The sequence below is a fragment of the Mesorhizobium captivum genome, from assembly GCF_033977165.1.
Lineage (GTDB): Bacteria > Pseudomonadota > Alphaproteobacteria > Rhizobiales > Rhizobiaceae > Mesorhizobium > Mesorhizobium captivum.
In genome coordinates this window covers 1-57,671 of record NZ_JAVIJB010000027.1, presented here as the reverse complement: position 1 = coordinate 57,671, position 57,671 = coordinate 1, and the positions used below count along the sequence as shown (strand labels likewise).

Annotated in this window: 47 protein-coding genes; 22 read left to right on the top strand and 25 right to left on the bottom strand. The window is 64.0% G+C overall.

All coding sequences use genetic code 11. The features are described 5' to 3' along the window. Positions 1-54: 54 nt before the first annotated feature. The 10 genes from RFM40_RS21870 to RFM40_RS21825 all read right to left on the bottom strand — a co-directional run bounded on the left by RFM40_RS21870 (position 55) and on the right by RFM40_RS21825 (position 10,509). Positions 55-801 (bottom strand): aspartate/glutamate racemase family protein, encoded by a 747-nt coding sequence (locus tag RFM40_RS21870; RefSeq protein WP_320278210.1) that lies wholly within the window; start codon positions 799-801, stop codon positions 55-57. An 11-nt stretch (positions 802-812) separates the two neighbouring features. After that, positions 813-1,535 carry an ABC transporter ATP-binding protein gene (locus RFM40_RS21865; RefSeq protein ID WP_320224356.1) on the bottom strand — a complete coding sequence of 241 codons (723 nt, stop codon included), beginning with the start codon at positions 1,533-1,535 and terminating at the stop codon, positions 813-815. Next, positions 1,532-2,311 carry an ABC transporter ATP-binding protein gene (locus RFM40_RS21860; protein ID WP_320278209.1) on the bottom strand — a complete coding sequence of 260 codons (780 nt, stop codon included), beginning with the start codon at positions 2,309-2,311 and terminating at the stop codon, positions 1,532-1,534. The genes RFM40_RS21865 and RFM40_RS21860 overlap by 4 nt, the downstream gene beginning before the upstream one ends. A gap of 3 nt (positions 2,312-2,314) precedes the next feature. Next, on the bottom strand, positions 2,315-3,295 hold the full coding sequence (locus RFM40_RS21855) for a branched-chain amino acid ABC transporter permease (protein ID WP_320224359.1): 981 nt from the start codon (positions 3,293-3,295) through the stop codon (positions 2,315-2,317). A gap of 7 nt (positions 3,296-3,302) precedes the next feature. After that, a complete protein-coding gene (locus tag RFM40_RS21850; RefSeq protein ID WP_320278208.1) occupies positions 3,303-4,169 on the bottom strand; it encodes a branched-chain amino acid ABC transporter permease in 867 nt (288 codons plus the stop codon). 184 nt (positions 4,170-4,353) lie between these two features. Continuing rightward, the gene (locus RFM40_RS21845) at positions 4,354-5,556 is read right to left on the bottom strand and encodes an ABC transporter substrate-binding protein (RefSeq protein WP_320278207.1); all 1,203 of its coding nucleotides are present in this window, start codon (positions 5,554-5,556) and stop codon (positions 4,354-4,356) included. Between the two features lie 298 nt (positions 5,557-5,854). Next, complete coding sequence (locus tag RFM40_RS21840; RefSeq protein ID WP_320278206.1) at positions 5,855-6,127, bottom strand: hypothetical protein; 273 nt, start codon at positions 6,125-6,127, stop codon at positions 5,855-5,857. Between the two features lie 101 nt (positions 6,128-6,228). Next, a complete protein-coding gene (locus RFM40_RS21835) occupies positions 6,229-7,089 on the bottom strand; it encodes a sigma-70 family RNA polymerase sigma factor (protein ID WP_320278205.1) in 861 nt (286 codons plus the stop codon). Beyond that, positions 7,086-7,574 carry a carboxymuconolactone decarboxylase family protein gene (locus RFM40_RS21830; RefSeq protein WP_126101670.1) on the bottom strand — a complete coding sequence of 163 codons (489 nt, stop codon included), beginning with the start codon at positions 7,572-7,574 and terminating at the stop codon, positions 7,086-7,088. Before RFM40_RS21830 ends, RFM40_RS21835 begins: the two co-directional genes overlap by 4 nt. A gap of 91 nt (positions 7,575-7,665) precedes the next feature. Then, positions 7,666-10,509 carry a type VI secretion system ATPase TssH gene (locus RFM40_RS21825; RefSeq protein WP_320278204.1) on the bottom strand — a complete coding sequence of 948 codons (2,844 nt, stop codon included), beginning with the start codon at positions 10,507-10,509 and terminating at the stop codon, positions 7,666-7,668. A 345-nt stretch (positions 10,510-10,854) separates the two neighbouring features. Here RFM40_RS21825 and tssA point away from each other — a divergent pair, with 345 nt between their 5' ends. Genes tssA through tagF form a run of 13 tightly spaced genes read left to right on the top strand, consistent with a single transcriptional unit; the run spans position 10,855 to position 26,967 of the window. Beyond that, a complete protein-coding gene (gene tssA, locus RFM40_RS21820; protein WP_320278203.1) occupies positions 10,855-12,054 on the top strand; it encodes a type VI secretion system protein TssA in 1,200 nt (399 codons plus the stop codon). 5 nt (positions 12,055-12,059) lie between these two features. Further along, a complete protein-coding gene (gene tssB, locus RFM40_RS21815; RefSeq protein WP_320274113.1) occupies positions 12,060-12,596 on the top strand; it encodes a type VI secretion system contractile sheath small subunit in 537 nt (178 codons plus the stop codon). A 3-nt stretch (positions 12,597-12,599) separates the two neighbouring features. Next, a complete protein-coding gene (gene tssC, locus RFM40_RS21810) occupies positions 12,600-14,105 on the top strand; it encodes a type VI secretion system contractile sheath large subunit (protein WP_320278202.1) in 1,506 nt (501 codons plus the stop codon). Positions 14,106-14,155: 50 nt separating this feature from the next. Beyond that, positions 14,156-14,638 carry an Hcp family type VI secretion system effector gene (locus tag RFM40_RS21805; protein ID WP_126101675.1) on the top strand — a complete coding sequence of 161 codons (483 nt, stop codon included), beginning with the start codon at positions 14,156-14,158 and terminating at the stop codon, positions 14,636-14,638. Next, positions 14,625-15,380, top strand: coding sequence for a type VI secretion system baseplate subunit TssE (tssE, locus tag RFM40_RS21800; RefSeq protein WP_320278230.1), 756 nt, complete (start codon positions 14,625-14,627; stop codon positions 15,378-15,380). Before RFM40_RS21805 ends, tssE begins: the two co-directional genes overlap by 14 nt. Before the next feature lies 1 nt (position 15,381). Beyond that, complete coding sequence (gene tssF, locus RFM40_RS21795) at positions 15,382-17,256, top strand: type VI secretion system baseplate subunit TssF (protein ID WP_320278201.1); 1,875 nt, start codon at positions 15,382-15,384, stop codon at positions 17,254-17,256. After that, on the top strand, positions 17,220-18,281 hold the full coding sequence (gene tssG, locus RFM40_RS21790; RefSeq protein WP_320278200.1) for a type VI secretion system baseplate subunit TssG: 1,062 nt from the start codon (positions 17,220-17,222) through the stop codon (positions 18,279-18,281). The genes tssF and tssG overlap by 37 nt, the downstream gene beginning before the upstream one ends. Next, the gene (tagH, locus tag RFM40_RS21785; protein WP_320278199.1) at positions 18,281-19,735 is read left to right on the top strand and encodes a type VI secretion system-associated FHA domain protein TagH; all 1,455 of its coding nucleotides are present in this window, start codon (positions 18,281-18,283) and stop codon (positions 19,733-19,735) included. The genes tssG and tagH (RFM40_RS21785) overlap by 1 nt, the downstream gene beginning before the upstream one ends. A gap of 3 nt (positions 19,736-19,738) precedes the next feature. Further along, on the top strand, positions 19,739-20,191 hold the full coding sequence (gene tssJ, locus RFM40_RS21780) for a type VI secretion system lipoprotein TssJ (protein WP_320224375.1): 453 nt from the start codon (positions 19,739-19,741) through the stop codon (positions 20,189-20,191). A 37-nt stretch (positions 20,192-20,228) separates the two neighbouring features. Further along, positions 20,229-21,563, top strand: a complete 1,335-nt coding sequence (gene tssK / locus RFM40_RS21775; protein ID WP_320278198.1) for a type VI secretion system baseplate subunit TssK — start codon at positions 20,229-20,231, stop codon at positions 21,561-21,563. Positions 21,564-21,567: 4 nt separating this feature from the next. Continuing rightward, complete coding sequence (gene tssL, locus RFM40_RS21770) at positions 21,568-22,896, top strand: type VI secretion system protein TssL, long form (protein WP_320278197.1); 1,329 nt, start codon at positions 21,568-21,570, stop codon at positions 22,894-22,896. Position 22,897: 1 nt separating this feature from the next. Beyond that, positions 22,898-26,440 (top strand): type VI secretion system membrane subunit TssM, encoded by a 3,543-nt coding sequence (tssM, locus tag RFM40_RS21765; RefSeq protein WP_320278196.1) that lies wholly within the window; start codon positions 22,898-22,900, stop codon positions 26,438-26,440. After that, a complete protein-coding gene (tagF, locus tag RFM40_RS21760) occupies positions 26,422-26,967 on the top strand; it encodes a type VI secretion system-associated protein TagF (protein ID WP_320278195.1) in 546 nt (181 codons plus the stop codon). Before tssM (RFM40_RS21765) ends, tagF begins: the two co-directional genes overlap by 19 nt. A 392-nt stretch (positions 26,968-27,359) precedes the next feature. Here the strand turns inward: tagF and RFM40_RS21755 are convergent, their stop codons facing one another. The 10 genes from RFM40_RS21755 to RFM40_RS21710 are packed head-to-tail and all read right to left on the bottom strand — an operon-like array spanning position 27,360 to position 36,214. Next, positions 27,360-28,091, bottom strand: coding sequence for a hypothetical protein (locus RFM40_RS21755; protein ID WP_320278194.1), 732 nt, complete (start codon positions 28,089-28,091; stop codon positions 27,360-27,362). Continuing rightward, positions 28,091-29,002, bottom strand: coding sequence for a type VI immunity family protein (locus RFM40_RS21750; RefSeq protein WP_320278193.1), 912 nt, complete (start codon positions 29,000-29,002; stop codon positions 28,091-28,093). The genes RFM40_RS21755 and RFM40_RS21750 overlap by 1 nt, the downstream gene beginning before the upstream one ends. A 36-nt stretch (positions 29,003-29,038) precedes the next feature. Next, on the bottom strand, positions 29,039-29,605 hold the full coding sequence (locus RFM40_RS21745) for a hypothetical protein (RefSeq protein WP_320278192.1): 567 nt from the start codon (positions 29,603-29,605) through the stop codon (positions 29,039-29,041). A gap of 9 nt (positions 29,606-29,614) precedes the next feature. Then, the gene (locus RFM40_RS21740) at positions 29,615-30,001 is read right to left on the bottom strand and encodes a DUF4150 domain-containing protein (protein ID WP_320278191.1); all 387 of its coding nucleotides are present in this window, start codon (positions 29,999-30,001) and stop codon (positions 29,615-29,617) included. Between the two features lie 2 nt (positions 30,002-30,003). Next, entirely contained in the window at positions 30,004-31,026 is a 1,023-nt protein-coding gene (locus RFM40_RS21735; RefSeq protein ID WP_320278190.1) for a hypothetical protein, read from the bottom strand. Next, positions 31,023-32,060, bottom strand: a complete 1,038-nt coding sequence (locus RFM40_RS21730) for a DUF2169 family type VI secretion system accessory protein (RefSeq protein WP_320278189.1) — start codon at positions 32,058-32,060, stop codon at positions 31,023-31,025. The genes RFM40_RS21735 and RFM40_RS21730 overlap by 4 nt, the downstream gene beginning before the upstream one ends. An 11-nt stretch (positions 32,061-32,071) precedes the next feature. Then, a complete protein-coding gene (locus RFM40_RS21725) occupies positions 32,072-33,232 on the bottom strand; it encodes a HEAT repeat domain-containing protein (protein WP_320278188.1) in 1,161 nt (386 codons plus the stop codon). A gap of 8 nt (positions 33,233-33,240) precedes the next feature. Then, on the bottom strand, positions 33,241-33,453 hold the full coding sequence (locus RFM40_RS21720) for a hypothetical protein (protein WP_320278187.1): 213 nt from the start codon (positions 33,451-33,453) through the stop codon (positions 33,241-33,243). Beyond that, the gene (locus tag RFM40_RS21715; protein ID WP_320278186.1) at positions 33,453-33,878 is read right to left on the bottom strand and encodes a DUF6484 domain-containing protein; all 426 of its coding nucleotides are present in this window, start codon (positions 33,876-33,878) and stop codon (positions 33,453-33,455) included. Before RFM40_RS21715 ends, RFM40_RS21720 begins: the two co-directional genes overlap by 1 nt. Positions 33,879-33,886: 8 nt before the next feature. After that, positions 33,887-36,214, bottom strand: a complete 2,328-nt coding sequence (locus RFM40_RS21710) for a type VI secretion system Vgr family protein (protein WP_320278185.1) — start codon at positions 36,212-36,214, stop codon at positions 33,887-33,889. 308 nt (positions 36,215-36,522) lie between these two features. On the opposite strand from RFM40_RS21710, the gene tagH (RFM40_RS21705) reads away from it, so the two are divergent. From tagH (RFM40_RS21705) to RFM40_RS21670, 8 genes are all read left to right on the top strand, one after another. Then, entirely contained in the window at positions 36,523-37,605 is a 1,083-nt protein-coding gene (gene tagH, locus RFM40_RS21705) for a type VI secretion system-associated FHA domain protein TagH (protein WP_320278184.1), read from the top strand. Between the two features lie 436 nt (positions 37,606-38,041). Beyond that, positions 38,042-39,406, top strand: coding sequence for a type VI secretion system protein TssL, long form (gene tssL / locus RFM40_RS21700; RefSeq protein ID WP_320278183.1), 1,365 nt, complete (start codon positions 38,042-38,044; stop codon positions 39,404-39,406). Positions 39,407-39,431: 25 nt separating this feature from the next. Next, positions 39,432-42,956 carry a type VI secretion system membrane subunit TssM gene (gene tssM / locus RFM40_RS21695; RefSeq protein WP_320278182.1) on the top strand — a complete coding sequence of 1,175 codons (3,525 nt, stop codon included), beginning with the start codon at positions 39,432-39,434 and terminating at the stop codon, positions 42,954-42,956. A 153-nt stretch (positions 42,957-43,109) separates the two neighbouring features. Further along, on the top strand, positions 43,110-43,880 hold the full coding sequence (locus RFM40_RS21690) for a PP2C family protein-serine/threonine phosphatase (protein ID WP_320274094.1): 771 nt from the start codon (positions 43,110-43,112) through the stop codon (positions 43,878-43,880). Positions 43,881-43,885: 5 nt separating this feature from the next. Then, entirely contained in the window at positions 43,886-46,429 is a 2,544-nt protein-coding gene (locus RFM40_RS21685) for a serine/threonine-protein kinase (protein ID WP_320278181.1), read from the top strand. Between the two features lie 12 nt (positions 46,430-46,441). After that, the gene (locus RFM40_RS21680; RefSeq protein WP_430691721.1) at positions 46,442-46,930 is read left to right on the top strand and encodes a DUF1036 domain-containing protein; all 489 of its coding nucleotides are present in this window, start codon (positions 46,442-46,444) and stop codon (positions 46,928-46,930) included. Further along, positions 46,927-49,347: a peptidoglycan DD-metalloendopeptidase family protein gene (locus RFM40_RS21675; RefSeq protein WP_320278180.1), complete on the top strand. Its 2,421-nt coding sequence runs from the start codon at positions 46,927-46,929 to the stop codon at positions 49,345-49,347. Before RFM40_RS21680 ends, RFM40_RS21675 begins: the two co-directional genes overlap by 4 nt. 188 nt (positions 49,348-49,535) lie before the next feature. After that, a complete protein-coding gene (locus RFM40_RS21670) occupies positions 49,536-51,164 on the top strand; it encodes a caspase family protein (protein ID WP_320278179.1) in 1,629 nt (542 codons plus the stop codon). A gap of 141 nt (positions 51,165-51,305) precedes the next feature. Here the strand turns inward: RFM40_RS21670 and RFM40_RS21665 are convergent, their stop codons facing one another. Next, complete coding sequence (locus RFM40_RS21665) at positions 51,306-51,839, bottom strand: OmpA family protein (RefSeq protein WP_320278178.1); 534 nt, start codon at positions 51,837-51,839, stop codon at positions 51,306-51,308. Between the two features lie 171 nt (positions 51,840-52,010). On the opposite strand from RFM40_RS21665, the gene RFM40_RS21660 reads away from it, so the two are divergent. After that, the gene (locus RFM40_RS21660; RefSeq protein WP_320278177.1) at positions 52,011-52,574 is read left to right on the top strand and encodes a DUF6931 family protein; all 564 of its coding nucleotides are present in this window, start codon (positions 52,011-52,013) and stop codon (positions 52,572-52,574) included. 64 nt (positions 52,575-52,638) lie between these two features. On the opposite strand, the gene RFM40_RS21655 is transcribed toward RFM40_RS21660, so the two are convergent. From RFM40_RS21655 to RFM40_RS21640, 4 genes are all read right to left on the bottom strand, one after another. Further along, positions 52,639-53,877, bottom strand: a complete 1,239-nt coding sequence (locus tag RFM40_RS21655; RefSeq protein ID WP_320278176.1) for a caspase family protein — start codon at positions 53,875-53,877, stop codon at positions 52,639-52,641. 7 nt (positions 53,878-53,884) lie between these two features. Continuing rightward, entirely contained in the window at positions 53,885-54,991 is a 1,107-nt protein-coding gene (locus RFM40_RS21650; protein ID WP_320278175.1) for an OmpA family protein, read from the bottom strand. 208 nt (positions 54,992-55,199) lie between these two features. Further along, positions 55,200-55,508 carry a hypothetical protein gene (locus RFM40_RS21645; protein WP_320278174.1) on the bottom strand — a complete coding sequence of 103 codons (309 nt, stop codon included), beginning with the start codon at positions 55,506-55,508 and terminating at the stop codon, positions 55,200-55,202. A gap of 19 nt (positions 55,509-55,527) precedes the next feature. After that, on the bottom strand, positions 55,528-57,671 hold a 2,144-nt coding region (locus RFM40_RS21640; RefSeq protein WP_320278173.1), incomplete at its 5' end, for a caspase family protein.

Below are 57,671 nucleotides of genomic sequence, written 5' to 3'. Positions count from 1 at the left end.
AATCTAATGTCACTCGCGCGGCGGTCAATCCCGCGGATCCGATCCCAGGCCGTGCTAGCCTGACGAACCGACGCCCATCGGCGAGGCCGAGGCAAAGATGCCGGCGAAACGCTTGCCGCGCGGGGCGGCATAGCCGCCTACCTTCGATGTCCTCAAGCCCACCTTGAACAGGCTCTCGGCCAGGGTAACCGCGCAGACGACGCCGTCGAGGACCGGAACGCCGTGCTGCTGCGACAGGCTGTGCGCGAGGTCGGCCATGCCGGCGCAGCCCAGCACGATCGCCTCCGCGTGATCCTCGCGAATGGCGCGTGCGATCTCGTCCGAAATCTTGTGCCTCGCGTTCGAGCCCGGCTGTTCGAGGTCGAGCACGGCGACCTCCGAAGAGCGCACTTTGGCGCAGCGCGAGGCAAGCCCGTATTTCGCCAGATTGTGCTCGATGGCGGGAACCGAGCGGGCAAGCGTGGTGACGACACTGAACCTGCCGGCAACGAGACTGGCAAGGTGGAAGGCCGCCTCGCCGATGCCGATGACCGGCGCTTCCGTCGCGCAGCGCGCCGCATCGAGCCCGGTGTCGTCGAAGCAGGCGATCACATAGGCGTCGGCCGCCGGCGCCTTTCCCATCTCGGCGATGATGCCCGGTATGGCGAAGACCTCGTCGAAATAGCCCTCGATGCTCGGCGGACCGTCGGTCGGATTGACGGCGATGATTTCGGTCCCCGTTGACGCGACGCTTATCGCCGCCTCGCCGATCTTGGCGGTCATCGATGCGGTCGTGTTGGGGTTGATGACGAGTATCCGCATTAAAATCAGCCTCAGATCTCGCCGCCGAGATAAAGACGCTTGACCCGGTCGTCGGTCAGCAATTCGGCGGAGTTGCCGCTCAGCGCGACGCTGCCAGTGGTCAGCGCATAGGCGCGCTGCGAGATGCGCAGCGCCATGCGGGAATTCTGTTCGACCAGGAGAACGCTGACCTTCTCGTCGCGATTGATGGCGACGATCGAGCGGGCGATGTCCTGGACGAGTTTGGGCGCTACGCCGAGCGACGGCTCGTCGAGCAGCAACAGCTTAGGTTTCGCCATCAGCGCGCGGCCAATGACCAGCATCTGCTGCTCGCCGCCGCTCATCGTGCCGGCGGCCTGCGAGAAGCGCTCCTTGAGCCGGGGGAAACGCCCCAGCACCATCTCCATCGTCGCCGCTATCTCGGCCTTGCTGGAACGGGTGAAGGCGCCCATCAGGAGGTTGTCCCTGACCGTCATGAAGGGGAAGACGCGGCGTCCTTCCGGCACCATGGCGATGCCCATCTTGACGATCGCGTCGGGAGCGGCGCCGTCGATGCGCTTGCCATGATAGTGGATCTCGCCGGACCTGATCCGGTTGAGGCCGGTGATGGCGCGCAGGATCGACGACTTGCCGGCGCCGTTGGCGCCGATCAGCGCCACGGTCTCGCCCTCGTTGACCTCGAGGGAAACGCCTTTCAGCGCGTAAACGTGATCGTAGTAGAGTTCCACGCCGGCGAAGTTCAGGATCTGGTTCATAGGCCGATCGCCTCGTCTTCGCTGCCGAGATAGGCTTCGATCACCTTGTCGTTGGCCTGGATCTCCGACGGCGTTCCCTCGGCGATCTTCTGCCCGAAATTGAGGACCACGATGCGGTCCGAGATCTTCATCACGGCCGGCATGTCGTGCTCGACGAGCAGGATGGTGAGGCCGAGATCGCGCAGGCGCCGCACCATCGCCACCATGCGCATCGTCTCCTCATGGTTCATGCCGGCGAAGGGCTCGTCGAGCAGCAGAATCGAGGGATCGGTGGCAAGGCCGATGGCGATGCCCAGCGCCCGCAAATGGCCGTGCGGCAGGTTGCGGGCGATCTCATTGGCGAGCGAAGCCAGGCCAAGCAGCGCCAGGATCTCATCGGCGGACTGCCCGAATGCCGCTTCGTCGGCTCTCGCCGCGCCGGTGCCGAGGAAGAAGCCGGCGAGGTTCGCCTTCGAGCGCAGATGGTGCGCGATGATGACGTTGTCGCGCACGCTCATGTTCTTGAAGATCGTCGTTTCCTGAAAAGTGCGGACGACCCCCTTGCGGGCGGCGATATGCGGCGCAAGGCCGGAGATGCGTTCGCCCTTCAGGCGCACCTCGCCCGAGCTCGGCCTGAGGAACGACGAGATCAGCTTGAACAGCGTCGACTTGCCGGCGCCGTTCGGACCGATCACCGACAGGATCTCCTTCTCGCGCACCGAGAAGGAGACGTTGTTGACGGCGACGAGACCGCCGAAGCGTTTGGTGATGCCGGAGACTTCGAGCATTTCGGCCATGGCTCAAGCCTTCTTCCGGGTCGGGACCGTGAGGCTGAGCAGGCCGTTGGGCAGCACCAGCATCAACACGATCATCAGGCCGGAATAGATCAGGAGTTGGAACCGGCCGGTCTGGAACAGCATGTCCCAGCCGAAATAGAGCACCAGGGTGCCCAGCATCGGCCCGAACACGTAGCCGAGGCCGCCAAGGAAGCAGTTCAGCATGAAGTTGACGGAATCGGTGACCGTGAAGCTCGACGGATAGATCGACTGGGAGATCGCCGCGAAGATCGCGCCGGCGACACCGCCGAAGAAGGACGAGACGGCGTAGGCGATGACGCGCAGATAGGCGATGTTGACGCCGATCGATGAGGCGAGTTCCTCATTCTGCTGCAGCGACTGGCAAAGCTTGCCGATGCGCGAATGGACCAACCTGTACATGACCGCGAAGCAGACCACCATCATCGTGACTGCCAGCAGGTAGAAAGCGAGCCGCGAATTCTGAAGCGTGGAAAAATCAGGGATGATCGTCAGGCCGAACACCGACAACGCGCCGGGCAGCGGGATGCTGACGATGCCCTTGGCGCCGTTGGTGATCGGCAACGCCAGCGCCAACAGCCGCGCGACCTCGGTCAGCGTCAGGGTCACCATGGCGAAATAGACGCCGCGCAGCCGCAGGATCGGCAGGCCGATCAGCACGCTTGCGGCGGCGCAGAAGAGACCGGCCACCGGGAGCGTCAGCCAGAAGGACCAGCCGTGGTTCATCACCAGTATGGCCGAGACATAGCCGCCCATCAGCGCGTAGGCGCCCTGGCCGATGTTGATGCGGCCGATATAGAAGGTGAGCCAGACGCCGGCGCTGGCGATGCTGAGCAGCGCCACCGAGGTCAGCGTATAGTAGAGGTCGATGCGGCCGCTCAACGAGATCGCGGCCGGCACGGCGATGAAGACGACCGCCAGGAAGGCGACGACCGAAGCGATTTTCATGTTGCGATTGCGGGTCATGGCACGGTCAACCCCAAGGCTTGCCCATCAGCCCGTTGGGGCGGATCGACAGAAACACCATCAGGGCGGCGAAGATGACGAGGTAGGTGACGTCGCCATATTCGCGCAGCGCGGTCAGGCCGACCGACTCCATCATGCCGAGGATGAAGCCGCCGGCGATCGCGCCGCCGACGACACCGGCGCCGCCGATCATCACCATCAGGAAAGCCTTGATCGAGATCGGCCCGCCGATGCCGGAATTGACGCCGGTGATGGTGACCAGCAGACCGCCGACGACGCCCGCCAGCATGGCGCCCATGGCAAAGCCGATCATCGAATAGCGGTCGACCCTGACGCCCATCAACTGGGCCGCGACGCGGTCCTGGGCGAGCGCGCGCATGGCGCGACCGACACGGCTGTATTGCATGTAGAGGACGAAGGCAGCGATGAAGACTATGGCTAGAGCGCCGACGACCAGGCGGTCGTAAGGCATGATGATGCCGGCCTCGTTGAAGACGCCCTTGACGATCTTGGGCACGCCGCGCTGCTTCTCGCCGAAGAGAAGCAGGATGACGGCGTCGAAGAAGAACGCCGTCGCGGCGGCGAGCAGCATAGTGCTCTCCTCGCGGTGGCTTCGCCTTATGACGGTTCGAAAGAGAAACTTCTCCATCAGCGCGCCGATGACGGCAAGCGTCGCGCCGGACGCCAGCAGCGCCACGACGAAAGGCAGGCCGAGCTGGCCGTAGAGGGTGTAGGCGATGAATCCGCCCAGCACGTACATCTGCCCGTGGGCGAAATTGAGCACGTTCATCAGGGCGAAGATCAGGGTGAGCCCGAGCGCGATCAGCGCGTACTGGGCACCGAGATACAATCCGTTGGCGATGACCTGTTCCATGGACACCTTCGATCTTCCGCGGGGTCCGAGCATCGCCCGGACCCCCGGCATTCGGGAGGAAGCAACCTTAGGAACTAACCCTAAAGCGCGTCGCGATCTTTTCATGTTCGCTCATGCGCTTTAGGTTTTTGATTTCACGCATGTCTTTGTCCCGAAACCGGTTCCCACTTTCGGGAGACATGCTTTAGTCGACGGAGCCGACGAATAGGGTCTGGAAAGCACCGTCCTTATATTCGTTGACCACCATCGGCACGGCGAGCTGGCGCTTCTGGCCGAACGAGGTCGAGCCGACATAGCTCAGCTTGGCGTCGCCTTTCAGGAAGGGATTGGGCGCCGAGAAGGTGTCCATGGTCTTCTTGAATTCCGCGACGTCGTTGATTGCCGCCGGATTGGCCTTCAACGTGTCGAGGATGTATTCCAGCGCGTAGACCTTGGTGTTGGACTCGTCGTTGTACTCGCCGAACATCTTGGTGTAGCGGGCGACGAACTCCTTCATCTCGTCAGAGGCGATCTCCGGCGTGGAGGCGCCGCCGACGGAGATGAAGCCGTTGGCATATTCGCCGGCGCCCTCTTCCAGAACCTTGGCATCCTGCGCAGTCTCGGTCGAGATCAGACCTTCGTAGCCGAGCTCGCGGGCGGCGCGGATGAGCAGCGGCGCATTTGCAGGCGCCACGCCCGACAGCACCAGGAGGTCGGGCTTCAGCCCGACGATCGGCGTCAGCACCGGCGTGAAGTCGCGGGTGTCGTTCTGGTAGGTGTCGTTCTGCGCGACGATGTCGAGCCCGAGCGCCTTGGCCGCCTCGACACCGCTGTCACGCTGGCTGAGCGGGTCGGATTCGTTGGCAGCGACAAAGGCGATCGTCTTCACGCCCTTCTTTTCCTTGAGGTATTTGTAGATCGCCGGACCCGACTGATAGTTGGCGATCATGCCGAGCACGGCATTCGAGGCCGGCTTCTGGTAGAGCGCCTTCGGGAAGGCATAGGGGAAATAGATGATGCCGTTGGCCTCGGCGACGGGGCGCACCGCGGCGGCGCCGTCATCGACATTCGGCCCGACGACATAGTGGATCCCTTCCTGCGCCATCTTCTCCATGCCGGCGATGGCGCGCTTGGGGTCCTTCTGGTCGTCGAAGGTGACGATGTTGATGTTGTAGGTGTCGTCGCCGATCTTGACACCGCCTTTTTCGTTGAGCCAGGCGGCGCGCGTCTGCATCGAGCGCACATTCGAGGTGCCCCAGGCGGCGGCGGGGCCGCTGGTGACGCCAACGAAGCCGATCTTCAGCTCCTTGTTCTCGGCCTGTGCGGACGGCATGCCAACGGCGGCGATGGCCAGGGCCGAGACGGCGCCAAGCGCCATCGATTTCAGAGTCGAGCGTCGATTGATCATTTTTGCAGTTCCCCTTTGGTTATCGCGCTTTGTGTTTTGCTCGTAGGCTGCGCGGATAGCCTAAGGGAAACCTACTGCGGCATATTGTCAACATCTTTCTTATGTTTTGTATACAATGTTTGAGCCGAATGTGTGCGATGACCCATGGCCCGGCCGGAAACGGCGGCAACCAGAAATTGGCCGCCCGACGAGCGCAGCGCCTCGGCAAACCCGATCAGGATCTACAGGATCACAAAATAGCGAGGGTCGCGACTTATCGAGCCGGCGGCGCGCAATGAAAGAGCTGCCGCAGGCGGCCCTATTTCCCGCAGTGATGGTCGTTGATCTTGTTCAACGCGTTCGCGTCCGGCCCTGTCCGATGGTAGGAGCAGGCGCCCGCCGCGGTGGTGACCAGCATGGCGTCATAATAACGAGGACCGCCGAACAGGATGTCGATGAGGTCGCCTTCGGCCGGAACATAGCGCTCACGCTCGACCGGACGATGATGGTGCCTGTCGCCGGCGAATGCCGGGACGGACACGGCAACGGCCGTGCTCAAAACGAGAGCGGAGATCGCAAAGTATTTCGTCATCGTCAGCAACCCTTCTGCCCATCCGGTACCAAGGATATAGCCAAAATCGCCAGCGCAACAAAGGTTCCGTCGCAGGCTTGCCGGTGGCTCTCCGCTGGTTGCTAATGCAGATGCCTCAGCTTGTCGGGATTGCGCATCACATAGATGGCCGCGATCTTGCCGTCCTCGATGTCGAGAGCGGTCGTCTGCAGTTCGCCGTCGGCCTCCAGGGTGACGAAACCGGGCAAGCCGTTGATGAAGCCAAAGCGGACAAGCTGCGAGCGATTGTCCTGAAGCCAGGCGACAACGGTCTCGTATTGTTTGATCACGGCATCGAAACCGAAGACCGGCGCAATAGCCGCCGGACGCTTGCCGCCGCCGTCGGCATAAGCGCTGACATCGGCGCTCAGCATCGCGCCCAGTGCCTTCATGTCGCCGCTGCGCGAGGCGTTGAAGAAGGCCTCGGCAAGCTCCAGACCGCGCTCTTTCTCGACCTTGAAGCGCGGCCGCGCCTCGCGGACGTGGCTGCGGGCGCGGGCGGCGAGCTGGCGACAGGCGGCGGGGTCACGCTCGATCTCCGCCGCGACCTCCTCGAATTGCAGCCCGAACACATCGTGCAGCAGGAAGGCCGCCCGCTCGAGTGGTGACAGGCGCTCCAGCGCCAGCATCAGCGGCAAGGTGACGTCATCCGGTTCGTCGTCTTCGACAACGGGATCGGGAAGCCAGGAGCCGACATAGGTCTCGCGCTGGCGGCGGGCGGATTTGAGTTGATCGAGACAGAGGCGGGTGACCGTACGGCGCAGGAAAGCCTCGGGCTCGCGCACCGCGGCGCGGTCGGCCCTCATCCAACGGAGGAAGGCCTCCTGCACCATGTCCTCCGCGTCGGCGACGGAGCCCAGCATGCGGTAGGCGACCCGCACGAGCTTCGGGCGCAGCGGCTCGAAAGCCGCCGCCGCGCCCGCAGATGTCGGCTCCGCCGTCAAGCGGCGGCCGCCTTGCTGACGGCCTTCGCGTTGCCGGCCTTCACCGCCGCCGGATCGACAAAGCCGCCGAAGCCGACCGCGATGCGGTTCCAGCCGTTGATGATGTTGATCATCAAGGTGAGCTTCACCCGTTCCTCCTCGGTGAAATGGTCCTTCAGCGCCTCATAAGCGGCTTCATGCGTATGGCCTTCGCTGATCCGCGTCAGCGCCTCGGTCCAGCCAAGCGCGGCGCGCTCGCGGTCGGTATAGCACGGCGCCTCGCGCCAGGCCGCCAGCAGGTAGACGCGCTGCTCGGTCTCTCCGCGTTCGCGGGCATAGGTCGTGTGCATGTTGATGCAGTTGGCGCAACCGTTGATCTGGGAGGAGCGGATCTCGATGAGTTCGGCGAGTGCCGGATCGAGGCTCGACGCGATGGCTAGAGAGGCACGGTGCCACTCCTTCATCAGCGAAGGGGCGGCGGCAAGGGGGTCAAGTCTGGCAGTCATGGTCGGTTCCTTTCGTTGGTTCCGACCTCAAGACGAACGAGGCACCCGCCAATGTGACATGGCGCCGAATTTTTTTGCGCCCCAAGCCCCACTATTCGAACGAGTAAGTAAATCCTTCCGCCGAGGCGCCGACAGTCACCTTCGTCATCTTCGCGCCCTCGAGCGAGCGGTTGAGCACGCCGCGGCTGAGCTCCGGCAGCAGCGTGTTGGTGAGGATGGCGTCGATCATGCGGCCGCCGGATTCGATCTCGGTGCAGCGCGCCTTGACCAGGTCCATGACGCCGTCGCCGATGACCAGCTCGGCATCGTTGGTTGCCCTGAGGCGCCGCGCGATCTTGGCAAACTGGTGCCGCGCGATCGCCTCGATCATCGAATCCGACAGCGGATAGTAGGGGATTGTCACGACGCGGCCGAGGAACGCCGCGGGGAACACTTTCAGCAACGGGGCGCGCAGGGCGGTGTCCAGGTCGTCAATCCCGGTCCGCAGGGTGCCATTCTTGGTGCGCTCCATGATGACGTCGGAGCCGACATTCGAAGTGAGCAGGATCAGCGTGTTCTTGAAGTCGATGCGACGGCCCTCGCTGTCGTCCATCATCCCCTTGTCGAAGACCTGGAAGAATATCTCGTGCACGTCCGGATGCGCCTTCTCGACCTCGTCGAGCAGGATCACCGAATAGGGTTTTCGGCGCACCGCCTCGGTCAGGATGCCGCCCTTGCCGTAGCCGACATAGCCGGGCGGCGCGCCCTTCAGCGTCGAGACGGTATGCGCTTCCTGGAACTCGGACATGTTGATCGAGATCAGGTTCTGCTCGCCGCCATAGAGCGTTTCGGCGAGCGCCAGCGCGGTCTCGGTCTTGCCGACGCCCGAGGGACCACAAAGCAGGAACACGCCCACCGGCTTTTCCGGGGCGCCGAGGCCGGCGCGGCTGGTCTGGACGCGCCTGGCGATCATCTCCATCGCGTGGTCCTGGCCGACCACCCGCTCGGACAGAGTGGCGGCGAGCCTGAGCGCCTTCTCGGTCTGGCTGGACAGCATGCGTCCCGTCGGGATGCCGGTCCAGTCCTGCACCACGGCGGCGACCGCGTTGCGGTCGACCGACGGCAGGATCAGCGGCGTCTCGCCCTGCGCCGCGACGAGTTCCGCCATCAGTTCGCGCAGCCGCGCGAGGTCGGCGGCGGAACGCGCCGATCCCTCGGCAATCGCCTCTGCGACAGGCGCCTCGGTTTTGGCCGCTTCGCTTTTGGCTGCCTTGGCTTTCGAGCCTTTGGATTTCAAGGGCTTGGCGTCAGCCGCCTTGCTCTCAGGCGCCCTCGCCTTGGAAGCTTCGGACCCAGCCGGCTCGGCCGCTGCGGTTTCCTCAGCTGCCTCCTCGGCCGCCGCCGCATCGAGCGGCACGCCCTCGCCGCGCAGTTTTGCGCGCAGGTCGAGGATCTCGGCCACCAGCGCCCTTTCCCGATCCCAGCGCGCCTGGGCGGCAGCCAAAGTGGTCTCGGTTTCCGCCAGCCCGGCGTCGACCCTGGCCTGCCGGTCGGCGACCTCGATGCCGATCGCCGCCTCACGGCCGATGATGCCGCTCTCCACTTCCAGCGCCTGGCGGCGGCGCAGAATGTCCTCGACTTCGGCAGGCGTCGCATGCTGCGAAATCGCCACCCGTGCGCAGGCGGTGTCGAGCAGGCTGACCGCCTTGTCCGGCAATTGCCGCGCCGGGATGTAGCGATGCGAAAGCGCGACCGCCGCCTCGATCGCCTCGTCCAGTATCTGCACCTTGTGGTGCTGCTCCAGCACGCCGGCGACGCCGCGCAGCATCAGCACGGCCACCGCTTCCGACGGCTCCTCGATCTTGACCACCTGGAAGCGGCGGGTCAGCGCCGGGTCCTTCTCGATATGCTGCTTGTATTCAGCCCAGGTCGTGGCGGCGATGGTGCGCAACTCGCCGCGCGCCAGAGCCGGCTTGAGCAGGTTTGCCGCATCGCCGGTGCCTGCAGCACCGCCGGCGCCGATCAGCGTATGCGCCTCGTCGATGAACAGGATGATCGGCACCTCGGAGGCCTGGACCTCGTCGATGACCGCCTTCAGCCGCTTCTCGAACTCGCCCTTGACGCTGGCGCCGGCCTGCATCAGCCCGACATCCAGCATGCGCACGCTGACGTTCTCAAGCGTCGGCGGCACGTCGCCCTGGGCAATGCGCAGCGCAAAGCCCTCGACCACCGCCGTCTTGCCGACACCGGCCTCGCCGGTCAGGATCGGGTTGTTTTGCCGGCGTCGCATCAGGATGTCGACGATCTGCCGGATCTCGGGATCGCGGCCGACGACCGGATCGATTTTGCCGCCGCGGGCGCGCTGGGTGAGGTCGGTGGCGTATTTCGCCAGCGCCGAATCCCCGCCCGGACCGCGCTTCATCGGCGTCTCGGCGGTGGCCGCGGCAGGAGGTGAGCCGGCTTCGAGCGAGCCTTCGGTGACATCGGCGAAGCGGGAAATGACGCCGTCGGCATCGATCTTGTCGAATTCGGCGCTGATCTTCGATACCAGGCCTTCCAGCACCGGCGTCTTCAGGCAGGCAAGCAGAATATGGGCGCTACGCAAGTCCTTTGTGCCAAATTCGAGCTCCGCCAGGCTCCAGGCTTCCTGAATGGCGTGGAAGATATGATCGGAGAACTCTTCAATCGACGTCGCGCCATATGGCAGCTTGTCGATGGCGCGGGTCATATCCGCCGAGAGCCGGCTTGAGTCCACTCCAGCATCGGCAAGGATCATCTGCACATCCGAGCGCTCGGAAAGCACCAGCTGCTGGATGAAATGGACGAGCTCGACATAGGGATTGCCGCGCAGCTTGGCCGTGTCGGCCGCGGCCTTGAAGGCGCGCACCCCCGTGGCGTTGAGCTTGGCGACCAGTTCCTTACGCTTGAAGCTCTGCGATGACCGGCGCTGTTCCATCGAACCTGCTCCCGCAACCTGCCGACCGTACCCTGCCATATAAGCGGCTACTTGACAAAGCCGTGTGATGGGCCGTGTGACGGATAAGGCGTTTGGATCCATCCGGGCGGCACCGCCCGGTTACACAAGCCTTGCAAACTCATCCAACAAACACCGGATTACCGTCCGGGCTATGCGAGCCATTTCACATACCGGGCCCGGCAATCGCGCAATGGGTTTCGCCGAAGAAGACGGTCGCGTTTAGCTTCCGTTAGTTTTTGAGCGGCTGCTCAATTGTGGTAGTGTGAGACCGTGTGATAACGTTGCGTCACATAGGGGTCTCAGGGCCGCTGGCTGGGGGTTAGTGTGATTGATCTCGCACTCTGGCTGAATCCTCTGAACGGTGAGAATCCGTCGGGAGAGGACTTGCGCAACGACCCGGCTTTCCATGAGCTGGAGCGCCTGGCCGAACCGCAAGTCAAGGTTGTCCACGACGGCAACAACAAGCCAACGTCGCAATCCAGTCCGGTCGACTGGGCGACTGTCCTCGAAAAAGCGGAAGAACTGCGCGCCCGCGGCCGGGATTTGCGCCTGCTGGTCATCGTCGCGCGCGCGCTCGCCAACGAAGACGGGCTGGCAGGCCTGGCGCAGGGCCTGACGCTTATCGCCAGGACCTTCGACCAGCATTGGGACACGATGCATCCGGCATTGCGGCCGAACGCGACGCCGCGCGACGCCGCCCTGCGCCGCATCAATGCGCTGCTCGATCTCCAGAACGGCCAGGAAGGCCTGCTGGCCAACCTTCGGGAGACGATCTTCTTTTCGCCGCGTCAGGTCGGACCGATCAGCGGACGCGATCTCGAACAGGGCGCGCTCGACGAGCGCGTCATGCTGCAGGAAGCGGCTTCCGGACTGGGCGCATCCGAAAAAGCGGCGTTGGCGACTGCCCACAGCCAGCTCTTGAACCGGGTGCGCAGCGGCTGCGCGGCACAGATCGACCAGGCCGGCGACGCTATGACGTCGCTGCTCGCCGACGCCCGCGCGGCCATCACCGCCCTCGACGAGGTCGACGCCGCTCTCAACAAGCGCATCGAAGGCAACGGCCCAACCATCCCGGAATTGAAACGGTTCCTGCAGCGTTTGCAGACGACGCTGGAGCGGAATTCGGCCGCCGGCACAGTTGCGAACGGCGCCACAAAGCCGTCCGCGCAACCGGCGGAACCGGCAGCGCCGGCCCGAAACGGTCGCGCCGATGGGATGGGAGCCCAAGCGATGGGAGCCGAGACAATGGCAAATGTCGCAACCTATGCGGAACCCGGCGCCGGGCTGCCGGACCGGATCACCTCGCGCGACGACGTCGTCAAATGCCTCGATCTGGTCGTCGCCTTCTATGACCGCACCGAGCCGTCGAGCCCGATACCGCACCTCGCCCGCCGCGTGCGCCGCATGGTGCACATGGATTTCGTGGAACTGATGGAAGATCTCGCCCCATCGGGGCTGAAGGAGTTCCGGCTGCTTGCCGGTGTCCCCGATCCCAAGAAGCCGGCCCAGAAGGATGAAAGGTAACAAGCATGCCAGCAGAGAGCAAAGCGAAGGTCATCGAAAGAAACCGCGCGCCGCGCGTGCAGATCGCCTACGACGTTGAGACCTACGGCAGCCCGACGACGATCGAACTGCCGTTCGTCATGGCCGTGATGGCCGATCTTTCCGGCGCTTCACAAACCAAGGAAGCAATGAAGTCGGTTTTGGACCGCACCATGGTCGAAACCGACGCCAACCGCTTCCCGAAATTCATGGAAGCCATGGGGCCGCGCGTAAAGGCGCGGATCAAGAACACGCTGCCTCAGGCCGAGGGCGCCGAACGCGACGAAGAGCTCGCGGTCGATCTCACCTTCTCGAAGATGGGCGATTTCGCGCCGGACAAGATCGCCGAGCAGGTTCCGCAACTGGCCGAGATCCTCAAGATGCGCCGCCAGCTCGAGGAACTGCTCGGCTTCATGGACGGCCGCGTCGACGCCGAAAAGCGCATCGCGCAGCTTCTGAACAATGAGCCGCTGCTGAGCAAGATCGCCAGCCAGGCGATGGATGACGGCAAGGGCGAGGAGTAAGTCATGGCTGAACAGCAAAAGACCGCAGCCGCCACCGCCGAGGCGGAAGCGATAGACCTCGGCGAATTCAGCGGACTCCTTGAAAAGGATTTCAAGGTCAAGAAGGACGACAGCGAAAAGCTGCAGCAGCTGGTGCGCAACCTGGCGCTGGCAGCGCAATCGCGCTCCGAGACCACCACGATCTCGTCCAATGCGATCAAGTCGATCAAGTCGCTGATTGCCGGCATCGACAAGATGCTGACGACGCAGGTCAACGAGATCCTGCACGCGCCGGAAGTGCGGCAGATGGAGGGCACCTGGCGTGGCCTCTGGTATCTCGTCAACAACACCGAGACGGATACGAAACTCAAGATCCGGGTGATGAACATCTCCAAGGAGCAGCTGGCCGATACGCTTGAAGACTATGAAGGCCAGATGTGGGACCAGAGCCCGATCTTCAAGAAGGTCTATACGGACGAGTATTCGATGCTGGGCGGCGAGCCGATCGGCTGCATCATCGGCGCCTACGAATTCTCCAACCATCCGCGCGACGTCGGCCTGCTGCGCAACATCTCGGGCATCTGCGCCTCGGCGCACACGCCTTTCATCGCCGCCGCCTCGCCACGCCTGTTCCGCATGGACAGCTGGCAGGAACTGCCGAATCCGCAGGACCTGCAGATGATCGTGAACAACCCGGCCTATGCCTCGTGGCAGTCGCTGCGCGAGAGCGAGGATGCCCGCTATATCGGCCTCACCATGCCGCGGGTGCTGGCGCGCCTGCCCTACGGCACCGAGACCGTCCCGGTGAAGGGGTTCACCTTCGAGGAAGAGGTGGGCGGCGACCACAACAAATATGTCTGGATGAACGCCGCCTTTCCGATGGGGGTCAACATCAACCGCAGCCACAAGCTTTACGGTTGGGGCACGCAGATCCGCGGTGTCGAGAACGGCGGCACGGTGCTCAACCTGCCGGTGCACGCCTTCCCGACCGACGACGGATCGATCGCGATGAAATGCCCGACCGAGGTCGCCATCGACGACCGGCGCGAGGCGGAACTGGCCAAGCTCGGCCTGATGCCGATCCTGCACCGCAAGAACACCGACCTCGCGGCCTTCATCGGCGCGCATTCATTGCAGGACGACGAGACACGCGCCGGCCGGCTGGTCGACCCCGACGCGCAGTCGAACGAGCGGCTCAGCGCCAACCTGCCCTATCTTTTCCCGGTGTCGCGTTTCGCGCACTACCTCAAGGCGATTGCGCGCGACAAGATCGGCTCGTTCAAGGAACGCACCGACATGCAGATCTGGTTGACCGAATGGATCAACCGGTACGTGCTGGCCAATCCAGCCTTTGCCGACGACAAGGCGCGCGCCAAGCGCCCGCTTGCCGCGGCCGAGGTCCAGGTCGACAGCGTCGAAGGCCGGCCCGGTTACTACAATGCCCGTTTCTATCTGCGTCCGCACTACCAGCTGGAAGGCATCAACGCCTCGCTCCGGCTGGTATCGGAACTGCCGTCAGTGAAGGGCTGAAATCATAAGCAAAGTCATTTTGTTTCGTTTGAAAGCGGTGGAGAAAGACAATGCCGACAACAGTGAGAACCGATGGGCCTTCGACGAAGATCGATGGCTTTTTGAAAGTGCCGGACATCAAGGGCCCAAGCAAGCGCGACGGCCATGAAGACGAGATCGAAATCCATGGCGTCGACTACAAGATGGTCGCGCCTTACGACCCCAATTCGCTGTCGCGGCGCGGTCGTGTTTCGATGGGAATGATCAAATTCATCAAGCACTACGACAAGTCTTCCCCCTACCTGAAGAAGGCGCTGTTTGAGAACAAGGCGCTCGACGAAGTGGTGTTTTCGGCCCGCCGCACCATCGACGGCGAGACCAGCGACTATCTGGTCGTGACGCTGACCGACGCCTCGATCATGGAATACGACATGCGGCAGGCCGCCGACGAGGCCGACCTGATCGAGGAAGAAGTCAGCTTCGCCTACAAGAAGATCAAGTTCGTCTACGACAAGGACGACGAGATCGAAATGGATGTCTATGTCGGCAAGTGAGGCCAAACGGCCCGGCGCAAACAAGGCGCAGCTTGCCGGCAGTTCGCGGGCAAAGCGCGAGGCGGTCCAGCCCTCCCTGTGGGACCGCCTCGTCAACGACCTGCCTGGCCTGACCTCGGAGATCGACGGGCTGCGCCGGTTGCTGGAAGAAGAACTCGGCGCCGAGCGCGTCGAGGCTCTTCTAGCCGGCAGCGCCCGCGCCATCGATGCCGATGCGGAACTCACCCCCGATCAGAAGCGGCGCCTGCAGCGGCTGATCTTCCAGACCGAGCATCGCGCCGAGATCGAAAGCCGCGGCGTGGTGGTGTCGGCACGCGTGCTCAGGGAAGCCGTCCGGCGCGACATCGAGGCCTTGTTCAACACCGAGCGCTTCGAGTCCGTGCCGCTGCTTTCCGATGCCGAGCACGAACAACCCCTGGACGAACTGCCGCCGCTCGCCGACTTTCCGGAGGTGCGCCGCAGCGTCGTCAACTACGGCGTGCCGTCCTTTTCCGGCCGCTCGTCGCGCGACTTCGACCGCGATGCGCTGGCGCGCGAGATCCGCGCGGTGCTCGCCACCTTCGAGCCGCGTCTCAAGGAGAGCGCCACGACGGTCAATGTCACCCTCGGCGACAAGAGCGTCGGTCTGAAGATCGAGATCGATGCCGTGCTGATCATGACGCCGACGCCGGAACGCATGCGGCTGCGCACCACGATCAACCTCGACAACGGCCTGGCGCGAACCGAATTCAGGGAGACCTGAGATGGATCGGGTCTTCGTGGAATATTACGAAGAAGAACTGACCCATATCCGCGCGCTGGCCGCGGAATTCGCCGACATGCATCCGGCGGTTGCCCGCAATCTTTCCCTCGACACCGTGCCTTGCCCCGACCCCTATGTCGAACGGCTGCTCGACGGCGTGGCCTTCCTTGCCGCGCGCACGCGGCTGAAGGTCGATGCGGAGCGCTCGCGCTTCTCGCGCGCCGTGCTCGACGTGCTTTATCCGGACCTGGTCACGCCGGCGCCGGCAACGGCAATGGCGGTGCTGAAACCTGGACAGCAGGTGCAGTCGATGATCGCCGGCCACGCCGTCGCGCGCGGCACGCGGCTGGTCTCCGGCCTGCATCCGGGGCTTTCGACGCGCTCAACCTTCACCACCGCGCAAGAGGTCACGCTGTGGCCGATCTCGATAACCTCGGTCAGCTATTTCCAGGATCGCAGCGCGCTGGCGGCCGCCGGCATCGCACCGATCGGCGGCGTACGCGGCGAAGCGGCCTTTCGCATCGGGTTCGCTCGGACTGGAAAAGGCAAGCTCAGCGAATTGTCGCTCGACCGTCTCGACCTCTATTTCGCCGGGCGCACCAAGGCGCCGCTCATCTTCGACGCGATCTTCGGCGCCTGCTCGGCCGTCGGCGCGCGGGCCGAAGGCAAGACCAATCCGCTCTCGGCCCTGCCCGAGCCCGAAATGGTCGGCATCCGCGACGACGAGGCATTGATGCCGCGTACCCGCCCGACCTTCGAGGGATACCGGCTGCTGCGCGAATATTTCATGATCCCCGAACGCTTCCACTATGTGCGGGTCGCCGGCCTGCAGCCCGTGGTGCGCAAATGCGATGCGGGCATCGAGATCATCTTCCTGTTCCGGCGCCCGGTGCCGGAGCTCGCCGATGTGACGCCGGCCGATTTCGAGCTCTTCGTGACGCCGCTCATCAATCTCTTCGAGCGGGAATGCAACGTCATCGAGATCGATCCGCGCAGGACGCGGCAGGTGGTGCATACCGACCGGACGCGGGCGCGAGACTTCGAGATTTTTCGGGTCACCCGGGTCGAGGATGCCGACGCTGAAGGCAGCGAGGCGGCAATTCCGGAGCTGTTCAGCCTCGGACAGAACCGTGGCAGCGGCTGGGTCTATTCGACAGAGCGGCGCCCACGCCGGGCAACGGAAGACGAGCGGCGCGAGGGTCTGACCCGCACCTCCTACACGGGCGACGACGTTTTCCTGGCTGTCTCGCGTCCTACGGGGAGCCCGGCGAACCGGCCGCTCAAGCGCCTCGACGTCATGGCGCTCTGCACCAACCGCGACCTGCCGATCCTCGACGACACCCCGACGCTGACGCTGGAGACGGCCGACCCGGTCGAAGCGGTCAGGCTGCTCGGCGCGCTGCGGCCGCCGCAGCCGGCGATCCCGGCGTCTCTGCCGGCGGGCGCCGAAGGCGAATCCCGCGCCGACAATCTCGCCTGGCGGCTGGTGGCGCAGCTCTCGCTCAACTTCCTGAGCCTCGCCAAGGAAGGCCGCGGCGTCGATCCGCTGCATGCGATGCTCGACCTCTATGCCGATCGCGGCGATCCGAGCCTTGCCCGCAACGTCCATTCGATCACGCGCATCGACTCGCGCCCGGTCATCGAGCGGCTCAAGATCGACGGTCCGATGTGCTTCGGACGGGGCACGGAGGTGACGCTGCATGTCGACCAGTCGGTGCTGGCGGGGCAAAGCACGCTGCTGCTTTCGGCCCTGCTGGCGCGGTTGTTTGCCCGTCATGCCGGAATAAACGGCTTCGTGCGGACCCGCACGCGGCTGCTGCAGAAGCAGGAGGATGTGCCATGGCCGATGACGCCCGGCAATCGCTACCTGATCTAGCGAAGCCTGCCCAGAGCGAAGCCGCTCTCACGGAGAGCTTCGACTTTTTCGAGCTGATGCGCCGGCTGGAGCAGAGGGGCGGACTGTTCGGCTATTCCGGCCAGGCCAATCGCGAACCGGCGCGGCTCGGCCAGCATGTGCGCTTGAGCTTTTCGGCAAGGGACGTGGTCAAGCTCCAGGAGGCGAGCGAAAAGGCTCCGGCGCGGGTGACCGTCGCCAATCTCGGGCTGCTCGGACCTGAAGGACCGATGCCGCTGTATCTGACGCGCTGGGTGCTCGACCGGCTGTCGCAGCGCTGGTTCAGCGGCGCCGATGCCGAGCAGACCAGCGACACAACCTTCGTCGACTTCGTCAACATCCTCCAGCATCGGATGATCGCGCTTTACTACCGCGCCTGGGCCGACGCTCATCCGGCGGTGCAGGTCGAACGTTTTGTCGGCGGACGCGTCCGCGCCATGCTGGAAGCGATGGCGGGGATAGGCCTTCCCGGCACCCAGGATTCAGAACTCGACATGGTTCGGCTGCGCCAGGCCGGATCGCTCGCCAACCAGGTCGACGGCGCCGAGCGGCTGACGCTGTTCCTCGCCACAGCCTTCAAGGTGCCGGTAGAGATCAAGGAATTCGTTGCTGCCTGGATCACTATTCCGGCGGCGCTGCAGAGCCGCGTCGGCAAGGCTTATGCCGCGCTCGGGCGCGGCGCCACGATCGGCCCGCGCGTCTTCAGCCGTCAAAGCCGGATCGAATTGCGCGTCGGGCCGCTCGGCCTCGACGACTTCAAGTCGTTCCTGCCCGGGGAGCGGCGCCTTGCCCTGTTCAAGAAAGCGGTGTGCGATATGATCGGCGAAGCGCTTGACGTCGATTTGCGCATCGTGCTTGCGCGCGACGCCGTGCCGCCGCCGAAGATCGGAACCGTCCAGCTCGGCCGAACGTCCTGGCTTGCGCGCCCCGCCGAGGAGGGAGACGCCGACGACCTCAAGCTGCGCACCATCGTCGGCTGGCGGCCGGAAATGGCGGAGGCAGCCTGATGAGCCTGCTGCTGACGCTCGAACAGGGTCCACGCTCCCAAGTGGTGAGACAGACCAGGCTTGACGAGGGCGAGTTGGTGATCGGCCGCAGCGCCGATGCCGGCTGGCAGATCGACGATCCGGACATGTTCGTCTCGCGCGCGCACTGCAAGATCAGCGGGGGCCGTGACGGCTACTTCGTCACCGACACATCGAGCAGCGGGCTGTTCATAGACGATTCCGACAGCCCGCTCGGCACCGGCAGGTCGACGCGGCTGCAAAGCGGCATGCGGCTCCGCATGGGCGACTACGTGCTTTATGTCGAGGTCCAGTCCAAAGCGAGCCAGACGTCGGTCGGTCAGGCGCCGGCAGCTAACCGTTCCACACCTCAATGGTCATCGCCGGAAGCGCGAACGCCGCCCAGCATCGGCGGCGACGACTTCTTCTCGGCCAAGGTCGAGGAAGAGCCGCGGCGGCCGCGTCCGGCCGACCTGCCGGACCCGTTCGAGCAGCCTGTGCCCGGCGCCTACGACCGCGCCTCCAACCAGCGCAGCTCGCCCGCCTTCGACGACCCGTTCAGCCTCGATCCGGTGGCGACACCCGCGCCCAACGATGCCGCAGCGCCCGGCCCGTCGGATCCGTTCGGTTTCGATGAGATGCCGTCTCGTGGCGGCACGGCGGATTCCGCGTCGAAATCGGCCGGCTTCGATGACGATTTTGGGTTCGGGCCGGCGTCGACACCTGCTCATAGCAACGGCACGGGCTCTGCTGATCAGCGCGAACGACAAGCCGAACCGCCGCAGGCCGCTCATCCCTGGGATATGCCGAGCCAAGCGGTCGAGCCTCCGCTGCGCTCCGCTCCGGCCCCCAGACCGTCCCGCCCAGCACACGTGGCGCCTGCGACGGAGATGGCGCTGCGCGCTGCGTTCCTGCGCGGCATGGGTGTCGAGGAAGCCGATTTTCCCGGCCGCGATGCCATCGCCGAAATGGAGAAATTCGGCCGCGAATACCGGCTGATGCTGGACGGCCTGATGCAGCTCCTGCGCAAACGCGCCGAGGAAAAGGGAAGCGCGCGCGTCGCCCAGACGATGGTCGGGGCCTCGGAGGTCAATCCGCTCAAATTCCTGCCGACGGTCGAGGATGTCATCGTCACCATCATCTCGGAGCGCAGTCCCGGCTTTCTGTCCGGCGAAGCGGCGATCTCGGACGCCGTGCGCGATCTCGCGCAGCACCATGTGCGCGCCTGGCGCGGGGTGCAGGCGGCGCTGCGGCGCATGATCGACCGCTTCGATCCGGCCGCGATCGAAGAAGAGCTGAAATCGAATTCGGCGATCGGCAACCTGCTTTCGGGCGGGCGCAACGCCAAGCTGTGGGAGCTTTACCAGAAACGCCATCGCGACATCGCCCAAAGCGCGGAATCGAGTTTTCTCGGCGAGATCGGCGCGGACTTCAGGGATGCTTACGAAGAGGAGTAGGACATGATCGATCGACGCGAATTCATCGTTGCCCTCGGCGCGACGGGGCTGCTTGCAGCTTGCCAGAGCGGCCCGCCGAAACCATCGGTTATCTCGGTCAATGTGACCGGTGGCGCCGGCATGAATCCGGGACCGGGCGGCGGCGATCGGCCGGTTACTGTCTTGGTGATGCGGCTGAGCAGCACCGGCAAGTTCAATTCGGCCGACTATTTCGCGCTGCAGGGCGATGCGGGCTCGGCGCTCGGCGCCGATCTCATCGGATCAGACACGATCTCCGTCGCGCCGGGAAAGACCGCGGCCAAGACCATCACCGTCGAGCCGAACGCGACGGCACTCGGCTTCGTCGCGCTCATCCGCGAGCCCGGCGGACGCAACTGGCGCACGACCAAATCGGTATCGCCGGGGTCGAAATTCACCATCAACGTCTCGCTCGGCAGCGGCGGTATTTCCGCCTGACGGCGAGACAACGAATGGCAATGCAGAGAGTAGCAGCATGAGCGACGCAAACAGGGTGCTGTGGTCCGAGGGGCTCTTCTTGAGGACCCAGCACTTCCAGCAGCAGGACCGGTTCTTCGAGGGGATGGTGCGCGGCGCGTTGCAGGCCGGCCAGCTCCATACGTTCGGCTTCCAGCAACTGACGCTCGACCAGTCGCTGCTCGACGCCGGCCAGGTCTCCATCGTGTCGGCGCGGGGCATCTTCCCGGACGGCACGCCCTTTGCCATCCCGGAGTTGATGGACGCGCCGAAGCCGCTGCCGGTCACGGCCGACACCGGCGCCGGGCCGGTGCTGGTCGCGCTGCCGCTCGAACCGCCCGGCGGCGTCGGTTTCGATCCGGCGCATGCCGCGTCGACCGGCGCGCGCTATCACGGCAAGATCGTTTCGGTGCGCGATGCCGTCCAGGGCGGTGCCGATCCGGAAGAGATCGAGATCGCCCGGCCGCAGGCAGTGCTGCTCGCACCCGGCAAATCGGTCGGCGGCTATACTGCGCTGCCGATCGCCGACATCAAGGGTGTTCGCGCCGACGGCGGCGTCTCGCTCGACGAGAGCTTCCTGCCGCCGACGCTGATCACCGGCGCGGTCGCCTGGTACCGGCAACTGCTGCAGGAGGTCGTCACCGGCCTCGACCAGATCGCCGAGGCGCATGGCAAGATGGTGATGGGCGGACCCGGCCGTAGCGTCGAGGACCTGTTGATGCTCCACCTTGCCAATGCGGCCAAGCCGCGGCTTGCGCATATGCTGGCGCAGGACGTCTTCCATCCGGCCGAGCTCTATCTTGAGCTTGCCGGGCTTGCCGGCGAGATGGCGACCTACGGCTCCAGCTCGCGCCGGCTCGGCGAACTGCCGGCCTATGACCACATGGCGCCCGGCCCGGCCTATATGGCGCTTGCCGACGCCTTGCGTTCGCTGATCCTCAGCCTGCGTTACATCGAGCCGAAATCGCGTGCACTGCCGGTCATGCGGCATGCGACCAATGTCTGGAAGGTCCGCATCGACAACCCGAAGCTTTTGGTCGCAAGCCGCATCGTCATCCGGGTCGGATCGGAATTGTCCGAAGAGGCGTTGCGAAAAATCTTCGTCAACCAGGCGACCGTCGGCGCCGCCGACCAATTCGAAGGCCTGTGGAAGTCGCGCCTGCCCGGCATTCCGCTGAAGCCGCTGCATTCGCAGCCGCGCGAGATCCCCTATGACGGCGACCGGCTGTGCCTGGAGCTGGACCAGAAGAGCGAGCATTGGGCCTCGCTGCTCGACGCCCCCGGCTTCGTCATCGGCGTTTCCGGTGTCCTGCCGAGCGAGCCGCAGGTCGACTGCTATTCGGTGAACAGGTGAGGCCATGAGCCGGGATGATCCTTTCGGACTGTCGGAGGATCGCGAACGCACGCGCATCAGGCTGACGGGTGCGTCGCCGCGGCCGATGGCGCCGCTGATGCCAACCGCGCCGGTGAAGCTGGCGCGCGCCCATCCCAACATACTGATCAACACATTCGCGCCGTTGCTCGAATTCGCCCCCGAGCTCGAAAGCGCGCTCGCGCCCGAGAACCCTGAAGTGATGCGCACGCGGCTGCTCGACGAACTGGTCCGGGCGCGCGATGCCGCGATGGCAGCCGGCTCCTCGCTCGAAAGGGCCGACCAGGCCGCCTGGGCGGTGGCGGCTCTGCTCGACGATCTCGCGCTCAACACGCCATGGGGCGGCGCCAGCGCATGGCCGCGCCAGCCGCTGGTCGTGATGCTGCGCGGCGACGTCGATGCCGGCACGCAGTTCTTCTCGCGTCTCGACGAGTTGGAGCGGCACCCGAACCGCGACCGTGAAATGCTGGAGCTGCAATATTACTGCCTGGCGCTCGGCTTCCGCGGCAAATATCGCGTGCCCGGCCGCGCCGGCGACCGCTCGCTCAACGCCGTTCGCGTGGCGGCGGCCCGCTTCCTGCGCAATGCCGACGCCGAAGACGCGCCGCTGTCGCCGAACTGGAAAGGCGTGATCGCTTCCGACGAGCCGCAGCGCTTCATCGTGCCGATCTGGGTGATGGCGCTGGCGGCGGTGGTGATCGCGGCCGCCGCTTATATCGGCTTGTCGATGGGACTGAGCGGCCAGGCGGTCGAGCTTACCGCACTGGTGCGCACGCTGCCGCCTCCCTCCCGAGGCGAGGTTACCCGCGCCGCGCCCAAGCCCGATGCACCCGAACCCGAACCGCCGCAACCGGTCGATTTCGCGTTGCTGCCGGAATTCAAGGCCGAGGCGCCGGATAGCCTCAAGGGGGCGCTGAGCGGTACCGAGAGCGTGTCGCTTGCCAAGCTGGTCATCCAGTCTTCCAACCCCGAGCTGTTCCAGTCGTCGCGGCCGACGCTCACACAAGGCTACGAACCGCTGGTCGAGTCGATCGCCAAGGTGATCCTCGCCAATCAGGAGCTAATCGGAAACGTCACCGTCGTCGGCCATACCGACAATGTGCGCCTGCAGAAATCCAACCCGCTTTCGTCCAACCAGCGGCTGTCGGAGGCGCGCGCCGAGACCATAGCCAACCTTCTGGTTCAGGCCGGCGTGCCGCAGGAGCGCATCCATTCCGAAGGCCGCGCCGATACCGATCCAGTGGCCGACAACTCTACGCGTCAGGGCCGCGCGCTCAACCGGCGTGTCGAGGTTCTGGTCGAGAAGAGGCTCTGAGATGTTCATCCTGCGCTTCCTCTGGGCCGTGCTGACCTCGCGCTTCCTTTGGACGCTGATCGGCATCGCGCTGCTGTCGCTGCTGATCTGGGTGTTCGGCCCGATCGTTCAGGTCGGCCCTTATGCACCGTTCGAATCCGACAATGTGCGCATCGCCATTATCGCGGGGCTGATCATCCTGTGGCTGATCTGGCTGATCATCGCACAGCGCCGCGCGATCCGCGCCAACCGCATGTTCGTCGCCGAGATCGCCGCGCCTGTCCAGGAAAAGCAGCTCACCCCGGGCGAGGAGAGCGTCGCGGCGGTCGGCGCCAAGTTCGGCGAGGTCATGGCGGAGCTCAAGCGGCGCAAGCTCGGCGGCCGCAAATTCCTGCGCGAGATGCCGTGGTATGTGATCGTCGGACCGCCGGCCACCGGCAAGACGACGGCGCTGCGGCAATCGGGCCTCAACTTCCCGATCGACCTCACCGATGATCTCCAAGGCGTCGGCGGCACGCGCAACTGCGACTGGTTCTTCTCGGAGAACGCGGTGCTGATCGACACCGCCGGCCGCTATGTCCAGCAGGAAAGCCAACCGGATGTCGACGCGACCGAATGGCTGGGCTTCCTCGATCTGCTCAAGAAGCATCGCGGGCGGCGGGCGCTCAACGGCGTCATCGTCGCGCTGTCGATCGACGTACTCTCGGAAGGCGACGAAGCGATCAAGGCGCATGGCCGCAAGATCCGCCGCCGGCTGGCGGAGCTGAACGACCGCCTGGAAATCCGCCTTCCCGTCTATCTGATGCTGACCAAGGCCGACCTGATCAAAGGGTTCGAAGCCTTTTTCGGCGGCTTGTCGACCGCCGCTCGCGAGCAAGTCTGGGGAACGACCTTCGCGCTCGACGCGCGCGTCGACGCCAAGACCATCGAGAAGGAGCTGGCCGCGCTCGCAACGGAACTGGAACGTCGGCTGGTGCCACGCCTCGAGTACGAGGACAAGCTCGGCGCTCGCGCCGAAATCTTCCGGTTCCCGGCTCAGCTCGCAAGCCTCTCCGAACCGGTCCAGGTGCTGGTCGAGGCGATGTTCGGCGAGAGCCGCTACGAGGAGGCGGCCTGGCTGCGTGGCCTCTATCTGACGTCTGCGACCCAGGAAGGCGCGCCGATCGACCGGCTGACGGCAGCGCTGTCCTCCTCCTTCGGGCTGCCGCCACGCCGCGCGATGCTGGCTCCACGCGTCGAGAAACGAAGCTTCTTCCTGAGAAATCTCCTGACCGAAGTCATCTTCAAGGAAGCCGGCTTGGGCACGTTCGACTCGCTGGCGCAGCGCCGCCGCGCCTGGATCTGGCGCGTCGCGGCGGCCGCCTGCGCGCTTGCCGCCCTGCTCGCCGGCGGACTGTTCACCTGGTCCTATCTCGACAACCGCAATGCCATCACCGAGCAGGCCGGCCAGTTCGAGGCGCTGCAGGCGCCGCTGACGGAAGTCGCTGCCACGCCGGCGTCGGTGGAGCAGCCGACGATGGACGGAGCGCTGGCCGCGATGGACGCTGTGGCCACGGCCCGCACCACGCCGCCCGACGCGGTTCACAACTTCGTCGGGCCAACCGCTTCGGCCGAGCTCGTGCGCGCGCAGACCGACACCTACGACCACGCACTGCGCAACGTGCTCGAGCCGCATATGGTCGCGCTGCTGGAAGCCACGATGTGGCGGCAGATCCGCGATCCGGATTTCATGCTCGGGGCGCTCAAGACCTATCGCATGATGACGGGCCTGTCGCAGATGGACACCGACTTCGTCCAGAACTGGTGGGTGAACAGCCTGCCGGAATTCGCGTCCGCCCCGCCCTTCCCCACCGCCGACGCCGAAGAGCATCAGCTTGCCGCGATCCGCCGCATGGCGGTCGACGACAGCTACATCGCACCGGACAAGGAGCTGGTCGCCGAGGCGCTGAAGACGGTGTGCACGATCTCGCTGCCGGAGCGCGCCTACAAGCAGTTGCTCGCCGACCCGGAAGTGGCGGCCGTCAAGGAATGGGTGCCGGCCAATTTCGCCGGACCGAACGGCGCGAAAGTGTTCGCGCGCCGGTCCGACAAGACGCTGCGCGTCGGCGTTCCCGGCGCCTTCACCTATGCCGGTTTCCACGACGCCGTCCTCGACCGGGTCGAAGATGTGGCCGCGCAGGCGGCGCTCGATCGGGCGGTATTCGCCGGCGGCTGCTCGGAGAACTCCGAGACCTCGGTCTCGGCGCTGTCCGAAGACATTCTAAAACTCTATTACGACGACTATATCGCGCAGTGGGACAGCTTCCTGCGCGACATGCGGCTGGCGCCGCTGAGCGACCTCAATGTCGCCAGCGAAAACCTCAAGGACCTTTCGAGCGCCGATTCCGCACTGAAGCGGCTGCTGACGGCGGTGGTGCAGGAGACCGACCTGACCCGGTCGGACGAAGCGCCGGCCGATGACAAGGGCGGCGCCGCCGCCAAGACCGGCTCGAAGCTGCTCTCCAAGCTCGGCAAGCTGGGCAAGGTGGTGAAGACGGGCGCGAAACTCCTGCCCCGCGCTGGCTCGGCCGATCAGGTCGACATGACCGGCAGCCTGGTGGCCGAGCACTTCAAGCCGCTGAAGGGCACGATCGCGGAGGTCGACGGCCAGCCGCCGGCGCTCGACGCAGCGGTCGTCGCGCTGACGGCGCTGTCCAACGTGCTGCAGACGGTGACAGCCAATCCCGACCCGCAGGACGCCATCAAGAAGCAGGGAGGCCTCGCCGAGCTGACGGGCGCGGTGGCCCGGCAGGCGCAGATCCTGCCCTCGCCCATCAACGACTGGCTGGGCGGGATTGCCGGCGACACCAGCGGCCTGTCGCAGAAGGCCGTCACCAACGAGCTCAACGCCATCTGGCGCGCCGACATCCTGCCCTTCTGCCAGGCCGCGCTCAACAACCGATATCCGTTCAGCCCAGAGAGCGCGGTGGACGTGAATGTGCGCGATTTCCAGCGGCTCTTCGGTCCCGCCGGCCTGATCGACGCCTTCATCAACGACCATCTGATCAACTATGTCGACACGGCCAGCCAGCCGTGGAAATGGCGCGCCGATTTCGGCCTCGACCCGGCGGCGCTGGCGGCGTTCGAGCAGGCAAGACACATCCGCGACGACCTCTTTCCCGGCGGCACCGGCCCGGTGATGAACTTCACGCTGGAGCCGAAGGACCTGTCGCCCAACGTGGGGCGCGTGACGCTCAACCTCGATGGCCAGAACCTCGTCTACTACAACAATGCAACGAGGCCGCAGCCGATGACGTGGCCCGGCAAGGACGGGACGGGAGTGATCTCGCTCGCCTTCCAGCCGGTCGACGGCTCGCCCGAGGTGATGCTCAACGAGACCGGCAGCTGGGCGTGGCTGAGGATGCTGCGCGGCGGCAAATTCGCCGGGACCAAGCTCACCGACGTCTACACCCTGCGGCTCGGCACGAAAGGCATGTACGCCGATTTCGAGCTCAAGGCGGCCAGCGTCGAGAATCCGTACACGCTCGAGATGTTCAAGAAGTTCACATGTCCGCCGCAGATCTGAACATGCCCGGCTTCTACGGAAAGATGCCCGCCACCGGCGATTTCGTGACGCGGCGGCTGCCGGGGGATTACGTGCGCGTCTGGGACCGCTGGCTGGCACAGCACATCGTCCCGCTGTTTGGTCTCGACGCCTGGGCGCCGGACACTGCCTTGCGCTTCCTGAGTGGCCCTGCCTCCTTCGGCGCCTCTGCAGGCATCATCGTGCAGAGCGCCGACAGGGTCGGCAGGCGGTTTCCGCTCAGCGTCGTCGCACGGCTCGCCGAAGCGCCGCTGAAGCTGGCTTATGCCGATGCCTGGTTCGAAGGCATCGAGCAAGCAGCCTTTGCCGCCCAACGAGGCGAGTTAGCGCCAGATGAACTCGATGCAGCGCTGGCTGCTCTCTCAGTGCCGGGTGTCGAAGCGGAACACGGCGATTTCATTGACGATCTGGTGATGTGGACCGCGCGTTCGGACATTTTCGATGTCGATGCGCAGGAGCCGCAGAAGACGGTGGAGCAGATTTTCGCAACGAGTTGGGAGACCAGCTGATGCAGATCTGGAACCAGATGGGCTATCCGCCAGCTGCGAAGAGCTGTTCTCGTACTTTTCTAAAAGCGATGATCCCCGGCAAACTTCTTTGTCGATAAGCCCCTGCACGGCCGATGAAGTTGCAGAATGCATTTCACACAATATTTCATGCGAGAAGACATCCGGGGATCCAGAATTCACAGTCTTCACTGGCGACGTCGAGAAATCGCCTCATCCCTGATCATTGGAACGGAAGGCCAAGCTAAGCATGTGTGACCTCTGTTGAAGATGTGCCAATCTGATGGAGCGCGGAGAAAAAAGGCAGGTCCGATCATGCCATATCGCTCCCCAAAAGTTCCGTCATGCCACGCCTTCATGAAGACATAGCCGCTCAATCTCGGCATTGCGTAACGTCAATATAGATCAACGCGCCGAATGGCCGCGTGATCGCTCGCGAAGCGATCGAGCATATTGATCAGCACATCGAAGGCCTCCTCGGAGGAGTCGAACCTGTCTACGACGATTTCAATCGAGTCTTCTTCGAAGAGCTGGACGCCGCCGAACACATTAGCGGCAATCTCCGGATCAATATGCGGCAGTACAAACGCTCCGTTTACCAAAGCGTTGGCCCATGGAGTTATCCAGTCTTCGACGGCCGCTATTTCGGTAGGGGACTGAGGGCCTCTCATTGTCAGCACGAGACGACGCATTCGCGACGTTATCGTAGCGTCGATCGTCAACACGAACTGGAGCCTAATGCGACGCGCCGGGTAAACCGGGCGACCGTCAACCTCGTCGGGATATGGCAATTCGTGCCGGTTGCCGTTCGCAGCGGCCAGTAATTCCAGAGCGATATACGCATCAGTTTTTCCGGACGCCACCAAGCTCGAACGCAGGCACTCCAGGAAACGACCGTCGATGGCGGCCATTTCGAGATCGGCTCGAAACGTGTGCGTATCGAAATTCGTCCTGTGGACGACGAACTTCGGCGCAATCGCTCCCGCAGTGAAACCACCCCGCGCGCCGATGTCGGCAACGGCGCTCAACATCTCAAGGATCTCGGCGCCATCGACGGCTTCAGCGGCGGTTGCCTGAAACAGGAAACGTCCGTCCAATACGGGCTGACCGGGGAGAATGACGCGCATCAGCTTGCCGTGTTGAACCGATTATACCAGCGCTCTGTGGCGGTGCCGTCGTCGGTTTCCACGTCGAAGCTCTTCGCAAGTGACTCAGCGCGCTCGATGAGCGGGCGCAGCAGCTGATCCACCTGTTTGTAGCCGGGAAGAGCGTCACCCCGATTGACGTCGCCCAGTTGCGGCAGCTTGTCGGCTCGAAACACCAGCCCCGTTGGAAGCTCGGTCACGGATACCGGATTGGAAACGGATCGGGCGAGCGTGGAAGTGCCCCCAAGCTCGCCGGCCAACTCCGTGTCGATCATGGTCAGCCAGTTCACAGTTTTGACGCCATCGCGGCCAACTGCCCAGAGATCGTTGATCCCCACTAGCAGATCGAGACCAGGATGGCGTATCGATTTGGCCCACGCGAAGGACTGGCTCTCTTCTTCGAAATAAGGCGACGTCTGCAGAGCATGTCCAGCGGCGGCATATCGAACCGGCAGCGAATGGCACGTGTCGAAAAAGTAATCCTGTATGACTTCATGCAGCCCTTCATCAGCTGGCACGGTCAGTTGAAGAAGCGCAAGGCGGTCGAATTCCGGGTCGGCAAATTGCGCTTCCTCCGAGTGCACCTTGAACATCCAGCGCGGCGTATCATTGTAGGCTTCGCCATCCTTCAGTTCGATCGATATGAATTCTCGGGTGGCGCCAGCTTCCGCTAGCCAGGAAGGCAGCATTTCTAGGGTCTTGGCGTTAACCTTGGCATGCTTGCTCATCGTCTCGGTCGCGTAAAACCGAAAGCGTTTCTCGCCGACGACCGAAATCCAGCGCCGGTAAGCGGCGAGAAACGCGGAGGCCTGTTCCCGCAACGGACCAGCAATGAAAAAATTCATAGCCAATACGTGGCGCACTTCGTGCAGCCCTTCGGATTCAAGTTCCAAACTTGACGGTTCCACGCCTACGTCCTTCCGCAAAGACTATACATTGGTGCAGTCACAATTGCCCTTTTTGGCTTGCGCGTCCTGCGGCGTCATACAACGCACCTTGTCTACTTTCTGGCCGTCGACCTTGAAGTCATTGTAGTCCCCTTTTTCTTTTGCGGTCATCATCGATTTTCCCGATTTGCCGATGGATTTCATTGACAACTTTGTAGCGCGGCCTGCCTGACCGGTGCCTTGTGGATCCAGTTTCTTGTTGAGCGCTTTAGAGTCGCACGGGAATTTGGCGTCGACAATGTCCCACTTTCCGGTCTTGGGATTCTTCACCACGGTGTCGGGGATGCGCATTTGCCCTTTGATTTCCTGCCGGGGCGAGGCGCGCACCTTGTCCGCGGCGCGATTTTTGGTCGTCAGCTTGCCAGACTCCGTCTTTTCGCGCAGCTGGTGAGCAACGCAGGAATGCTTTCTGTTCGCCATTCGCTGGCAGCTTGCTGCGGCGTCCCGCTTTGCTTTGAACGGGTATGCCTTCTCGTCGCAGCATGAGATAACGCATGCGATCATCTGTTCCCCGGTCATGCCTGCAAGCGGAATCTGTACGTTTGGCATCGAAGCGTCCTAGAGGCAGACCGTGTTCTTGTTGTTGCTGGTCATCTTGTCCGAAAGCCTGCACGCGCCCTTGCCTTGGAGGTTCACGTCGAACGAGAAGGATATCCATTCGGCGGCCTTCATGTTGACGTTGGATACAACCCCGCCCAGGGTGCCGGCCTCATCACCATTGCTGCTCGCATACTTCGACGGCTGATGCGCACACATGTTGCCGCCATCCGCCTTCACGGTCGTCGTGCCGCCGCTGAGCGAGTCCGACCGAGCAATATTCGGATAGGGCAGGGGAACGGGAGGTGCCGGAGGCGCGGGGGTCTTGCAGACATCGGGCGCCGTGGCCATCGCAATGCCGTTCGAGCCCTTATGCGCAAGGCTGAGATTGTTGATCGCGACTGTCACGCTCATTTTGTTGGTCTTTCTCCCAGGTCCAGCAGGACAGCGGCTCTTGCACCGCCGGACGTTGCAGATCCGCAAATGCAGGCGAAACGTCCCTCAAGCATACCGGTCCTGCGGCCGACTGCAGCTAGGATCCCTGCCAGCACTCCGAAGGCCGCACCGGTCTCGCCAACGCGATTTGCCGTGACATTGAAGCTTTCGCCCAGTGCAAACCGCGAAGAAGCCCTCGTAAGAGCGTTGCCGAAACTGTCCGTACGCCAGATCTCGCCGCTCAAATCCACAAACAGATGTCGGATCGGCGTTTCACGCTGGGCAAGGGGGGCTGTCGCATCAAGCAAGGCGCGCGACAATGCCCGGCCGAGATAGGGTCCCGGCGACTCATCTGCGATCTCCCGTCTCAGCCCGCCGCCGATTACCTGCACGCGGTTCCGCGATGTCGCGGGTCCCACAAGCATCGCGGCCGCCGCTTCGCCTGGTATCAAACCGAAGGGGTTGGTATCCGTCTTGAGACGCTGGTGCGCCTCGATCCAGTCCAGCGAGTCGGCGCCGATGTAGCTGTCTGTGGCGACGACGATGCAATGGCGCCGGCCGCCGTTGGCGATCCGGTTCATTGCCGTGGCGATCGCCATGACGCCGCCAGCCTGATCGTACTGGCCCGTCACCACTTCTCCGAGCGAGAATGCAGATTCGACCGAGCCTCTGATTTTCTCTACGAGCGCACGCGCGTCTTCGGGACCAAATCCGGGCCGGTAGGCAGGCAGAGACAGTAGCAGGTCCGCTTCCTGACCTCCCCCATCCGGTTGGGTGAGCATGTCGCGAATGGCGGCCAGGGCGAGTTCCGCCATTCTATCCGCCTCGCGTGTACTTTCGACTGCCTCGACGAAGGCCATGCTGACGCGCTCTCCACCAGCATCGATGAAGCGAGGGTGAAGCTGGATACTGGAAATCTCGCTGAAATACGCAGCGGCGGCGGCCTCTGCCCAAAGACCGATAGGGGTACAGGCTCCCATGGCGACGATTTCGCTCATGAACGGCTTCCGGAAACGGAGATTGCACGAACGACGGGCTTATCCCAGACGTCGATGCTCAAGATGCGTTCGCGGTATCCCTGACAGTTCAGCGATCCTGACCAACTGACGGAAAATCGCCGCTGCGTCGGGAATATCGTAAGCGTTGAGATATGCAGCCTCATCTGCTTGGTGGATCTGTTGATGGTGAGGTCGGCATAGGGGCGGAAAACTGGAAGTTTGAAGCCCAGAAAGCCGGAGGTGGTCATGTTGATGACCCGGACCTCTTCGTTGCCGTTGAGGTAGGGGTAGCATTGTTGGTCCGCGGGTGCTGCCATGAAGTAGCGGTCATCGAGATCTCTTGCCCAAAGCGGCGCGCGATTTTTGACCCAGTCATCGTCGTATGTGCCCGCATACTGACGGCGGGGCATCCAATGTCTTTCGATGGCACAGAAGGAAGCAGGTCGCGGCCGATGGTTCCAACTCGAGTAAGCTTCGCCTAGAACGAAAACCGACGGCGCCTTCAGGCCTTCAATTCCTTTGGTTCCGCTTGCGAGTCCAGTGCCAATCGGGTTCCGTGAATCGACATGGCTACCGTCCTCCGGCCACGCGATGCCGCCAAAGGTGTTTTCCCAAACTACAGGCAATTCCCTGAACGGCGCTGGCGCAGACAGGACGGGAGACACCGCGCCGTGAAGCCAGATACGCTCGCCGACAACCCGCAGTCGCTTGCTGACCGACCCGACGCTGAAGCCGATATCAACCTCCCGGCGGGACTCCGGGTCGGGATTGACCGCATTTCCGATCACCAGGATGTCGGTTCCGGGTTTCATGAAGTCGAAGTCGGTGTCGCCAAGCATGGTTGAAGGCTTCGACGGGTCGAGGTGTCGAGGAGCATAGTCGGGCGGCACCTGCACCCGTGAAGGCTGGCACAGGCCATCATCGTCGATGTCGTAGGTCGCCTTGACGCAGAGCACATAGTTGTCCGCGCCCTCGCGGTCGGCAAGGAAAGTATGGTTGGCGGCGAACGGGGTATTGTTGTTGAGGATCCACATACGTCAGACGCTCAGGCGGTAGCGCTACGCGCTTCGGCGCGGTAGCGATCGAGGGTCCGCGCCCGCAGCGATCGCTCCTCGCCAAGCAGAGGCGACAATCGTTCGGTAGCCAGCGCGATCCGAAACTGCTGGACGTCCGGAAGTATGGCGAAATCCAGATCATATTGCGCGGCGACTTCATCGGACACCCGCATAGGATCGTCCGTGAAAAACGTGCCGATGGTCAACTCGCAACCCAGCATGTCGCAGGCGGCGAATCCCGCGATTTCGGCTGTCGCCCCGTTTTCCATCTGGCTGATCAGCCACGGCCATGACGCGGCATCGCCATGGATCCCGACGACACGAATGGCCTGCGCATCGAGCTCGCCTTTCGCGAGCATCGTGCGCACCCAGTCCTGGATTTCGTCATCGTCAGCCAGCGTTGCCGCCCGGTCGAGAGCCCGTTGCGCCAAAGCGTCCGCAGTCTTCGGATCTTCGACCAATGCCTTGAGGACCTCCAGCGCCCCTTCGCGATCACCGGACTCAGAGAGCAAAAGAGCTGCCTCCAGCCGAACGTTCGGATTTTTGTCGATCTTCAACTCGGCTAGCAACTGCGGCTCGAAAACGCCTGTTCGGGCGAGAAGACGAACTGCATGCATCCTGACTTCCGGATGCCGGTCTGAAAGCAGAACAGGAAGTCTGGAACCCAAATCTTGCCCATGCCGCGCGCATGCGGCAAGCGCCGCCACTCGCGCAGGCCATTGCGGCGATTCCAGCCAACCCTGCACGAAAGGCGAAAGCCATTTTGCCGGTGCGAGGGTGACCGCACCATTCACACCGACAATCGATTCGGGATTGTCGGCGACCAGATCGATTACCTTGCCGACCCGCTGACGGTCCGAAACCACCAGGGCCAGCCATGTGAGAATGAAGAATTCTCCAGCCTCCGGAAAATCTTCGGCTTGGGCGAGCGACAGTTCCCATCCAAGATCACCGGACAGTTCGGCGCCACGCAGGTTTGCGGACAACCGGCGCCAGGCGCGCTGAACGATGATGTCATCTTCAGGAAGCGCTTCGCGTAGTTCCTGATATTGGACCCAGAGACTTGCCCCGTTTTCGATATGGCCGCGTACGATTTCCGGTATCGCGGGTCTCTTTTCGCTCTGCCAACTATGTGATGAGTTACCCGACATCGCGACGTCTACCCGATTGGATCTATCGCACGACCTTGGGCTTCCAAGCGACGGTCAACGCCAGCGATCACGCGAAGGTCGGGCGGATCGTCCATCATCAGCGTGTCGCGCTGCGACCAGAAGAACGCGGCCTGCTCGGCATGCTGCCTGACGACATCCGCTACTATTCGCCGCTGCTCCGGCGCACCTTCTGGTTTCGGCTTTCCGGTTGCTGCCGACATCAGTTGAGATCGATCGAGCCGCCGCGGATACGATTGGCGGCGCTCGCATGGCTGGTGACGTAGGTGCCGCGAATGGTGATGCGACCATCTTTTTCCATAAGGATTGTCGCCTTGCCGCAGCGCAGCTCAAGCCGCTCGTCCGCATGGATCCGCACCCGTTCACCATCGCGAAAGACCTGAGCCCCGGAAGATTTTTTGGCAGGCTCCACAATGCAGCCGACGATCAGCGGCTTTTGCGGGTTGCCATCCTCGAACAGCAGTGCGACCTCCTGTCCGATCATGTCGGAACTCAACTCGGCCAAGCTGCGCGCCGGCAACGCCATGTCCTGCGGATTTCGGGGGAAAACCACCAGTGGCCCGTCGTCGTCAAAGCCAAGAAACTGGCCAATGACAACACCTTCGATGCGATCACGAACCTTTGCCATACGCCCTCCTAGTTCTCCGTAATCTTCGAGCCCTTCATGGTGATATCGCCTGATGCCTTGATGCTGATCTTGCCCGACCCCTTGACCGAGATGTCCTTGCCCTCGATCGCGATAGTGCCGTCCTTCTTCATCATAATCTTGGCCGATCCGGTTTGGATCAGGATCTCGTCGCCGGCATCAATGACCAGCTTCTTGCCTATCTTGATCGAGCTATTCCCGCTGACGCTGATCGAACTGTCCTTTGCGACACTCAGCGAATGGGCGCCACCGACATTCGTCGAGTCGTCAGCGCCGATGCTGGCGTTGCGCGCAGCACCGACATCGAACGACTGGGCGCTCCCAATGGTCACGCTTTGGTCGGCGCCGATATTGACGGTCTGCCCGGCTCCGACATTCCAGCTGTCATCGGCCCCGATATCATGGCTTTGGCTGATGCCGACACTGACCGCGCGGGTCGCGCCGATGGTGTTAATCTGCGCCGCGCCCACGGTTCTGGTTTCGGCGGCCCCCACCGTATCGACGCGCGCGACGCCCACCGTGACTGTCTGGTTGAGCCCCACGGTCTGCGAATGGTTGGCGTCGATATTTTCCGTCGAGTTCGCAACAACGTGGATCGTCTCATTCGCCATCACCGTCAGCGAGCGGTTCGCACCCACCGTTTCGGTGTCGTTGCTGCCGATGTTGGTGGTCTGGTCGACGCCGATCTTGACCGTCTTGTTGTTGCCGACGTCCTCGTCGAGGTTGTGGCCGACGGAGTGCTTGGCGTCGTGGTCGATGCGGTCGGACTGGTCGTGCTGGACCGTCTTGTTGCGGTCATGCTTGATCAGCAGATGGTGGTCCTTCTGCGCCTGGAAATTGACCAGTTCGGACCCCGCCTTATCCTCGAACATCAGCTCATTGTAACCGCCGCCACCCTTCGAGGAGTTCGACTTCCAACCCGATTGCGTCGCATTGCCCGGCAGGCCATAGGGCGGCATCTCGGCGGCGTTGTAGACGCGGCCGGTGATGATAGGCAGGTCGGGGTCGCCCTCGATGAAATCGACGATGACCTCCTGGCCGATGCGCGGGATCTGGATGAAGCCCCAGCCGCTGCCGGCCCAGGTCTGCGACACGCGCACGAAGCAGGACGAGTTCTGGTCTTTCTTGCCAAGCCGGTCCCAGTGGAACTGCACCTTCACCCGGGCATATTTGTCGGTGAAGATCTCCTCGCCCGAAGGACCGACCACGGTCGCCGTCTGCGGCCCGCGCATGACAGGCCGCGGCGTTATGCGCGGCGGACGGTAGGGCAATTTGGTGGGCGCAACGCCAAGCACCACCTTGAAGTTTTCGCTATGGGCCTCGTTCTGGGTCCGGTAGCCAGGATCGAACAGGCGGTATTCGGCGCTGACCACCAGATAGTCCTGGTTCTGGTCGTCGCGCGGAAAACTTTCCAGTTTGAACTTGCAGCCGGAAAAGAGCCCGCGCACGGTGCCAACCGCCGTGCTGCGCTGATGCACCGCCTGAAGTTCCTCGCGGCGAATCCCGGCAATCGCGTCGCCTCGCCCGACATCGAGATGCGCTCCGGGCTGGCGGTAGTTCTCGCCCGCGGCCTCCTTGTGGCTAAATGGCTGGGCGGACTTCGCCATCAGATCGGCGCCCGGCTTTTCGAAATCATAGTCGGTGTGGGCATAGGCGCCGGGCCGCACCGAACTGCCCGGAATCCATTCGGTGATGTATTCGACATCGCGCCGCGAAGCCTGCCCCTCGAAATTGTAGAGCACCTTCTCGTAGCCAGGTGCCGGCTTCAGCTTGCTCATCGCATCGCAGAGGACCAGCGTATGCTTCCCCTCGTCATGCTCGAAGAAATAGAAGATGCCCTCGTGCTCCATCAGCCGCTGCACGAAATCCAGATCGCTCTCATCATACTGCACGCAATATTCGCGCTGGGGATAAGACCCCTGCAGCCGCTTCTCGAATTTCGCGATGCCGTATTTGGAGAAGATTTTCTCGACGATCTCGACCGCCGTCATGTTCTGGAAGATGCGGCAGTCGGTGGTGTTGCCGAGGAACCAGAGCCATGGCCTGACGACGGCCTCGTAAAAGGCCAGCCGGTCCTCGATGCGGGTGAGCTTGAACTCCGAAACGAGGCCGCTGAACCAGCGTTTCGGATCGGATTCGCCTTCCACCGAGACGACGCCGCCCAGCATCTTCAGCGGATCGACTTCATGGCTCTTCGAGACGAAGCCAACGGTATAGGCGAAGCAACGGCTGATCTCGTCACGCCCGACGAGATGGGTGAAGGTCAGCACATCGCCGGCAACGGGCGTCTGCACAACCGTGGCACGTTCGTTCGGCATGGGTCGTGCCCCTCCTGGACGCGGCCGCCAGTGTGATGGATCGAAGCCCCCGCTCTGTAAAGTGCATCACGTTTCGGGAAGTTTTCGAATTCACCGCACCGGACGGGTTCAGCCTAGCATATGTTTGACCGCGGCCAAATAACAGGGACAGCTTGACCATACCCCACGCATGGGTGTGAAACGCTCCTCTCCCACCGTTCCCGCAAGCTGCTAGAATGCCGGTGCAATTCCGGGAAAAGCGCGCAGCGGTCTTCCGTCCGGAATTGCGTGAATAAGTATCTATTTACCAAGTTCGGCGACGCTTGCGGATGTTCATCTCGCTCCAGATCAGCAATGTCGACAGGCTGCCCGCGGGCAATGCGGCGAGCTACGCCGCCCGCGACCGCAGTTTCGAGATCGGCCGCGAGAATTGCGACTGGACGCTCGCCGATCCGGACAAGTTCATCTCTGGCCGGCATTGCGAGGTCCGCTTCCAGGCGGGCTCCTTCTGGCTCTATGACATCTCGCGCAACGGCACCTTCATCAACGGTTCCAGCCAGCGCATGGCCGGCCCGCACCGGCTGGCTTCTGGCGACCGGGTGCTGATCGGCCGCTATGTCATTTCGGTTTCGATCGACGAGGAACGCATTGCCACCGGCCATCCGCAAGGCCGGACCGGGTCGACGCAACGCGAGCTGCCGCCATCGACAGGCAGGCCGCTGGACCTCGGTAACGAGCCGTTCTTCACTCCGACGGAACAGCGCACCGGACAGGCAGCTCCGGTATCGAGGTCCTCGGCGCTGCAGCAACCGGCCCCGGCCGCGTCGGCAGCCAGGCCCGAGGAAGCCGACAGGCTGCTGCGGGATATCGCAAGGGCGGCCGGCATGTCGCCTGACCTGCTTCAGTCGCGCGATCCACACGAAGTGGCCGCCGAGATCGGCACCGTTCTCAGAACTACGGTCGAGCAATTGTCCCTGCTGCTCAAGGCACGCGCAGCGGCCAAGGTGCTGGCCAAAAGCGCGAACCGCACGATGATCGGCGCCGAAAACAACAACCCGCTGAAATTCGTTCCCGGCACCGACGACATACTGGAGATCATGTTCGCCAAACGCCGAGCCGGCTACCTCGACGCCGCGCACAGCGTCGAGGACGCCTTCCGGGATCTCAAGACGCACGAATTGGCCACTTACGCCGCCATGCAGGCCGCGCTTTCCAGGCTGCTCGACGATCTGTCGCCGGAGGCGATCGCCAGGAAGCTGCCGCCGGCTTCTTTTTCATCCAAGAAAAGCCAGGCGTGGGATGCCCTCGTCGCCACCTGGCGCACTATGGAGGAGAAGCACGAAAACGGCATGCTCGATGTCTTCCTGGCCTATTTCAGCGAGGCCTACGCCAAGGCCGGCAAGCAGAAGTAGCACCCCGGCGCTATGTGACCGGTCTCACAGAAGAAACCGCCGCTTTGAGCATCCTGCTTTCCAATTCCAATCCGCTGCCCGATTTCAATTAGGTGCTTGGGCGGCTAGGATGGCGCACGGAAGCTTGCCAGGCGGGCAAAGCGGCGTGACTTGGGGCGTGTGCAGCAATGTCATGTTTCGGCGAGATGAGCCTCTCCATCCGGCCCGCCGCCAAATCTTGGCATAAAAAGCGCGAAGCCGCTCTTTTTCCTCGCCGAAGACCTGTTCGCTGCACCTCGACGGTGGAACGCCGATGAGCTCGAAGGACGATTCCTCCCGGCCGGCGGACAAGACCGTCATCCGGGCGCCAAGGCCAAAACAACGGTCGCCTGCGGCTCCTCAAAGCTTCTCTGCGGGCAGCGTTGCGCCTGCTTCGCCGGCCGCCCGGGAATCGACGGTGTTCGACCCAGGCATCGGCCGGCAGATGCCGACCGGCTGGTCGTCGGGAACCGTGGTCGTTCAAGGTTCGGCATCGGCAGCCGCAGCTGCTGCGTCAACGCCCGCGTTGCAACAGGAAATGCTGCTCCACGCCACGGATGGCGTGAAATACGCCGCGGCAAATCCAATTCTCGCGGCTGCGGCGCCGCTGCTCGTGCTGTTCGGCCAGTTGCGTCTAATGCCGGTCGAGAGGCAAGCGGCGCCGTTGGCGGAACATATCGCCGAAGCGATCGAGACGTTCGACCCGGAGTTGGCGAAAGCCGGCATCGCCGAGGAGGACGGCAGAATCGCGAAATTCGCCCTTTGCGAGACGGCCGACGATCTCGTCGGCAACCTGCCCTGGCCGAAGGACGATGCCTGGAGCGGCCACAGTCTGGTGGCAAAGGTCTTCCACACCAAACCCACCGGCGCCGGTTTCTACGAGGCGCTCAACAAGATCCTAAGCAGCCCGGAGGGTCATCACGATTTGCTCGAACTGATGCATGCCTGCCTGTCGCTCGGGTTCGAAGGCCAATATCGCGGACGGGCCGGCGAACGGGACACTCTGGAACGCATCCGACGCGACGTCCACGACACGATCCGCTACTTCAGCCCGCGTGCGGGGGACGACATCTCGCCCCATTGGCAAGGCATGGCGGCGACGCTGTCGAAGCCGAGGGCGCGGCTGCCGCTATGGGCGGTCGCGGCTGCCGCCGCGACGCTGGTGACGGCGGCGTTCTTCGGGTTGCGGGTGCTGATCACCGACGAGGGCGATGCGACGGCCGGCGAATTGCTGGCGCTCAACCCGTCGACGCCGGTCACCATCGAGCGGGCCAGCGTTGCGGTGCCGGCCGAACCCGCGCAAGCCGTTCCGCCGCCGCCTGCCGTCCCCACCACCACCCAGATCGACCGCATCCGCGCAGCTTTGGCCAAAGAGATCGACGGCGGCGGGCTGACGGTCGGTACCAAGGGCAACTTCATCGTCGTGGAGGTCAGCAACCAGCTTTTGTTCGCGCCCGGCCAGGCGGAGCTGAAGGCAGAGTTCCAGCCCATCGCGGCGGATATCGCCACGGCTCTGAATACCGAGCCCGGACCGATCCGGATCATCGGTCACACCGACAATGTCAAGCCGAGGAAATCGAGCCAGTTCAAATCCAACTTCGATCTTTCCGTCGCCCGCGCCAAAGCCGTCCAAACGATGATGGCCAAGCAATTGAAAGACCCGTCGCGGCTGAGCGTCGACGGCAAGGGCGAGGACGAACCGATTGCCGACAACGGGACGGCTGAAGGCCGCGCCAAGAACCGCCGCGTCGACGTGATGATCCCGAGGGAGGAGACGTTGTGAGCGGGCGCGGCGGGAAGCGGCACTGATGCGCTGGATGCTCAGGATATTCAGCCTGCTGGCGCTCGCCGGTTTCTCGGCGGCGGTCTGGTATGCCGGGCCGCTGATCCGCTTTGCCGATACACGTCCGCTCGGACCGATCTGGCTCAGGGCAACGATCATCGGCGTGACCGTCGCGCTGCTCGCGCTCTTCTACGGCATCCGCCTCTGGCAAGGACGCAAGGCGCAGAAGGCGCTCGAGAAAGCGATCGTACGCAGCGACGACCGGAACGACGATGCGCAGGTGCTCGAGGCGCGCATGAGCGAGGCCATCGCGACGCTGAAGCAGTCGAGCGGCAAGCGGAATTTCCTTTATGACATCCCCTGGTACATCATCATCGGCCCGCCGGGAGCCGGCAAGACGACGGCGCTGGTCAATTCGGGCCTCAAGTTCCCGCTCGCCGGCTCCGGCAACGCCCAGCCGGTGGCCGGTGTCGGCGGCACGCGGTCGTGCGACTGGTGGTTCTCCGACGAGGCCGTGCTGATCGACACCGCCGGCCGTTATACGACGCAGGAGTCGGATCGCGAGCGCGACAAGGCGAGCTGGCTCGCCTTCTTGGGACTTTTGAAAAAATACCGCACCAGGCAGCCGATCAACGGCGTGATCCTCGCCATCAGCCTTGCCGATCTCATCGGCCTCGACGACCAGCAGCTCGACGCGCATGTCACCGAGATAAGAAGCCGCCTGCGGGAACTGCACGAGACGCTGAAGATCCAGTTCCCGGTCTACCTGCTCTTCACCAAGGCCGATCTCATCTCCGGCTTCATGGACTATTTCGGCGATTTCGACGAAGCCCGCCGGCGCAAAGTGTGGGGCGCGACGTTCCAGACTACCGACCGCAACAGAAACATGATCGGCGAGTCTCCGGCCGAGTTCGACGCGCTGGCCAGGCAGTTGGCGGACGAGATCGCCGACCGCCTGCAGGACGAGGCCGACCCGGTAGCGCGCATCGCGATCTTCAGTTTTCCAGCGCAGTTCGGCGCGCTGCGGACCCGCATCGTGCGCTTCGTCACCAGCCTGTTCGATCCGTCCCGAAGCCAGGTCAATGTCAGCCTGCGCGGGCTCTATTTCTCCTCGGGCACCCAGGAAGGAACGCCGATCGACCAGGTGCTGGGCGCGATCGGCCGCAATTTCGGCAGCGCTTCCCAGGCGCATCTTTCCGGCACCGGCAAAAGCTTCTTCCTGCATGATCTTCTGTCGAAGGTAATCTTCCCGGAGGCCGGCTGGGTCTCCTTCGACAGGGCCGCGGAGCGGCGCGCCAGGCTCGCCAGATTTGGCGGCCTCGCCGCTATCGCGCTGGCGGCTTTGGCGGCGCTCGGCGTGCTCGGTCTCAGCTTCTCGGCCAACAAATCGCTGATCGCCTCCACGAGGCAGGCGATGGCGCAGTATCGCGACAGCGCGGATTCGCTGCTCAAGAGCACGACGGTGACCGACGTCGATCTCGAGAATGTCATCGGGCCGCTCGATCAGCTGCGCAACCTGCCGGCGGGATATGAATCCGCCGGGCAAACGAGGCCGGTCGAGGAGAGTTTTGGGCTCAGCCAGCGGGAGAGACTTCTATCGGCGTCCAAGACAGCCTACCGGCAGGCGCTGGAGCGAAGCTTCCGCTCCCGGCTCCTGGTTCAGGCGGAACGGACGATCCAGGCAAAGATGGCCGATCCGATCGCGCTCTACGAGCCGTTGAAGATCTATCTGATGCTGGGCGGCAAGGCGCCGAAGGTCGACGACGAGTTGGTCGTCTCCTGGATGAAGCAGGATTGGGAGGAAAACCGCTATCCAGGCGAGAACAACCGCGAGGGCCGCGCGCAGCTCGAAAAGCATCTGCGCGCCATGCTCACGCTCGACGACGCCTACGACCCGGTCTTCGATCTCAACCAGCCATTGGTCGAGGCGGCGCAGCGCTCGCTCGGACGCATGAGCCTTGCCGACCGCGCATCGGCGCTGATCAAGTCGGCGGTTTACGCGGCAAGACTGGAGGACTTTTCCGTTTCCGCGAAAGCCGGTTCGGAGGCGCAGCTTTTGTTCGAACGCATGGACGGCAGCGAGCTCTCCGACCTTCGCGTTCCCGGCCTCTACACCCGGGCCGGCTTCAACGGCTTCTACCTGCCGCAGCTCTCGCGCATGGCGCAAATGCTGGTCGACGACCAATGGGTTCTCGGCGGTGGCGGCGAGCAGGGCGGCATCGATCAGGACCTGCCCAAGCTCGGCCCCGAGCTCATCGACCGCTACGGCAAGGAATTCGCTTCCGCCTGGAACGGCGCGCTCGACCGGCTGAAGTTCAAGGCGATGCTGAAGGACAAGCCGCAATATATCGCACTTTCGGCCGCCGCCTCGCCGGGCTCGCCGCTTGACCGGCTGTTCACCGCAATCGCGGATGAAACCGCGTTGACGATGGATAGCACCGTCTCCGAGACCAGCGCACCACAGCAGGATCCAGCCAGCATGGCCAAGGGCCTGGCCCGCATCGGCCTGCAGATCGCCGGCGGCAAGTCGCAGAGCCGTGCCGGGACAAGCTCGTCCGCCACGCAGAACGCCGGCGCTACTGTGGAAGCACAGTTCAGGCCGTTCCAGGCGCTGGTGAGCGGCTCCAGCGGACGCCGCCCGCTCGATGCGCTGACGCAGAATTTCCACGACATCTACCAGAGCGTGAAGCTCGCGGCGGACGTGCCTTCGCAGACGGAGCGCGTCAACGCGAACCTGAAGCTGCAGATTTCGACGATGCGCGCCAATGCTTCGCGCTTGCCCAAGCCGCTCGCGCGCATGGTCGATGCAGCGGCAGACGAGTTCGAGGGCAATGTTGCCGAAACCTCGATGGCCAATCTCAACCAGACGCTCGATGAGGCGGTCACGCGCCCCTGCGAGGAGGCCGTCAACGGTCACTATCCCTTCGCCGGCGACAGCACGGAGGAAATCTCTCTTGCCGATTTCGCCAAGCTGTTCGCGCCGGGCGGCCTGATGGACCGGTTCTTCGCGCAGAACCTGGCGCCGCTGATCGACATGACGGGCCAGGACTGGACCTGGAAGCAGGATGCCCGCTCCGGCCGCGACCTTGCCAAGTCGACCCTGAAAGCGTTCCAGTCGGCGGCGGAAATCCGCAACGCCTACTTCCCGTCCGGCGGTTCGGCGCCGTCGGTCTCGATCACCTTCACGCCTACCTCGCTGAACAGCGAGGCCGACAGCGCGGTGCTCAATGTCGACGGGCAGACCGTCCAAAGCGCGCAGGCCGGCAACGCGCCAAGCATCGTGACATGGCCGAGCGGTGCCGCTTCCGGATCGGCCAGTCTCAGCCTGGCGCCGGAAATGCCGGGCCGCGAATCCGTCCTCAAATTCGAGGGGCCATGGGCCTTGAAGCGGCTGCTGGACAAGGCGACGGTCACCGGCGATGGCGGCAACACCGAAGCGCGCTTCGTGATCGGCGGACGCGACGTCGCCTACAAGATGGAGATCGGGTCGGGAGCCAATCCCTTCCTGCTTCCGGCATTGTCGGGCTTCAGTTGTCCGAAGGCGTTCTGAGATGGCGCTCTCATGGTTCACCAGACCGCCCCCGACCTGCGCCGGCTGCGGCCTTCATTTCGGTACTCTAATCTATGCGCTTGTGGCAGAGTGGCCTGGGCACGCGGCCCATGGTTCGTCACAGAGGACGCTCGCGAAGCGCTTGGTGGCAAATTGAGCATTGTCGCCCTTCCCATCGAGAGCTTCGGCGTGAGCCACAAGGGTTGCGTGCGCGACCACAACGAGGACAACTACCTTGTCGAGCCTCGGACGGGCCTTTGGGTGGTGGCCGACGGGATGGGCGGGCATGAGGCCGGCGAGGTCGCCTCTGCCAGCATCGTCGACCATCTCGCGACGATCGGCATCGCAAGCTCGGCGCCGGACCTTCGCGCGCGTTTCGAGGACCGGCTGAGCCGCGCCAATGCCGAGATCCGCAACATATCGCGATCGCGCGGCATCACCATCGGCTCCACCTTCGCCGCCCTGCTCGCGATGGACGGGCGGTTCGCGGGCCTATGGGCCGGCGACAGCCGCATCTATCTGGTGCGCGGCGGGGCTATCTCGCAGATTTCGAGGGACCATACCGAAGTCCAGGAACTCCTCGATCGCGGCATGATCAGCGCCGAGGAAGCGCTGGTCTGGCCGCGTCGCAATGTCATCACACATGCCGTCGGGGTCAGCGACGAGCTCGAGATCGATTTCCAGCAAGGCGAATTGATGCCGGGCGATGTTTTCGTTCTGAGCACCGACGGGCTTACCGCGCATGTCAGCGACGCCGAGATCGAGGCGGCGGTCAAGTCCGCGCCGCCGCAGGCGGCGTGCGAGAAGCTCCTGGAGACGGTGCTCGCGCGCGGCGGGACGGACAATGTCACCATCGTGCTGGTCAAGGTCGGCGACGGGCGCAACGGACCGCTTCATGCAGGTCGGTCCAGGGCGGAAGGCTGAGATAGATGAGCGACGACGACAATAAGACGCGGATTTCGCCTAGCCTCGCCTATACCGGCGTCGGCACGCAGCTCAGCGGCATCTACGAGCTCGACGAGCGGATCGCGTCCGGCGGCATGGGCGAAGTCTATCGCGGCCACAACATCCAGACCGGCGATCATGTCGCGATCAAGATCGTGCTGCCCGAGTTCGCCCGCGACCAGACGATCCTGTCCCTGTTCCGCAAGGAAGCGTCGATCCTCAACCATTTGTCGCATGATGCGGTGGTGCGATACCACGTCTTCACCATCGATCCGGGGATCGGCCGTCCCTACCTCGCCATGGAGTTCGTGGACGGCCAGTCGCTATTCGATGTCATGCGGCGCGGTCCCATGTCGCCGCCCGATGTGCGCAGGCTTTGCCATCGCCTCGCCTCGGGATTGAGCGCCGTGCATCAGGCCGGCGCGGTCCACCGCGACCTCTCCCCCGACAACATCATCCTGCCCGGTGGCCGGGTCGAGCGCGCCAAGATCATCGACTTCGGCATCGCGCGCTCGGCGAATGTCGGCGGCGAGACGCTGATCGGCGGGAAGTTCGCCGGCAAATACAACTACGTCTCGCCTGAACAGCTCGGCCTCTATGGCGGCGAGGTCAGCGAACAGTCCGATATCTACAGCCTCGGACTGGTGCTGGCCGCCGCGCTGCGCGGAAAGCCGCTCGACATGAGCGGCTCGCAGTATGAGGTCGTCGAGAAGCGCCGGACAGTGCCGGACCTGTCGGATATCGACCCCGACTTCCGCATGCTCATCGAAGCGATGCTGCAGCCGGATCCTCGCGAACGGCCGGCAAGCATGGCCGAGATTGCCAGGGCAACGCGCGACGACGATCTCGATGCGACCTTGCCACCGCCCGCATCTTTCGCGCCGCGCGAGCGCTCGGGCCTGCCGCGCGCCGGCTGGACCTCGCTGCCGAATTCCAGCCCCCCGGCTTCGACGGTTCCCGGCGAACCACGCTTCGTCCCGCATGTACGGCCGGCGCTTCTGTCCGAGCCGCGGCCTTCGCCGCAGGCAATTCCGCCGCGAGCCGCCACGGCTGCGGTGCAGAAAAAAGCTTCGAGGACCCCAGCCATCGCCGTCGGCGCGGTGGCGGCGCTGGCTATCGTGGCGGGCGCCGGGCTCTATTTCAGTGGCGTCATGTCGCCTCAGCCGCCGGTGACCGAAAAGCTCACGCCTCTTGCGCCGAAGCCTTCGGCAGAACCTGTGACGGAGGCACCCAAGCCTCAGCCAGAGCTGGCGAAGCCCCTGCCACCGAACCCCGACAATGCCACTGCCAATGAACCGGCAAAGCCTGTTCAGACTACGCCATCACAAACAAAGGCCGAGGTGTCCCCCGTGGAAAAGCCGGCGGATGCGGCGGCCAATCAGACGCCGGCACAGCCTGCCGAAATTCCCGAGCCGACCCCGAAACCTCAGCCGTCGGCCGCAGAGGTCCAGCCCGCCGAAAAAGCGCCACCGGAGGCCCAGTCGGGGAACCTCCCCAACAATCAGGCGCCGATGCCGCAGCCAGCTGAGACCGAGCCTGCGAAACCGTCAACCCAGACGTCACCGCCGCCCACTCCCGCACCGAAGGCTGCGGACAGCCAGAGACCGGCGCAACCGGCCGGCGAGCCGCCGGCCGCCAAGCCCAGGGTATCGGACATCATCGAAGCTCTGTCCAAGCTGCCCAAACCACTGACCCCCTCGCCTACGGAAAACCATGCACAGGCGTCGCCTCCCACCCAGCCGACCGCACCCGAAGCGCCGGCCAGCCAGCCGGCAACTCCGAGCGCGTCGACACAACCGGCCGCACTGCCGCAGCAGCCGCCTGCAGCCAAGGAGCCTCAGAATACGGACGTCGCCATCAACCTGCCCAAGCCGCAGGTTCCGCCGCCGACAAACGAGCTGGCTCAGCGCGCCTCATGGGTGCGCGACTTCAGCGGCGGCGACTGTTTCTATGCGAGCCTGACATCGGCAACGGACAGCGCCGCGGCAATCGAAGGTTTTGGAACCGCCGTGCAGCCCTTCGAGCAGATGCTCAATGATTTCCAGGCGAAATTCCATCTCGAGCCGGACATCAGCGTGCGCCTCATCGACCGGCCGCAATGCGAGGTGACCAACTTCCTGCGCTTTCTCGATCGGAGCGGGGCCGAGCGGCCGCAACTCGTTCTCGACCGGATGTCCGTGCCGGACGGCTCGCCGATCAGCGGCACGCTGGCGACGCGCGGCGGGCTCATTTCCAACGTGATGCTGATCGATCACAAGGGTATCGCCTTCAACCTCGACGACCGTATGGTCGCGCAAGCGGACAAGGCGACGTTCAGCATCCCGATCGGGCTCGGCGGCGCGGACAAGGCGGCCGGCAAGGCCGCGCCGCAGATCATGTTGGTCATCACCGGGCCCAAGGACATCCAGGCCGCAATGTTCTCGCGGCCGACGCCGGCCTCGGAGCTGTTGCCCAAGATCCTCGAGGAGATCGAGGCCGACGGCTCCCAGTTCTCCGCCACCGCCAAGTATTTCCGGCTTGGCGGATAGACATGGACGACGATGGAACTCCGCGGCCCGCGTTCATTGTCCCAACTACGGCTACGCAGGAAGCGTGGTTGGCTTACTCTGCCTCACCGGGCGAGGCTTGCCGCGTTTCTTGGCGCGGCGCTGCTCTCGTTTTTTTTCACCGACCGGGCCCATGCCGAATTCACCGTCTGCAACCAGACGCTCGACGTCGTCAATCTCGCCGTCGGACAGAAGGTCGACGATGCCGACCAGACCGACGGCTGGTGGACGATCGGCGCCAACCAATGCGTCAACGTCATCCGCGAGGAGCTGACCAACCGCTACATCTACATCTATGCGACCGACGTCTTCGGTCACGCGATCCTCAACGGATCGATCGATATGTGCATCGACCGGCGCCGCTTCTCGATACGCGGCATCGATGAATGCTGGCAACGCGGCCATATCGCCGCGCGCTTCATCGAGGTCGACACGCTCGAGCAGGTGCGCTGGACCTATTTCCTGACCGGAAACAGCCCGTGACGCACAGCATCGACACGAGCTTCAAATTGAAGAAGCAGGCGCGCCTGGCCGAGCGCCGGCGCAAGCTCTGGCGCTGGGTCCTTTCCGGTGTTGCCACGATTGCCGTCGTTTCGATCGCGGCGGGTTTCTACCTTACCAAGGACTACTGGTCGTTCGGCGACGAGGACGAGGAGTTGCACCCCGTCGAGGGCATGGAAGACGTGCCGCCCGACGCTTCGGTTTATGTGCCGGCGATCATCGACCTCGCCGGAGACCCGATGTGGATCACGCTCGCCCCCGACGCCGACACAGCAACAAAAGGCCGCACGGTCGCGCGTCCTGCCGAGCTCGACAGTTCCGGCGCCTCGCCGCAGATCGAGATCCTCTCCGACGCGATGCTGAGCGCCAGCGAAAAATTCATGACGACAATTCCGTCGACGCAGGAGGATTTTGCATTCTTCCAGGCGCAACGGCAGACCGCGCCGAAGCCTCCGGCTATGGCGCCTGACGATCAGCAAGCCGTGCCTCCAGCTCCGGCTGCAACCGACGATCAGCAAGGCGATCTGGAGAACGACCTGCAGCCGGCGCCAGACGAGGGCGAAGCGCCTGCCGGTTCAGCGCCCAAGGCAGACGCCGACGATCCGGAGGCCGGCTGGGGCGAGACCGTCGATCAGGGGGAAGCCGCCCTACCCGCCTTCAAGAAGACCGCGATCGAAAACAATACGACCGTCGCGACCGTCACCAGCGAATACCAGCGTTTCGAGGCGACCGAGGACACGTTCGTAAAAATCCTCAACGACCGCAGCCTGGACGGCGTCGTCGCCGATGCGCATTTCTCCGCCGACGACGCGAAGCTGGCGGGCCAGGCGCTGAAGTCGCTGTTCAACCGCGACGGATTGCAGGCGGGCTACGTGGTGGCCATGCGCGGCTTCAGGCCGAACCGCGAGACGGCGACCATGTCGCTCATGCAGATCTCGATATATGCCAGGAACGTCTATGTCGGCACGCTGACGCGCAACGCGGCGGCAGCATTCGTGTCGGGCGTCGACCCCTGGGTGCGCGAGGACCTGTTCAACTATTCAGGCGCTTCCGACGAAGGCGGGCCCAAGCGGCAGTACCGCCTGCTCGACGCGATCTATTCGACGGCCGCCCGCAACAAGGTCCCGACCAGCGTGATCGGCGAGGCGATCATGTATCTGTCGCGGGGACAGGATCTCGACGCCTTCGCCAGCGAGGACCAGCGCCTGGTGCTGATCTACTCGCGGACGCCGCGCGGCCAGGGCGAGATCTCCGGACGGGTTCTTTATGTCGGCGTCCAGGGCACGGAGAAGAGCCTCGACTGTTTCGTCTTCCAGCAGAGCGACGGGCAGTATGCATGCGTCACCGGCAATGACGAAGTTCGTTCGCTGACCGTCACCAACGGCATGGTCACGCCGGTCGCCGGGGTGATGACCTCCACCTTCGGCCCGCGCAAGCATCCGATCCTCGGCACGGTTCGCATCCACAAAGGCGTCGACTGGGCCGCTCCGGTCGGCACGCCGATCGTGGCCGCCTTCGACGGCGAGATCACCTTCCAGGGCGATGGCGGCGGCTATGGCAACCTGGTGAAGATCGCGCACGCCAACGGGCGCGAGACGCGCTACGCGCATATGCAAAAATTCGCCATCGCGAGCGGCGTCGGCACCAAGGTGAAAGCCGGCGACGTCATCGGCTATATCGGCACCACGGGGCTTTCGACCGGACCGCATCTGCATTTCGAGCTCTACCAGAGCGGCGAGGCGATCGACCCGCTGGGGACGGTCACCACGGTCGCCGCCTACGCTTCCGGTGGTTCCGGCGGTTCCGGCGATGCAGCCGTCGAGACGCTGACCGACCGCATCGTCCATGTCGAAAGCGGCGGCAGCGCGCGGGCCAAGAACCCGCTTTCGTCGGCGACGGGCGCCGGGCAATTCATCACCAAGACGTGGGTCCGGATGATGAACACCTACCGGCCCGATCTCGCCCGTTCGCTGTCGACCGCCGACCTGCTGGCGCTTCGCTACGACGCCACGCTGTCGCGCGAGATGGTGCGCAACCTGGCGCGCGAGGGCGAAGCCTATCTTCGCGCCCGCGGCCACCAGATCACCGCCGGGCGACTCTATCTCTGCCATTTCCTGGGCATGGAAGGCGCGGCCCAGGTGCTGGGGGCGCCGGGCTCTTCGCAATTGAGCGCCGTGCTCGGATCAGCCGTCATCCAGGCCAACCCTTTCCTGACCGGCAAGACGGCCAGCTATGTCGTCGACTGGGCCGAACGGAAGATGGGTCAGAAGGTGACCCGCGTGGCATCCGATCAGAGCCAGCAGACGACCACGACGCAGATCCGGCAGACATCGCCGGAGTTCGAAAAATACAAGCAGGCCGTCACGGCCCTCATAAACTCGATCCAGACTACACTTTAAGCCTGGGCTCCGGCGCCAGGCCATTGGTGTCGCTGCCGCCCGATGTTATCATAGCGCTCTTTTTTCGGGCTCCTTGTGAACCAAAACTGTGTTCGAGATCACATACGCCCAAGAGCCATTTTTGGCAGAAGCGAAATTTAGCATGCGCAGACACCGATAGCGCGCCCCGTGGGGCGGAGGGCTGATCCATGAAAACGTTCGCCGTGCTTGTGAGTGGATTTATCCTGTTTGTCCTTGCCGCGTTCAGCGCAGAGGCCGCCACGCCCGAAGCCGCCAAGCGCGTCGCGCTGGTCATCGGCAACAGCAAATATGTCAACGCGGTGCCGTTGCCCAACCCGGCCAACGACGCGCAACTCATCGCATCGACGCTGCGCAATGCCGGCTTCGACGTGATCGAAGGCGTCGACCAGGACAATCAAGGCATGCATAGCCTGATCAGCCGGTTCACCGAGGAATCCTACAATGCCGACCTCGCCGTCATCTTCTATGCCGGGCACGGCATGCAGGTCGACGGCAAGAACTACCTGATCCCGGTCGATGCCGAGCTGACGTCGCCCGCCTATCTCAAGACCCGCACCGTGCAGATCGACGAGTTCATGGCGGCGCTGCCGCCAGATCCAGCCGTCGGCGTCATCATCCTCGATGCCTGCCGCGACAATCCGCTGGCAAGGACGCTGGCCGCCTCGCTGCCGAAGAGCCGCTCGCTCGGCGCCGGCCTTGCGCCGGTCGAAGCGAAAGCGGACGGCGTCGGCACCGGCGGCGTGCTCATAGCCTACGCAACAGATCCCGGCGCCATCGCCTTCGACGGCAACGGCGTCGACAGCCCCTATTCGCTGGCTTTGGCCAAGCACCTGACCGAACCCGGCATCGAGATCCAGAGCGCCCTGACGCGCGTGCGCGGCGAGGTGACGGAAGCCACGCAAGGCCGGCAACGGCCCTGGCACAACGCATCGCTGGGGCGCGAGGTTTTCCTGGGCAAACCCGCGGCGGAAGCCGCGCCAGTCGCGGCACCGGTGGCCGATGCGGCCAAGACGACGGCGGCGGCCGCCCCTGCCCCCGTGGCCAGCGAGCCGCCCTCCTGGGAAGTCGAGCAGCGCCTGTGGGACGAGGCCTCGAAGAAGAATGCCATTCCGTTCTACGAGGCCTATCTCGAACAATTCCCGAACGGCCGCTTCGCCACGGTGGCCAAGCTCAACATCGATCAACTGAAGGACCCGAAGGCCAACAAGCAGGTCGCGGCCCTCGATGCGAATGGGGCTGACGCCAATGCCGGTTCGGCCGTGCGCACTTCGGTGGGCATCACCGACGCAATGAAGCAGACGCCGGGCACCGAGCAGACGGAAGGCGCGATCGGGCTCGATCGCGACGGCCGCATCGACCTGCAGCTGCGCATCGAGGCGCTGGGCAACGAGCTTGGCCAGGTCGACGGCAATATCGGTCCGCGGACGCGCCAGGCGATCGGCGTCTGGCAAGGCAAGAACGGCCTGCCGCAGACCACCTATCTGACGGGCGAGCAACTGGCGTTTCTGGTGATCCAGACCGACCCGATGATGGATGCTATCCGCGCCAAGAATGCCGCCGACCAGGCACGCGCGGCGGCGCCGAAGAAGCCGGTAGCGCAGAAGACCCGCACGCTGAAGCCGGTGGTGGCCCAAAAGCCGCGCAAGAAACAGCAGCAGGTCGTCCAGCGCAGGCGCAACAGCGAGACCGTGGTTCGCGAGGAAGGCCCGCCGCCGAACGACAACAACGACTTCCTGACCAAGGCGCTGATCTTCGGCACCGGTGTCGCGGTGGGCGGCGTGCTCAACAAGCCCTAATTTAATTGTCTTCACGCGATTCCGGACGGAAAACCGCCACACCCTTTTCCTGGAATTGCTCTAACAGAAAACGGAAGCCCAGCCTGTTGAGGCTGGGCTTCCGTTTGATTGCTTTGCGCAGGTCGGTGACTTGCGCCGGCCCTATTCCGTCCTGATCCGCATCTCCACCCGGCGGTTGACCGGATCGTAGGGATTGGCGACGCGCGGGTGCGACTTGCCCAGGCCGATCGCCTCGAGCCGAGCGGCCTGAACGCCGTTCGCGGTCAAGAAGGCAGCCACCGACTGCGCCCTTCTTTGCGACAGGTCCTGATTGTAGCGCGTTGACCCGGAAGCGTCGGTATGGCCTTCGACGACAAAGCTGAACGTGCTCAGCCGGTTGTCCCTCAGCGCCTTGGCGAACTCGTCGAGCTCGGTGCGCGCGGTCTGGTCGAGCTGGGCGGAATCCAGCCCGAAATTGATCATCATATCGAGCCCGGTTTTGCTGGGCCCCGCGTTCTTGTCGTTCTTGCTCTTACATTCTTCCTCGGTGCCGACGCAGATCCCGCGCGACGCGCCAAGATTGCCCGCGCCGGTGAAGAACTTCACGATGTCTTCGGATTTCTGAAGCGGATCAGCGGAAACGTGCGTCGAAAAAAGCACGGCCGCCAATGCAAAGGCTGAGCTGGCCAACCGCATGACCGTTACTCCTTGTTTGAGCGGATCTCGCTGCGGCGGAAAATACCAAATTTCGCGGCGGTTGTCTGTGAACAAACACACGCTTGGCGCGGCCGCTGTTTGTTAAGCTAATGCTTGACCAGCGCCGCGCTGGGGCTTCAGTATCTTCTTCCTAGTGAGGGCGTGGCAGCCATGGCCAAGGGGCTTCGGTTCAGGACGGCGCGGGATCTCTTCAGCGCTTGCCCTGCCGTCGCCCGGGACATGAAGGCCGCCCCCACCGACCAGCCTTCGATCGAGTTTTGCCGCGCGCTGCTGGCCGGGCGTGTGCCGGAGGAGGCAATCACCTTCTGCGCCTACCTCCTGCCCGAGCGGGCGGCGGTCTGGTGGGCGCATGAGTGTCTGAGCAACCTTGCGGAACTCCTCGGCGACAGGGATCTCGAATTGCTGGCGCTTGTCCGCGATTGGGTCGGCGAGCCCGGCAACCTGGACCATCGCACGGCGGTGGCCGAGGCCGTGGAGGTGCCACCGGTGACGCCCGTTTCCTGGATCGCCCTTGCGGCGGGTTGGCGCGACAGCGGTCCGGTCATTGACCAGGCAGCCGGATTTCCCACCGCCCATGCTGTCAGCGCGGGGATTCTGGCCGGGCTTGCGCGGGTATCGCTCGCGGACCGTTTTGCCGTGCTTTCAGCCTTCGTCGAAATGGGTATCCAGATGGCCGAGATGGAGGCGCAACAGCAATCGGCCGACGCCTATTAAAGCGCGTCGCGTCGAAGGCAACGCGCTTTTTTAGTTAGGCTCAAGCTCGGTCAGATACCCGCGTTCACTTGCAGCCGCCTTGCGCCCATTTCGCCAGCGCCACCTTGAAGCGGGTGCCCAGCGGGTGCTGCAGGCGCAGCACCGAGACATCGTTGGCGGCGAAATTCTTCGCCTGCTCGCACAGTCGCGCCTCGTTCCACTCATGGCAGCCGTCGCAGTGCTTGCCTTCCCAGGCCGACTTGTCGAGCCCCTCGACCGGGCTGAACAGCGGCTTGCCCTTGATCAGTTGGGCGATGCTCTTGCCGTCGATGGCCGGATCGCCGAACTTGACCGGGTGATCGAAAAGGATCGGCTCGTCCGTCGCCAGTTTCGGGATCTTCTGGCGCAGCAGGTTGAGCGCAAGCTGGTCGTCGCTCTGGCCTGGCGCTGCTCCGGTGTTGCGCGTATCGGAGCCTGCTTCGGTCTGCGGGGCGCTCGCCTCGCCGACGATCAGCGGCGCGTTGAGATCGACCTTGTGCAGGACGACCTCGGTGGTCAGCGAGACGTTGAGCCAGGGGCGCTGCTTGCCGGCCGTCGCCTTGAAGACGTCACTGGTCACCCTGTTCATCGCTTCGGTGATGGAGATGTTGGATTCGCCGATATGCTGGATCAGCGCCGCGGTGAAGGGCGAGTGCTCGCCCGATCCGTCAAAGGCAAGCTGGTTCGGACTGGCGGCGAAGGCGACGAGCGTGCCGGCGCCGCCATTCTCGATCGGAATTTCGGCTAGGCCGCTGGCCGCGCCCTTGACGCCCGCAGTCCTGGCCAGCACCTCGGCAAGCGGGTTGTCCCGGCAGGCGTCGAGGAACACCAGCCTGATGCTGGTCTCGCGCGACATCTGGCGCAGCACGAAATCGACCGACACCGCCTCGAAATCGAGCGAGGTCTCGTCCTCCAGCGCGGCATCGACCGGAAGCAGATAGTTCTTGCCCGAGACCTGCAGGCCGTGGCCGGCGTAGAAGAACAGCGCGACGTCGGCGCCGCGCACCTGCTTGGCAAACTGCGCGACGGTCGACTGCGTCTGCTGCTTGCTGAGGTCGAAACCGGAGACTACTTCGAAGCCCAGGTTCTTCAGGCGATCCGCCATGGCCTCAGCGTCACGCACCGGGTTGGTGAGCGGTGCCGCGTGCTGGTATTGCGAGTTGCCGAGCACCAGCGCGACACGGCGCTCGGCACTGGCGGCGGTCAAAGCCAGGAACATGGCAAGCAGCGCGAGCCCGACGGCTCGAAGCAGCCGGCCGCAACGGGCGATTGGGCCGGAGACCATCCCGACCTCAGTTCGCGAGCTTGGTGGCGGAGAATTCGATCCGCCGGTTGAGCGCCTTGTTCTTGGGCGTGTCGTTGGCGGCGACCGGCCGATCCTCGCCATAGCCGGCGGCACTGACCTGGCTGCGCGGCACGCCATCGGCGACCAGCGCGTCGGCGACCGCCTGGGCCCGCCGCTCGGAGAGCGCCTTGTTCGCCTCGGGCGATCCGTCGGAGTCGGTGTAGCCGGACACCTCGACCTTGAGGGCCGGGCATTTGCCGACGACGCCTTCGACCTCCGCCAGCAGCGGGCGGCTCTTCGCGTCGAGCCTTGCGCTCGCCTGCCGGAAGTAGATGGCGCCGGTGCGCGAGAGCACGGCGAACCTGTTGAGACACTCCTCGTCGCTGAAATTCGATTTCGCGGCATCGGTGGCGACGGGCCCGACGTCGGCCGCACTTGCCGCGACGGTCTGGACCGCGGCCGGCTTGCTGCCGTCGGCGGTGAAGACGAAGTCGAAGGACACCGACGCGGTCGGCACGATATTGGTCACATTGGCCGCCTGCTGCAGCTTGTCGACGTTGGGCAGCAGGCCGAAATCCTCGACATGGACCGCGACGGGCGCTTCCGAAGCGACGGAGACCTGGGTGTCGCTGATCATGGTGACGAAGATGCTGGCTTCGAGGTCCTTGTCGACGCCGTGCAGGCTGAGGCGGAAGGGCAAGGTCGCCTTGATCCTGCGTTTCGTCGGCAGGTCGGCGAATGCGGCGGGGTCCACCTTCGCCGTCAGTTCGGCGGTCGGGTACTTGAATGTCTCGAAGAACAGGAAGCGCATGCGGACGTTGCGAAGGTCGACGCCCGTATCGACCGAATTGAGGTCGAAGCTGATCTTGGCATCGCCGGCCGAGCTCAGCGTGCCGGTGATGTTCCTGATCTTGTTGGTCTCGACGATCGTGTTCTTCTTGACCGACTGATAGGTGAGCACCGAAGCGGAGGGATCAAGCGTCCAGTTCGGGGCGGCGTTGGCGGTTTGCGGTCCGAACAGCAGCAAAGCGAACAGCGCGGCGACGATGAGACCCGCGGCCCGTGCGGCGGCTTCCAACCGCATATTCCGCCAGAATGCGACGACTTCGACCATGGAACGCCCCCCAAGGACAACCCTATATCGATACCGGCACGTGACCGGAGCATAGAGCAGTTGCCCCTGCTTGGCGAGCGGTAGTAGTCGCTCTCCAAGTCTAAAATCCTGGCTGCGGAAATGGCTGACAAGACGGAGGCAAGCGAGCGATGGCGAGCAATGCCAAGGTCAAAGCAACGTCGCGACGGGCTGGCTTTCCGTCAAACGCTCATCCCCAACCACCGCTACCACCACCACTGCCGCCGCCGCCACCGCCACCGCCGCCCTGTGGAGGCACGACGACAGGTGTGGTTTCTTCCTGAACGGGTTTGATCAGTTTCTTGCCAGCGGCCTTTTTCTGCGTGACGACCTTTTTCTGCGTGACGACCTTTGGCGCGGTCGTCGTGCGAACGACCTTCGTTTTGTGCTTCGCCGTCGGGGTCGGCTCGACGGTGGGCGTCATGGTCGTGCAGCCCGCGACAGCCAGAGCGCCGGATAGGATTGTTGCGACGATTGCCTGTTTCGATGCCCAGCCCACCGCATTGCCTCCTTGCTGATCAGAACAAGTCCCGGCGCGGATTGGCTTGTTCCCAGACCGCCCTGGCCGTCTTGACCAGTTGATCGTTCAACGAGCCATCCGCCGAAATCTTCGATTTGAGTTCCCCGCGCAGCTGTTTCAGCGCCGCCGTTTTCGCCTTCGCTCCGAATTTCGCCAGAGTGGCCTTTGCGTCGGGAATTTCGTTGCGAAGATCGAGCGCGGCCGCGAATGCAAGATAGCGCACGGCTACCGCCTGGTCGGCCTTGTCGCCCCTCTGCATCTCCATAGCCGCGCGATCATAGGCAGCCGACTGGTCGCCGCGATCGGTCGCCAGCTCGAACAGCCTTTGCGCTTCGGCAAGATCCTGCTGCACGCCGACACCGTCCCTGTACATGCGCGCCAGGCTGCCGGGAGCGTAGGGCTGGCCAAGATCCATGGACTTCTGGAAAAGCGACTGCGCCTGCTTCGGGTCCTTCTCGATCCCCGTGCCGGCGAGATAATTGCGACCGAGCAGGTTCATGGAATACATGTCCTGCCGTTCGACGCCGGCCTTGAGGAAGGCCACGGCGCGGGCTGGATCGGCAGGCACGCCGTTGCGACCTTCCGTGAAGATCGCGGCAAGATCGTTCATGGCATAGGTGTGCCCCATCGCCGCCGCCTTGAGCAGCAGGTCCAGGCCCTTGCCGGTATCGCGCTCGACGCCGTAGCCGTTGAACAAGGCACGGCCCCATGACGTCATCCCGTAGGGATCGCCCTTGTCGGACGCCGCCGCGTAGAAGGTGTTGGCCTGCTTGCGATTGGCAGGCATCCCCGTTCCGGTCGCGTTGAGGTAGCCAAGCTCGAACACAGCGCGGACGTGCCCTTTGTCGGCAGCCTCCTGGATCGCCTTCTTCGCCTCCTCGACCTTGCCGACCGCAAGCAGTGCGCGTCCCAGCTCGTAGCGGAAGCGAGCGACGTCGGGGTAGGCCTTCACCGCCGCCCGGCAGACGTCCACGGCATTGCTGCTGATTTCGTTCGGCAGCAGGCCGGGGACGACGCCCTGCAGGTCGAGAGGCTCGCCGGCCTCCCTGTCGCAGGGCTCGACGCTGGGCGACAGCTTCATCGTTGCCTGTTTTGACGTAGCGTTGTCAGCCCTGATCTCGACACCGACTATGAGTGGTTTGGCTTCGCCTATCTGGGGTTCATAGCGCAGATGATCGACTTCATCGGCCATAAGGCTGGAATCCGGAGACAAGGTCCGGTCCGGCAACGACAGCGTGCCCGTCGCCGGATAGCTCGCGAGCTTCAGGCTGACCGCGGGGTCCTTGGTCGGGAAATCGATCTTCAGCGGAACGGGGCCGACGCCGACCGGGACGGCGATGTCGCGGTTCTCGATCGCCTCGGCGGCGCCGGCGATGTGGATGCCGCGCTCCAGCACCGCTTGCTTCTGCTCTGCCTCGAGCGAGGCGACGAGCTGCTGGCCTTCGGCGCCCTCGCCGTTCTTGACCCGGAACACGAGGATGCCCTGGGATTCGCCACCCCAATTGTCGCGCGTGGCATAGGCCAGCATGTCGACCTCTTCCTGCGCGCCGGAACCCTTTGGCACATCCATCTCGAGGCGCGGCAGATCCTTGCCGGCGATCAGCTGGCCGGTAGCGACAGGCTTGCCGTCCAGCATCAGGCGTCCAAGCGCCGGCGGCCTTTCGATGCTGACGGTGATTGCGCCGCCATCGACATCGACCGGCTCCGGCAGGTCGAGAGCGACAGGCCCGACGCCCGACGGCACGACCTTCTCCAGCACCGGCGGCAGCGCGGGTCGGCTGGCGCGGCGCATCAGCACCACCTCGTCGATCAGCGAGGAGTTTTCCCAAGGGACCTGCTTGCCGTCGGTCGCCTTGACCACGTCGCGGCGCACGGCCGCCATCACGGTGCGTATCTCCTGGTTCGGCGCCAGAGCGCGGCGCGAGAAGGCGGATGAGAATGGACTGAGGTCGCCGGTTCCGTCATAGGCGGCAGCGCCGGGCTCGGTGGCGAAGGCAATCAGCGTATTCAGCGAGCTCTTCACCTGCGCGAGGCCGGCGCCGCCAGCGGCGATCAGCTGATCGCGCAGCCAATAATCCTTGCGCGGAAACGGATTGTTGCGGCAGGCGTCGAGGATGATCACCTGGATCTTCGACTTCGAGC

Coding starts and splice junctions, on each gene's coding strand:
- RFM40_RS21870 (WP_320278210.1), bottom strand. CDS start 801: ATGCGGATACTCGTCATCAACCCCAACACGACCGCATCGATGACCGCC.
- RFM40_RS21865 (WP_320224356.1), bottom strand. CDS start 1,535: ATGAACCAGATCCTGAACTTCGCCGGCGTGGAACTCTACTACGATCAC.
- RFM40_RS21860 (WP_320278209.1), bottom strand. CDS start 2,311: ATGGCCGAAATGCTCGAAGTCTCCGGCATCACCAAACGCTTCGGCGGT.
- RFM40_RS21855 (WP_320224359.1), bottom strand. CDS start 3,295: ATGACCCGCAATCGCAACATGAAAATCGCTTCGGTCGTCGCCTTCCTG.
- RFM40_RS21850 (WP_320278208.1), bottom strand. CDS start 4,169: ATGGAACAGGTCATCGCCAACGGATTGTATCTCGGTGCCCAGTACGCG.
- RFM40_RS21845 (WP_320278207.1), bottom strand. CDS start 5,556: ATGATCAATCGACGCTCGACTCTGAAATCGATGGCGCTTGGCGCCGTC.
- RFM40_RS21840 (WP_320278206.1), bottom strand. CDS start 6,127: ATGACGAAATACTTTGCGATCTCCGCTCTCGTTTTGAGCACGGCCGTT.
- RFM40_RS21830 (WP_126101670.1), bottom strand. CDS start 7,574: ATGACTGCCAGACTTGACCCCCTTGCCGCCGCCCCTTCGCTGATGAAG.
- RFM40_RS21825 (WP_320278204.1), bottom strand. CDS start 10,509: ATGGAACAGCGCCGGTCATCGCAGAGCTTCAAGCGTAAGGAACTGGTC.
- tssB (WP_320274113.1), top strand. CDS start 12,060: ATGCCAGCAGAGAGCAAAGCGAAGGTCATCGAAAGAAACCGCGCGCCG.
- tssC (WP_320278202.1), top strand. CDS start 12,600: ATGGCTGAACAGCAAAAGACCGCAGCCGCCACCGCCGAGGCGGAAGCG.
- RFM40_RS21805 (WP_126101675.1), top strand. CDS start 14,156: ATGCCGACAACAGTGAGAACCGATGGGCCTTCGACGAAGATCGATGGC.
- tssE (WP_320278230.1), top strand. CDS start 14,625: ATGTCGGCAAGTGAGGCCAAACGGCCCGGCGCAAACAAGGCGCAGCTT.
- tssF (WP_320278201.1), top strand. CDS start 15,382: ATGGATCGGGTCTTCGTGGAATATTACGAAGAAGAACTGACCCATATC.
- tssG (WP_320278200.1), top strand. CDS start 17,220: ATGGCCGATGACGCCCGGCAATCGCTACCTGATCTAGCGAAGCCTGCC.
- tagH (WP_320278199.1), top strand. CDS start 18,281: ATGAGCCTGCTGCTGACGCTCGAACAGGGTCCACGCTCCCAAGTGGTG.
- tssJ (WP_320224375.1), top strand. CDS start 19,739: ATGATCGATCGACGCGAATTCATCGTTGCCCTCGGCGCGACGGGGCTG.
- tssK (WP_320278198.1), top strand. CDS start 20,229: ATGAGCGACGCAAACAGGGTGCTGTGGTCCGAGGGGCTCTTCTTGAGG.
- tssL (WP_320278197.1), top strand. CDS start 21,568: ATGAGCCGGGATGATCCTTTCGGACTGTCGGAGGATCGCGAACGCACG.
- tssM (WP_320278196.1), top strand. CDS start 22,898: ATGTTCATCCTGCGCTTCCTCTGGGCCGTGCTGACCTCGCGCTTCCTT.
- tagF (WP_320278195.1), top strand. CDS start 26,422: ATGTCCGCCGCAGATCTGAACATGCCCGGCTTCTACGGAAAGATGCCC.
- RFM40_RS21755 (WP_320278194.1), bottom strand. CDS start 28,091: ATGCGCGTCATTCTCCCCGGTCAGCCCGTATTGGACGGACGTTTCCTG.
- RFM40_RS21745 (WP_320278192.1), bottom strand. CDS start 29,605: ATGCCAAACGTACAGATTCCGCTTGCAGGCATGACCGGGGAACAGATG.
- RFM40_RS21735 (WP_320278190.1), bottom strand. CDS start 31,026: ATGAGCGAAATCGTCGCCATGGGAGCCTGTACCCCTATCGGTCTTTGG.
- RFM40_RS21730 (WP_320278189.1), bottom strand. CDS start 32,060: ATGTGGATCCTCAACAACAATACCCCGTTCGCCGCCAACCATACTTTC.
- RFM40_RS21725 (WP_320278188.1), bottom strand. CDS start 33,232: ATGTCGGGTAACTCATCACATAGTTGGCAGAGCGAAAAGAGACCCGCG.
- RFM40_RS21720 (WP_320278187.1), bottom strand. CDS start 33,453: ATGTCGGCAGCAACCGGAAAGCCGAAACCAGAAGGTGCGCCGGAGCAG.
- RFM40_RS21715 (WP_320278186.1), bottom strand. CDS start 33,878: ATGGCAAAGGTTCGTGATCGCATCGAAGGTGTTGTCATTGGCCAGTTT.
- RFM40_RS21710 (WP_320278185.1), bottom strand. CDS start 36,214: ATGCCGAACGAACGTGCCACGGTTGTGCAGACGCCCGTTGCCGGCGAT.
- tagH (WP_320278184.1), top strand. CDS start 36,523: ATGTTCATCTCGCTCCAGATCAGCAATGTCGACAGGCTGCCCGCGGGC.
- tssM (WP_320278182.1), top strand. CDS start 39,432: ATGCGCTGGATGCTCAGGATATTCAGCCTGCTGGCGCTCGCCGGTTTC.
- RFM40_RS21685 (WP_320278181.1), top strand. CDS start 43,886: ATGAGCGACGACGACAATAAGACGCGGATTTCGCCTAGCCTCGCCTAT.
- RFM40_RS21680 (WP_430691721.1), top strand. CDS start 46,442: ATGGAACTCCGCGGCCCGCGTTCATTGTCCCAACTACGGCTACGCAGG.
- RFM40_RS21670 (WP_320278179.1), top strand. CDS start 49,536: ATGAAAACGTTCGCCGTGCTTGTGAGTGGATTTATCCTGTTTGTCCTT.
- RFM40_RS21665 (WP_320278178.1), bottom strand. CDS start 51,839: ATGCGGTTGGCCAGCTCAGCCTTTGCATTGGCGGCCGTGCTTTTTTCG.
- RFM40_RS21660 (WP_320278177.1), top strand. CDS start 52,011: ATGGCCAAGGGGCTTCGGTTCAGGACGGCGCGGGATCTCTTCAGCGCT.
- RFM40_RS21655 (WP_320278176.1), bottom strand. CDS start 53,877: ATGGTCTCCGGCCCAATCGCCCGTTGCGGCCGGCTGCTTCGAGCCGTC.
- RFM40_RS21650 (WP_320278175.1), bottom strand. CDS start 54,991: ATGGTCGAAGTCGTCGCATTCTGGCGGAATATGCGGTTGGAAGCCGCC.